Here is a 57671-nt window from a genome sequence, read left to right on the forward strand (position 1 = left end):
TCACCGGCGTATCTTCCGCCGTGTTGATCGTTTGGTCGGCCGTCACCGGCGCATCATTCACCGCGGTCACGCCGATATTCACCGTGCTAACGGTGGTACCACCCTGTCCGTCAGCCACCGTCACGCTAAAGCTGTCACTGCCGTTAAAGTTGCTTGCCGGCGTATAGGTGTACTCACCGGTGGCCGCGTCCAGCGTCAGGGTGCCGTTCTTCGGTTGTTCGCCCACGGTGTAGCTCAGCTCGTCGCCATCGACATCGCTGGCAGTAATTTGCCCGGTCACCGGCGTATCTTCCGCCGTGTTGATCGTTTGGTCGGCCGTCACCGGCACATCGTTGACCGCGGTCACGCCAATGCTGACCGTGCTGCTCACGGTACCGCCATTACCGTCCGCCACCGTAACACTAAAGCTGTCATTGCCGTTAAAGTTGCTTGCAGGGGTATAGGTGTACGCACCGGTGGCCGCATCCAGCGTTAGCGTACCGTTCTTCGGTGCCTCACCTACCGTGTAACTCAGCGTATCACCATCGACATCGGATGCGCGGATGGCGCCGCTGATCGGGGTGTCTTCCGCGGTAGTCAGCGTCTGATCGGCCGTGACCGGTGCATCATTCACGGCGGTCACGCCAACACTGACCGTGCTGACCGTGATGCCACCCTGTCCGTCATCCACCGTGACGGTAAAGGTATCGCTGCCGTTAAAGTTGCTTGCAGGGGTATAGGTGTACTCGCCGGTAGCGGCGTCCAGTGTCAGCGTACCATTCTTCGGCGCCTCGCCCACGGTGTAGCTCAGCTCGTCGCCATCCACATCGGACGCACTAATCGTACCGCTGATCGGGGTGTCTTCTGCGGTAGTCAACGTCTGATCGGCCGTCACCGGCGCATCATTCACCGCGGTCACGCCGATATTCACCGTGCTGACCGTCGTGCCGCCCTGTCCGTCATCCACCGTGACGGTAAAGCTGTCACTGCCGTTAAAGTTAGCGGTCGGCGTGTAGGTGTACTCGCCGGTGGCCGCGTCCAGCGTTAGCGTACCGTTTTTCGGCTGCTCGCCCACGGTATAGCTCAGTACGTCGCCGTCCACATCGGATGCGCTAATCGTACCGCTGATCGGCGTATCTTCCGCGGTCGTCAGGCTCTGATCTGCGGTCACCGGTGCATCGTTGACCGCGGTCACGCCGACATTCACGGTACTGACCGTGGTGCCACCATTACCATCCGCGACCGTCACGCTAAAGCTGTCATGACCATTAAAGTTGGCGGTCGGCGTGTAGGTGTACTCGCCGGTAGCTGCGTCCAGCGTCAGGGTGCCGTTCTTGGGCTGCTCGCCCACGGTGTAACTCAGCACGTCGCCGTCCACATCGGACGCACTAATCGTACCGCTGATCGGGGTGTCTTCTGCGGTAGTCAGCGTCTGATCGGCTGTCACCGGCGCATCATTCACCGCGGTCACGCCGATATTCACCGTGCTAACGGCGGTACCGCCCTGTCCGTCCGCCACCGTGACGGTAAAGCTGTCATTGCCGTTAAAGTTGGCAGTCGGCGTATAGGTGTACTGCCCGGTGGCCGCATCCAGTGTCAGCGTACCGTTCTTCGGTGCCTCACCTACCGCGTAACTCAGTACATCACCATCCACATCGGATGCGCTGATGGCGCCGCTGATCGGCGTGTCTTCCAGCGTCGTCAGGCTTTGGTCAGCGGTGACCGGTGCATCATTCACCGCGGTCACACCAATATTCACCGTGCTGACCGTCGTGCCGCCATTACCATCCGCCACCGTGACGCTAAAGCTGTCACTGCCGTTAAAGTTAGCGGTCGGCGTGTAGGTGTACTCCCCGGTAGCCGGATCCAGTACCAGAGTACCGTTCTTCGGCGCCTCGCCCACGGTATAGCTCAGCTCATCGCCATCCACATCGCTGGCAGTAATTTGCCCGGTCACCGGCGTATCTTCCGCCGTGGTGATCGTTTGGTCGGCCGTGACCGGTGCATCATTGACCGCGGTCACGCCGATATTCACCGTGCTGACCGTGGTGCCGCCTTGCCCGTCAGCCACCGTGACGGTAAAGCTGTCACTGCCGTTAAAGTTGCTTGCCGGGGTATAGGTGTACTCACCGGTAGCCGAATCCAGCGTCAGGGTGCCGTTTTTCGGCTGCTCGCCCACGGTGTAGCTCAGCACGTCGCCGTCCACATCGGACGCACTAATCGTACCGCTGATCGGCGTATCTTCCAGCGTCGTCAGACTCTGATCGGCCGTCACCGGCGCATCGTTGACCGCGGTCACGCCGACATTCACCGTGCTGACCGTCGTGCCGCCATTACCGTCCGCTACCGTGACGGTAAAGCTGTCATTACCATTAAAGTTGGCGGTCGGGGTATAGGTGTACTCACCGGTGGCCGCATCCAGCGTCAGCGTACCGTTCTTCGGCGCCTCGCCCACCGTGTAGCTGAGCTCGTCGCCATCCACATCGGACGCACTAATCGTACCGCTGATCGGCGTATCTTCCGCCGTCGTCAGGGTTTGATCTGCGGTCACCGGCGCATCATTCACCGCAGTCACACCAATATTCACCGTGCTGACGGTGGTACCGCCCTGTCCGTCAGCCACCGTCACGCTAAAGCTGTCATTACCGTTAAAGTTGCTTGCCGGGGTATAGGTATATGCACCGGTGGCCGCATCCAGCGTCAGGGTGCCGTTCTTCGGCGCCTCGCCCACGGTATAGCTGAGCTCGTCGCCGTCCACATCAGACGCACTGATGGCGCCGCTGATCGGCGTATCTTCCGCCGTGGTGATCGTTTGGTCGGCCGTCACCGGTGCATCATTCACCGCGGTCACGCCGATATTCACCGTGCTGACCGTGGTGCCACCCTGTCCGTCAGCCACCGTCACGCTAAAGCTGTCATTACCGTTAAAGTTGGCGGTCGGGGTATAGGTGTACTGTCCGGTAGCCGGATCCAGCGTCAAGGTGCCGTTTTTCGGCTGCTCGCCCACGGTATAGCTCAGCTCATCGCCATCGACATCGCTGGCAGTAATTTTCCCGATCACCGGCGTATCTTCCGTCGTCGTCAGACTCTGATCCGCCGTCACCGGCGCATCGTTGACCGCGGTGACGCCAATATTCACGGTACTGACGGTGGTACCGCCCTGTCCGTCAGCCACCGTGACGGTAAAACTGTCACTGCCGTTAAAGTTGGCGGTCGGCGTATAGGTATACGCGCCGGTGGCCGCGTCCAGCGTCAGCGTACCGTTCTTCGGCGCCTCGCCCACCGTGTAGTTGAGCGCGTCGCCATCCACATCGCTGGCAGTAATTTGCCCGGTCACCGGCGTATCTTCCGCCGTGGTGAGCGTCTGATCCGACGTCACCGGTACGTCATTCACCGACGTGACGCCGACATTCACGGTACTGACCGTGGTGCCGCCATGACCGTCCGCGACCGTGACGGTAAAACTGTCATTGCCGTTAAAGTTGGCGGTCGGCGTATAGGTATACTCACCGGTGGCCGCATCCAGTGTTAGCGTACCGTTCTTCGGCTGCTCACCCACCGTGTAGCTCAGCTCGTCACCGTCCACATCGGACGCGCTGATGGTACCGCTGATCGGGGTGTCTTCTGCGGTAGTCAGAGTCTGATCGGCAGTGACCGGTACATCGTTGACCGCGGTGACGCCGATATTCACGGTACTGACGGTGGTACCGCCCTGTCCGTCATCCACCGTCACGCTAAAGCTGTCACTGCCGTTAAAGTTAGCGGTCGGCGTGTAGGTGTACTCACCGGTAACCGCGTCCAGCGTCAGCGTACCGTTTTTCGGCTGCTCGCCCACGGTATAGCTCAGTACGTCGCCGTCCACATCGGATGCGCTAATCGTACCGCTGATCGGCGTGTCTTCCGCCGTCGTCAGGGTTTGATCGGCCGTGACCGGCGTATCGTTGACCGCGGTCACGCCGATATTCACCGTGCTGACCGTCGTGCCGCCATTACCGTCCGCTACCGTCACGCTAAAGCTGTCAGTGCCGTTAAAGTTGCTTGCCGGCGTATAGGTGTACGCACCGGTGGTCGCATCCAGCGTCAGCGTACCATTCTTCGGCTGCTCGCCCACCGTGTAGCTGAGCTCGTCGCCATCCACATCAGACGCACTGATGGCGCCGCTGATCGGGGTGTCTTCTGCGGTAGTCAGCGTCTGATCGGCGGTGACCGGCGCATCGTTGACCGCGGTGACGCCGATATTCACCGTGCTAACGGTGGTGCCGCCCTGTCCATCAGCCACCGTGACGCTAAAGCTGTCATTGCCGTTAAAGTTGCTTGCAGGGGTATAGGTGTACGCACCGGTGGTCGCATCCAGCGTCAGCGTACCATTCTTCGGCTGCTCGCCCACCGTGTAGCTGAGGTCGTCGCCATCCACATCGGATGCACTAATCGTACCGCTGATCGGCGTATCTTCCGCGGTCGTCAGGCTCTGATCGGCGGTCACCGGCGTATCGTTGACCGCAGTCACACCAATATTCACCGTGCTGACGGTGGTTCCGCCCTGCCCGTCAGCCACCGTCACGCTAAAGCTGTCATTGCCGTTAAAGTTAGCGGTCGGCGTATAGGTGTACTCACCGGTGGCCGCGTCCAGCGTCAGCGTGCCGTTCTTGGGTTGTTCGCCCACCGTGTAGCTCAGCACATCGCCGTCCACATCGGATGCGCTGATGGCGCCGCTGATCGGCGTATCTTCCAGCGTCGTCAGGCTTTGATCGGCCGTGACCGGTGCATCATTCACCGCGGTCACACCGATATTCACCGTGCTAACGGTGGTACCGCCCTGTCCATCAGCCACCGTCACGCTAAAGCTGTCATTGCCGTTAAAGTTGCTTGCTGGGGTATAGGTATACTCCCCGGTAGCCGGATCCAGTACCAGAGTACCGTTCTTCGGCGCCTCGCCCACGGTATAGCTGAGCTCGTCGCCATCCACATCGCTGGCGGTAATTTTCCCGACCACCGGCGTATCTTCCGCCGTAGTCAGACTCTGATCCGCCGTGGCCGGCGCATCGTTGACCGCGGTCACGCCAATATTCACTGTACTGACGGTAGTGCCGCCTTGCCCGTCCGCGACCGTGACGGTAAAACTGTCATTGCCGTTAAAGTTGGCGGTCGGGGTGTAGGTGTACTCGCCGGTGGCCGCATCCAGCGTCAGGGTACCGTTCTTCGGTTGTTCGCCCACCGTGTAGCTCAGTACGTCGCCATCCACATCGCTGGCGGTAATTTTCCCGACCACCGGCGTATCTTCCGCCGTAGTCAGACTCTGATCCGCCGTGGCCGGCGCATCGTTGACCGCGGTAACGCCGACATTCACGGTACTGACCGTGGTACCGCCATTACCGTCCGCGACCGTGACGGTAAAACTGTCATTGCCGTTAAAGTTGGCGGTCGGGGTGTAGGTGTACTCGCCGGTGGCCGCATCCAGCGCCAGGGTGCCGTTTTTCGGTTGTTCGCCCACCGTGTAGCTCAGTACGTCGCCATCCACATCGGATGCACTAATCGTACCGCTGATCGGCGTATCTTCCAGCGTCGTCAGACTCTGATCGGCCGTGACCGGCGCATCGTTGACCGCGGTGACGCCGATATTCACCGTGCTAACGGTGGTACCGCCCTGTCCGTCAGCCACCGTGACGGTAAAGCTGTCATTGCCGTTAAAGTTGCTTGCCGGCGTATAGGTGTACTGCCCGGTGGCCGCGTCCAGTGTTAACGTACCGTTCTTCGGCGCCTCGCCCACGGTATAGCTGAGCTCGTCGCCATCCACATCGGACGCGCTGATAGCGCCGCTGATCGGGGTGTCTTCTGCGGTAGTCAGCGTTTGATCGGCAGTCACCGGTGCATCGTTGACCGCGGTCACGCCAATATTCACGGTACTGACGGTGGTGCCGCCTTGCCCGTCCGCCACCGTGACGGTAAAGCTATCATTACCGTTAAAATTGGCGGTCGGCGTGTAGGTGTACTCACCGGTGGCCGCATCCAGCGTCAGGGTGCCGTTTTTCGGCGCCTCGCCCACGGAATAACTCAGTACGTCGCCATCGACATCGGATGCGCTGATGGCACCGCTGATCGGCGTATCTTCCGGCGTCGTCAGACTCTGCTCGGCCGTCACCGGTGCATCATTCACGGCGGTCACACCGATATTCACTGTGCTGGCCGTGGTACCACCCTGTCCATCAGCCACCGTGACGGTAAAGCTGTCACTGCCGTTAAAGTTGCTTGCAGGGGTATAGGTATATGCACCGGTGGCCGCATCCAGCGCCAGGGTGCCGTTCTTCGGCTGCTCACCCACGGTATAGCTCAGCGTATCGCCATCGACATCGCTGGCAGTAATTTGCCCGGTCACCGGCGTATCTTCCGTCGTGGTGAGGGTCTGATCCGACGTCACCGGTACGTCATTCACCGACGTCACGCCAATATTCACGGTACTGACGGTGGTGCCGCCTTGCCCGTCCGCTACCGTCACGCTAAAGCTGTCATTGCCGTTAAAGTTGGCGGTCGGGGTATAGGTGTACTGTCCGGTAGCCGGATCCAGTACCAGAGTACCGTTCTTCGGCTGCTCGCCCACGGTATAGCTCAGTACGTCGCCGTCCACATCGGATGCGCTAATCGTACCGCTGATCGGCGTATCTTCCGCGGTCGTCAGGCTCTGATCTGCAGTCACCGGTGCATCGTTGACCGCGGTCACGCCGACATTCACGGTACTGACCGTGGTGCCACCATTACCATCCGCGACCGTCACGCTAAAGCTGTCATGACCATTAAAGTTGGCGGTCGGCGTGTAGGTGTACTCGCCGGTAGCGGCGTCCAGCGTCAGGGTGCCGTTTTTCGGCTGCTCGCCCACCGTGTAGCTCAGCACGTCTCCGTCCACATCGGACGCACTAATCGTACCGCTGATCGGCGTATCTTCCGGCGTGGTGATAATTTGGTCGGCCGTCACCGGTGCATCGTTGACTGCGGTCACGCCGATATTCACCGTGCTGACCGTGGTGCCACCCTGTCCGTCAGCCACGGTGACAGTAAAGGTATCGCTGCCGTTAAAGTTGCTTGCTGGCGTATAGGTGTACTGCCCGGTGGCCGCGTCCAGTACCAGAGTACCGTTTTTCGGCTGCTCGTCCACGGTATAGCTGAGCTCGTCGCCGTCCACATCGGATGCGCGGATGGCGCCGCTGATCGGGGTGTCTTCCTCGGTAGTCAACGTCTGATCGGATGTCACCGGCGCATCGTTGACCGCGGTGACGCCGATATTCACGGTACTGACGGTGGTACCGCCCTGTCCATCAGCCACCGTGACGGTAAAGCTGTCACTACCGTTAAAGTTAGCGGTCGGCGTATAGGTGTACTCGCCGGTAGCGACGTCCAGCGTCAGGGTGCCGTTCTTGGGCTGCTCGCCCACGGTGTAGCTCAGCACGTCGCCATCCACATCGGATGCGCTGATGGCGCCGCTGATCGGGGTGTCTTCCGCGGTAGTCAGCGTCTGATCGGCTGTCACCGGCGCGTCATTCACCGCGGTCACACCGATATTCACCGTGCTAACGGTGGTACCGCCATTACCGTCAGCCACCGTGACGCTAAAGCTGTCATTGCCATTAAAGTTGCTTGCCGGGGTATAGGTGTACTGTCCGGTAACCGCGTCCAGCGTCAGCGTACCGTTCTTCGGCGCCTCGCCCACCGTGTAGCTGAGCGCGTCGCCATCGACATCGCTGGCGGTAATTTGCCCGATCACCGGCGTATCTTCCGCCGTGGTGATCGTTTGGTCGGCCGTGACCGGTGCATCATTCACCGCGGTCACACCGATATTCACCGTGCTGACCGTGGTGCCACCCTGTCCGTCAGCCACCGTGACGGTAAAGCTGTCACTGCCGTTAAAGTTGCTTGCCGGGGTATAGGTGTACTCGCCGGTAGCGGCGTCCAGCGTCAGCGTACCGTTCTTGGGCTGCTCGCCCACGGTGTAACTCAGCACGTCGCCGTCCACATCGGACGCGCTGATAGTACCGCTGATCGGGGTGTCTTCCAGCGTCGTCAGGCTTTGATCGGCCGTGACCGGTACATCGTTGACCGCGGTGACGCCAATATTCACGGTACTGACGGTGGTACCGCCCTGTCCGTCCGCCACCGTGACGCTAAAGCTGTCATTACCATTAAAGTTGGCGGTCGGCGTATAGGTGTACTCGCCGGTAGCGGCGTCCAGCGCCAGGGTACCGTTCTTCGGCGCCTCGCCTACCGTGTAGCTGAGCTCGTCGCCATCCACATCGCTGGCGGTAATTTGCCCGATCACCGGCGTATCTTCCGCCGTGGTGATCGTTTGGTCGGCCGTGACCGGTGCATCGTTGACCGCGGTCACACCGATATTCACCGTGCTAACGGTGGTACCGCCCTGTCCGTCAGCCACCGTGACGGTAAAGCTGTCACTGCCGTTAAAGTTGGCGGTCGGCGTATAGGTATACGCGCCAGTGGCCGCGTCCAGCGTCAGCGTACCGTTCTTGGGCTGCTCGCCCACCGTGTAGCTGAGCACGTCGCCATCCACATCGGATGCGCTGATGGCGCCGCTGATCGGGGTGTCTTCCGCGGTAGTCAGCGTCTGATCGGCCGTCACCGGCGCATCGTTGACCGCGGTGACGCCGATATTCACGGTACTGACGGTCGTACCGCCTTTCCCGTCATCCACCGTGACGGTAAAGCTGTCACTGCCGTTAAAGTTAGCGGTCGGCGTGTAGGTGTACTGTCCGGTGGCCGCATCCAGCGTCAGCGTACCGTTCTTCGGCGCCTCACCTACCGTGTAGCTGAGCTCGTCGCCGTCCACATCAGACGCGCTGATGGCGCCGCTGATCGGGGTATCTTCCAGCGTCGTCAGACTCTGATCCGCCGTCACCGGCGCATCGTTGACCGCGGTCACACCAATATTCACCGTGCTGACCGTCGTACCGCCCTGTCCATCAGCCACCGTGACGCTAAAGCTGTCACTGCCGTTAAAGTTGCTTGCCGGGGTATAGATGTACTCGCCAGTAGCCGGATCCAGCGTCAAGGTGCCGTTTTTCGGCTGCTCGCCCACCGTGTAGCTCACCACATCGCCGTCCACATCGGATGCACTGATGGCGCCGCTGATCGGGGTGTCTTCTGCGGTAGTCAGCGTTTGATCGGCCGTGACCGGTGCATCGTTGACCGCGGTCACGCCAATGCTGACCGTGCTGCTCACGGTACCGCCATTACCGTCCGACACCGTCACGCTAAAGCTGTCACTGCCGTTAAAGTTGCTTGCCGGGGTATAGGTGTACTCGCCGGTGGCCGCATCCAGTACCAGAGTACCGTTTTTCGGCTGCTCGCCCACCGTGTAGCTGAGCTCGTCGCCATCCACATCGGACGCACTGATAGCGCCGCTGATCGGGGTGTCTTCTGCGGTAGTCAGCGTTTGATCGGCCGTAACCGGTGCATCGTTGACCGCGGTCACGCCAATGCTGACCGTGCTGCTCACGGTACCGCCATTACCGTCCGACACCGTCACGCTAAAGCTGTCATTGCCGTTAAAGCTGGCGGTCGGGGTATAGGTGTACTCGCCGGTAGCCGGATCCAGCGTCAAGGTGCCGTTTTTCGGCTGCTCGCCTACGGTATAGTTCAGCGTATCGCCATCGACATCACTGGCGGTAACTTGTCCGGTCACCGGCGTATCTTCCACCGTAGTGATCGTTTGGTCGGCCGTCACCGGCGCATCGTTGACCGCGGTGACGCCGATATTCACCGTGCTGACCGTGGTGCCGCCATTACCGTCCGCCACCGTGACGCTAAAGCTGTCATTACCATTAAAGTTGGCGGTCGGCGTGTAGGTGTACTCGCCGGTAGCGGCGTCCAACGTCAGCGTACCGTTCTTCGGCGCCTCGCCCACCGTGTAGCTCAGCTCGTCGCCATCAACATCGCTGGCAGTAATTTTCCCGATCACCGGCGTATCTTCCGCCGTGGTGAGCGTCTGATCGACCGTCACCGGCGTATCGTTGACCGCAGTCACACCAATATTCACCGTGCTGACCGTGGTACCGCCCTGCCCGTCAGCCACTGTCACCGTAAAGCTGTCATTGCCGTTAAAGTTGCTTGCCGGGGTATAGGTATACTCCCCGGTAGCCGCATCCAGCGTCAGCGTACCGTTCTTCGGCGCCTCGCCCACCGTGTAGCTCAGCTCGTCGCCATCGGCATCGCTGGCAGTAATTTTCCCGATCACCGGCGTATCTTCCGCCGTGGTGAGCGTCTGATCCGCCGTGGCCGGCGCATCGTTGACCGCGGTGACGCCGATATTCACGGTGCTGACGGTCGTGCCGCCCTCTCCGTCATCCACCGTCACGCTAAAGCTGTCACTGCCGTTAAAGTTGGCGGTCGGCGTATAGGTATACTCCCCGGTAGCCGGATCCAGAACCAGAGTACCGTTCTTCGGCGCCTCGCCCACGGTATAGCTCAGCTCGTCGCCATCCACATCGCTGGCGGTAATTTTTCCGATCACCGGCGTATCTTCCGCCGTGGTGAGCGTCTGATCGGCCGTCACCGGCGTATCGTTGACCGCAGTCACACCGATATTCACCGTGCTAACGGTGGTGCCGCCCTGTCCATCAGCCACCGTGACGCTAAAGCTGTCACTACCGTTAAAGTTGGCGGTCGGCGTATAGGTATACTCACCGGTGGCCGCATCCAGCGTCAGCGTACCGTTCTTCGGTGCCTCACCTACCGTGTAGCTCAGCTCGTCACCATCGACATCGCTGGCGGTAATTTTCCCGATCACCGGCGTATCTTCCGCCGTGGTGACCGTCTGATCCGCCGTCGCCGGCGCATCGTTGACCGCGGTAACGCCGACATTCACCGTGCTAACGGTGGTGCCGCCCTGTCCATCAGCCACCGTGACGGTAAAGCTGTCACTGCCGTTAAAGTTAGCGGTCGGCGTGTAGGTATACTCCCCGGTAGCCGGATCCAGTACCAGAGTACCGCTCTTCGGCGCCTCGCCCACGGTATAGCTCAGCGTATCGCCATCGACATCGCTGGCGGTGATCTGTCCGACCACCGGCGTATCTTCCGTCGTGGTGAGCGTCTGATCCGCCGTCACCGGCGCATCGTTGACCGCGGTGACGCCGACATTCACGGTACTGACCGTAGTACCGCCATTACCGTCCGCCACCGTGACGCTAAAGCTGTCATTACCGTTAAAGTTAGCTGTCGGCGTATAGGTATACTCACCGGTGGCCGCATCCAGCGTCAGCGTACCGTTCTTCGGTGCCTCACCTACCGTGTAGCTCAGCTCGTCGCCATCGACATCGCTGGCGGTAATTTGCCCGATCACCGGCGTATCTTCCGTCGTGGTGAGGGTCTGATCCGACGTCACCGGTACGTCATTCACCGACGTGACGCCGACATTCACGGTACTGACCGTAGTACCGCCATTACCGTCCGCCACCGTCACGGTAAAGCTGTCACTACCGTTAAAGTTAGCGGTCGGCGTATAGGTGTACTCGCCGGTAGCGACGTCCAGCGTCAAGGTGCCGTTTTTCGGCTGCTCGCCCACGGTATAGTTCAGCGTATCGCCATCGACATCGCTGGCGGTAATTTGCCCGGTCACCGGCGTATCTTCCGTCGTGGTGAGGGTCTGATCCGACGTCACCGGTACGTCATTCACCGACGTCACGCCAATATTCACGGTACTGACGGTTGTGCCGCCCTGTCCGTCCGCCACCGTGACGCTAAAGCTGTCATTGCCGTTAAAGTTAGCGGTCGGCGTATAGGTATACTCCCCGGTAGCCGGCTCCAGCGTCAGCGTACCGTTCTTCGGCGCCTCGCCCACCGTGTAGCTCAGCTCGTCGCCATCGACATCGCTGGCGGTGATCTGTCCGACCACCGGCGTATCTTCCGTCGTCGTCAAACTCTGATCCGCCGTCACCGGCGCATCGTTGACGGCAGTAACGCCAATGCTGACCGTGCTGCTCACGGTACCGCCTCGTCCGTCATCCACCGTGACGATAAAGCTGTCATTGCCGTTAAAGTTGGCGGTCGGCGTATAAGTATATTCCCCGGTAGCCGGATCCAGCGTCAGGGTACCGTTCTTCGGCTGCTCGCCCACCGTATAGTTCAGCGTATCGCCATCGACATCGCTGGCGGTAATCTGTCCGGTGACCGGCGTATCTTCTGCGGTAGTGAGATGCTGATCAGTGATTATCGGCACCGCATTTAGTCCGACATCGTTATTGCTGTTTGTCGTCGTCAATGCCGAAGAATTGATGTCAGTTTGATCGCTTGATGTGCGTGAGTCGGCAGATAAGTTAGCCGTGTCAAAACCAGTTGATACATCAACAATCTGCCCGGTTAATTCCAACACCACTGGCGTATGACTGCCGCCGCCGTCCCCGGCCTCGCCGATATCGCTATTCCCGGCTGCCGTTGGATCCAATATTTGCGTAGGGTCTTCCCCTTGAGCAATAGCGGATTGTATGGATGCGACGTCATCATTATTATCCGCCGAGGTCGTGCCTTTATTGCTCACGCCAGCAACGTCACTCCAACTGCTGTCGCGACCTAAATCCAGTGTGCGTCCATCAGGTAACGCGATCGAAACAGCGCCGTTATCTCCCGTAACGACCTCCTCACCGCTGTAGATACGTTCACCTGCGACTAATAACCGTTGACTGCCGTCCAAAGAGACGACAAAAACCTGACCGATAACGAATTTGATGATACCGATTACGCTATTCAAAATAGTTCCCCTTGCTATCTAATTATTATTTTGTGTTATGGATAATTAGTAATAGATTGCGACATCATCCTGATGACTTGCTCTTGCCGGACAAGCATACTGTAAAATTGATTTTATTATTACCGTAAACCGACTTCTTATGTGTCGATCTCTTGACTCAACGGCCAATATAATAAAAAATCCTGCCTGTTCTTTCCAGAAGAATACTCACCTTGAGTAAATAAGATGTTTTAAATGGTTTTCATTTCCTTAAAAATTAACGCACTGATATTGAATATCTTATTATCAGACTGGTTATCAAACCATAAGTGTAACTAATCTTTAGGTCGGCATAAGAAGAAAAATCACAAAATCAACATTTTTGCAGGAAAATAATATAATGGTTTATAATAAATATAGGTTATCAACTTTACTTTTCATTTCGGTTTTTAGTAATTACGTTCATGCTGATACTATTCAGGATGCAATTAAACACACTCTCAACACTCATCCAGAAGTCAGCGCTTCTATTAATAGCCGTTTTTCTGCCGACCATGATTTACGTGCGGCCAAAGGCGGATACCTCCCTTCCATAACGTTAAACGCAGGGACCGGTCGTCAAGAAACGGATAGCGCTTCTACCCGCGCCAGCGGCGATCACCGGGTCGAGTTGAGCCGTAGGGAATCCGGTATTAACGTAAACCAGATGGTTTTTGACGGTTTCGCCACGTCCAGCGAGGTCGGACGGCAACGCGCTACGGTGGATTCCCGAGCTTATAAGGTGTTAACTTCCAGCGAAAATACCGCATTAAATGCCGTGCAGGTTTATCTTGATGTGTTGCAGCGCCAGGAGTTTGTCCGCCTCGCTGAAATCAATCTCGCCAGCCATGAACGTATTTACGATCAGATAAAACTGCGCAGTCAGCAAGGCGTCGGCCGCCTTGCCGATATGGAACAGGCGGAAGCCCGTCTGGCCCAGGCCCGTAATAATGTCTTGACGGAAAAAACCAATCTTGATGATGCCCGAACCAATTACTACAGCGTAGTGGGTAAGGAACCGGAGAATCTGACTATTCCTGTCGCTTCCACGATTACTCTGCCGGCGTCTCTGGTAGAAGCGCGGAAGATCATGCTGGCCAATAATCCGTCATTGAAATCCGCCGAATCCGACATTGAAGCGACCGAAAAACAGTACGAAGCAGCCAAATCCACCTTTTATCCACGGGTAAATATTGAGCTGGCGCGCAATGTGGATAACAACATTGACGGCGTTCGCGGCCACAATAACGAATGGCAGGCGATGGTAAGAATGAGCTACAATCTGTACGAAGGCGGGAGCAGCAAAGCCAATATGGAATCAAAGGCTTATCAAATCAAAGAGGCGCAGGACGTAAGAAATAATGCCCTACGTTTGCTTAATGAAGAGTTGCGATTGGCCTGGTCTGCGTTAAATAACGCCCGTCAGCAACTTCCTATCGCCGCAGAATATGCCGATCGCAGCATGCGGGTACGCACCGCTTATCAAAAGCAGTTCAGTCTAGGCGAAAGAACGCTGTTGGATTTGCTGGACAGTGAAAATGAGTTATTTACCGCGCAACGCCGCCTGGTGGAAGTTCGATTTATCGCGCTATTTACCGAATATCGGATAAAATCGCGCATGGGGGATTTATTGAAGAGTTTATCCATTCCGGCGCCGGCAGCCAGCAATAGCCTGACGAATGTGACAACTCATGCAGAGTTACCCGTATTGAATTAATACGCCATTCGGCTATGCCAGTTCTCCGCTACGTAAGGCGGAGAACTGGTCGTTTATATTATTATGTAGCACGGATTGCGTTGCGTAAGGAAAACCCCAGCTAAATGAAGTTGCATTCTGTTCACGATACCAATACGCCTGACGAATCGGGCATCCAGGAACATAGCGACCCGCGTAGCCGGCACGACGATCCTCTGCTGGATAGCTTACTGATACTTTGCGCTTTGCAGGGGAAATCGGTCAGCAGATCAACACTCACGGCCGGTTTGCCGCTTGCCGCTCAACGTCTGTCGGTGAAATTACTCCCCAGAGCGGCGGCTCGCGCAGGCTTGCAAGGCAGAGTACTTAAGCGGCCGCTGGATAAAATTGCCGCAATGTCGCTGCCGGCGATGTTGTTATTACGCGAGGGAAGAGCAGCCATTTTATTGGGCTGGAATGCCGACGGCGATGCCCGCATCATGCCCAGTGAAACGGAAGGCGGGGAAATTACTGTCGATCGCCCGACATTAGAGCAGGACTATCTGGGGCTGGTGATGTTTGCCCAACCCCGCCATCAGTTTGATATTCAGTCCGACTCCCTTATCCCCCGCACAAAATCCTGGTTCAAAGATACACTTAAACTCTCGCGCTTCCTTTATATGGATGCCGTGCTCGCCAGTTTGCTGGTTAATATTATCGCCCTGGCCACCCCGTTGTTTATCATGAATGTCTATGATCGGGTGGTACCCAATCAGGCGACAGCCACCTTATGGGTACTGGCGACGGGGATTACCGGCGCGTTTATCTTTGATTTGATACTGAAGACCCTGCGCGGTATTTGTCTTGATATCGCAGGTAAAAAAACCGATCTGATTATCTCGGCCACGCTGTTTGAACGCATCACCGGGATGTCGATGAAAGCCCGTCCGGCGCGGGTCGGCAACTTTGCGCAGAATATCCATGAGTTTCAATCACTCAGAGATTTTCTTTCCTCATTAACGCTGACCAGCCTGATCGATTTCCCGTTCACGCTGCTCCTTTTGTTGGTAATCGGCATTATCGGCGGGCCATTGGTCTGGGTTTCCATCCTCGCCTATCCCATCGCGCTGCTTGCCAGTTGGGCGCTGCAAAAACCGCTAACGGCGGCGATTGAAAAAACCATGCACCTCGCCAGCGAGCGGCAAGCGACATTGATCGAAACGCTGAGCAGTCTGGACGCAATAAAAGTCAACAACGCAGAGAGCGAACGCCAGTATGTGTGGGAACAAACCATCGGCAGCCTTAGTCGGCTGGAAATGCGCGCCAAAACATTGTCGTCGCTGGCCGTTAATCTGACCCAATGGATCCAGCAATTTGCCGGCGTCGCCATGATTGTGGTCGGCGTATATATGCTGATTGACGGCAAACTCAGTATGGGGGGATTAATTGCCTGCTATATGCTTAACGGCCGGGCGCTGATACCGCTGGGACAACTGTCGGGGCTGGTCACGCGTTATCAACAAGCCCGTCTGACGATGACCACGACCGAACAAATGATGCAACTGCCGCAGGAACGCAATGAGCATGAACATCCGTTAAAGCGGGAAAACATTCGCGGCGGCATCGAGTTTCGCGATGTGACGTTTCATTACCCCGAGCAGAAAAACAGCTCTTTGCAGGGAATCAATATTTCCATCGCCGCTGGCGAAAAAGTCGGCATTATCGGGCGAAGCGGATCGGGCAAAAGCTCGCTACAGAAACTGATCGTCAATCTCTATCAGGCCGATACAGGCAATATTCTTATCGATGGCGTAGACGTACGTCAGTTGGATGTCAGCGATCTACGACACAACATCGGCTACGTGCCGCAGGATATCCAGCTTTTCAGCGGATCGCTGCGCGATAACCTGATTATCGGCGCTCGTTACGTTGAAGATGAAACCATGCTGCAAGCGGCGGAAATCGCGGGGGTTAATGAATTTGCCCGTTTGCATCCGGATGGCTACAACCTTCAGGTTGGCGAGCGCGGACAGCAATTATCCGGCGGCCAGCGTCAGTCGGTCGCGCTCGCTCGCGCGTTGCTGCTTGATCCGCCGATTCTGATTTTTGACGAGCCGACCAGCTCGATGGATAACACCAGTGAAGATCGGCTGAAAAAAGCGCTCGTTCCCGTCGTCGCCAACAAAACGCTGTTACTGGTGACGCATCGGGCGTCGATGCTGACGTTAGTTGATCGATTAATTATTGTTGATAAAGGGCGGATTATTGCCGATGGCCCGAAAGCCATCGTGATGGATGCCTTAAAAAAGGGACAGATCAATGCGTCTCGTTGAGTATGCCAAACGCATCAGGCGTTATTTTTCCGGACATGATGAAGACAGCCTTCACGCCATGCCCGAAGTCAGTCGCGCCATCGTGGAAGACTCTCCCAGAGTCATTCGCATCACCCTATGGAGCATCGGCGCTTTTTTTCTGTTTTTTATTCTATGGGCGGCTTTTGCCGACATTGACGAAGTCACCCGCGGCAACGGCAAGGCGATACCCTCCTCCCGTCTGCAAAAGATTCAGAACCTTGAAGGCGGTATCGTTACCGAACTGTTTGTTCGTGAAGGTCAGGTCGTTCAGCCCGGCGATCCTTTGCTGCGGCTTGATGATACCCGTTTCGCCTCCAACGTCGGGGAAACGGAAGCCGATCGCTTTGCGCTGATTTTGAGAATTGAACGTCTGAATGCCGAAATTAACGATCGGGAATTAACTTTATCCGCGGACATCGCGGCCCGATCGCCGGAAGTAGCCAAGGGCGAGCGGGAGCTATATAACAGTCGGCGTCAGCAATTCCACAATGAGATATCCGGGTTGGAAGAACAGTTGATACAACGCCGACAGGAACTGCGCGACTTCGTCGCCAAACAGAGCCAGTTTCGCAATAGCCTGAATTTGCTGCAACAAGAAATCAGGATGTCGGAACCGCTTATCGCCGAAGGCGCGATTTCAAAGGTGGAAGTGTTGCGCCTGCGCCGCGCGGAAGTGGAAACCAAAGGTCAGCTTGAATCCGTCACGCTATCCATCCCCCGCGCCGAATCGGCCATCAAGGAGATCGAAAACAAGATCCAGGAGACCGGCGGACGTTATAAAAGCGAGGCGTTAGCGCAGTTGAACGAAGCCCAGACCAATCTGAACAAGCTCTCGGCGACAGGCAAGGCGCTGGAAGACCGGGTCAATCGTACGCTGGTGGTGTCACCGGTACGCGGTATTGTGCAGCAAACTCTGGTGAACACCATTGGCGGCGTTATTCAACCAGGCAGCGATCTGGTGGAGATCGTTCCGCTGGATGACAAACTGCTGGTCGAGGCCAGAATCCGTCCTCAGGATATCGCTTTTCTGCATCCGGGGCAGGAAGCCATCATCAAACTCACCGCTTACGATTACACCATCTACGGCGGATTGAAAGGTCATCTGGAACAGATTAGTCCGGATACGGTAACCGATAAGGAAGGCAACAGTTTTTATATTATTCGCCTGCGCACCGATAAAAACTATCTGGGCAGCGAGGAGAAACCCCTGCTGATTATTCCGGGTATGATCGCAACGGTCGATATCATTACCGGCAAGAAAACCATTCTCAGCTACCTGCTGAAACCCATACTGCGCGCCAAAGCGGAAGCGCTGCGGGAAAGATAAATGCAAGGAGGTTACTGATAAACCTCCTGCCGCCATCATCATCCCCTACGTCAGCACGATCCCCGTCATTCCCGAGCAGTAGGCGGGAATCGGATTCTGCTGGCGACTTGGCGTACATGTGCAAGTGATCCCTGCCTAAGCAGGAATCACGGATTAGGATTCGGTAGGTAGAGCTTCCTTTAATGACTTATTCAGTGAGCCGCAGTTCGGTAAGCGAACCGGCAATGGCGGCGAAAACGGCGGGAAGCTGCGCCACATTATCGGTATTGTAATAGTAGTTCGCTCCGCTGGCGCAGTTTCTCATCACGTTAATACTAGCGTTGGTCATGTCCTTACCCAGCAGCGTTATCGAATAGATTTTGATATCATTGCCGTCTTTTTTAACTTCCTCGCATAACTCACTCATAAAACCATTATACGCACTGGAGCTTAACTGACCGCGCCGCTCATCTTCACCGGGAGAGTGCTTGTACTGAGTGTAGCCAGTATGGTAGCCGATATCGGTATCCTCAACAGGAAAGGAAACGCATGCATCGTAATCGTCGTTAGTCAGCGGTGGATCCAGTGGATCGTACATCTTTAACGGATTTACCGGACACTGGCGGAACGCCGGTATGGTAAAGGAAAGGTCAGTTTCCGTAGCCGTTTCCGTATTTATCCCTTGCTGATAGTGATAAACAAGCGAATATTTGGCGATGTTTTTATCTACATCATACCTACCTTTGCTCTCAGAATAGCCGTCAGACCAGTTGTTCACCAGCGGCCGGTTATCACCATCCGACAACAGCACGATAACCTTTTTCAGTCGACCGGGAACGGGATCTCGCGGCATAACACCACTCCCCCAACCTTGTTCGCCGCGCCATTGCGGCGACAACATACGCCACGCCCACAGCAGGCCGACGGGTACGCCCGTATCGCCGTAAGGGTACATTCTATTAATAGAGTTATTTATCACATTCGGATTACTGGTCAGAAAGCTAGTCGGCGCTTCAGTACAGTATTCTGATTCCACTGCCAGATTCACCCGAATAGTGTTACTGCTCTCTTCTATTTCCGCCCATAACCGGCGGTCATAGCTTTTTTCGCTCGGTTCGCCAAAATCGATGAGATCGGTAAGTTTTTTGTCGGTATTTTCTTCATTTTTAAACGGCGAATAGTTATAGCTATAAGTCAAAAACAGCGGCTGAAATGCGGCATCAGGCGTCCATACTTTAGCAGGCATAGGATGATTATTCGACCACGTCCCCGCCGGTTCGGCAATGCAGCCCGACCAGATGTTCTGAATATAATTACTTATCTTGACTTTCGAATCCTTGACCCAATCCGCGTTCAACCATTTCAACGCCTGTGCCTTATCACCGATCCTGACCGTGCCGGTAAACGGCACCAGACCGATATCGACCTGATTTTGAGCAACGCCGTTCTCATCAACGGCCGAATTAAACAAGGTGGCGACCAACTGACTGGACGACGTTTTCAGCGTTGCCATACGACCGCTATAATCCATCGACCCAGAATTATCCAACGCCAGCACCATCTCAATGTCGCTTCGGGTGCGGCGCACTGCCTCATTTTGCGCCGAGAGATTAAATGCGGTTCTGTCGATCATACCCGTCACCAGCAGCGGCAAGGTGCCGGTGGCGGACATCGAAACAAGTTGCCCCCCGGTGGCATTGCCTGACGCGTCGGTTTCTTCTCTATAGATAATGTCCACACTCTGTTCCGAAACGGAGCTGCCGAGAAAGCCCTGCGGCATATTGCTGAAAAAGTAACTGATGGCGTCAGCGCGCCATTTGACTTCCTCATCCGAACCGGTGGGAACCGGCGTAAAGGTATCCAGATTGCGTCCGGCGGAAATGACCGCCGTATCCAGCGCATTCTGTAATTTACTCTGCGCCATGCTGTAGCGGATAAAGTCGATAGAGCCCAGCAGCGCCAGTAATATCACCGGGAAACAAAGCAGATAGGTCAGGGTGACGGCGCCACGCTGATCCCGTTGCAGGATAAGTAAAAACCGCTTTAATACGTTCATGGTTCCCTCCCTTGTCGTCATCATTCCAGGACGCACAATGAACTGAAACGCGGGCGATAGAATACCTCGCTGACAATTCGCTTCTCACCGCCCAGCGCCTGCCACAAGGCCGAACTGATGGCGAACGGGGTATAGTTATAGAAAACTTCCACCGCGATCACCGAATCGTTGGCTGCTGGAGTTGGGAACCCTGCTGGCGGCGTAAGCTGTGATACCACGTGATTATAAGGTTCTGACCAACAGGCAGACCAAACCGAATCGCCATTCTCATCAGATGTCACTTTATAGAGGCTGATAACCATTCCCCCGTTATGGTTATAATCGAGCGGCGTTAGCAAATCCGAAGCAAGAGTGTTGTAGGTGCAAACCGAATTCGCCAGCGTGCAGTCGGAACTACCATAGAGCTCACGTTGCATAGACAAACTATTAGCCACCATAAAAGCTGCGCGATCCACCACCGACGCGGTTCTGAAATATTGGTACAACTCCCATGAGGCGATAATGACAAACACCCCGATAGGAATAAGCAATGCCGTTTCAACCGCCACGACGCCTCGATTGTCACGCCGAAAACGCCGTAATATCGGTTGAATACCACGTTGCCAAAAATGGGAAAAAATGTTCATTACCAGGCTTCTCACTCATTCTGGATCAGGACGACCCGCTCGAAACGCACCTTGCTCAGCCCCAGCCAGGAGATAAAACCGGTCAGGCCGGGGCGATCGAATCCCAGACGATAAATCACCATATCGCCTCGTCCTCCGCTATCACATACCGGGATATAGTTCTCGTCGTACGCATCGCCGAACGCATTATCCTCCCCCGGGGTATAGACCTTTGCCTCGGCATAAACTTTACCGTCACCACTAATCCAGCCTGACAGGGTCTCGTTCATCACCTTGTTTACCGCCAGTTGGCACTCCCCGGTAATGCCGATACGCCCCAGGCGCGCCACCCGGTTGGCGGCCACATCCAGATGGGCGTCCGCCAGCATGATGAACGCCACCTCAATGGCGACAAAGATCACCGCAAACAATAGCGGCGCCGCCAGCGCGTACTCCAGCGCGGAAACCCCTTGCTGGTTGCGGCGCAACCGCGACCACTGCCGTATCAAACGCCTCATGGCCGCCCCGCGCCGGCTTGCCCCATGTTCTGGCGCAGGTAGCGGTAAAACGCCAGATTGTCCTGCACCATATCCTGCGACTGCGTGCTCATCAGGATATCTTCCGCGGCGTCGTCCCGCCCCAGCATGCCGTAAGCCAGCGCCAGATTATCCCTCTCCTGCGGCAACTTGCCGGATACGCCGGTAACCCCCAACAACGTGTTGATCGCCTCGCGCGGTTTGCCGCCAAGCGCCAGCGATAATCCCAGGTTATTGCGCAGCGCCGTATCGTCGGGATATCTCTGGAGTCCGCGCCGATAGGTGCTCTGCGCCTGACCATGATCCCCCGCCAGATCATAACTGACGCCCAGGCCGGACAACGCCCGGGGGTTGTCTGGAAAACGCGTGAGGATTGACTGGTAACGAGCAATGGCTTCCGGCAGATTGCGTTGGCGGATCTGGATCCTGGCGGAACCTAACCAGGCATCGATATTTTCCGGATCCAACCGTTGCGCCTTCACATAGGCGTTGTCGGCCGCGCCAAATTCCCCCTGGAGGAAATGGGCGTCTCCCAGCCCCATCCAGACAGCGACGACGCCCGGATTACTCTGCGCCAAACGGCTATAAATCGACATCGCCAGCGTAAAGTCGCCGCTCTGCAACGCGCTGGAAGCGATGCGCAAATCGCCGGACTCCAACTCAGACTGGCTCTGAACACGTTTGCCGGACAACTGTGCGGATGGATGCATGGCCGCACAGCCCGTAAGCAATGTTGCTAAAAACAGCGCCATCGCTATTCGATATTTACCGTCCATCGGTCTTCCCCTTCCTATTGTTTTTTCATTATTGTTGCTGGCCAAAAAACGCGATCAGTCCCAGTACCGCCGGCCCCGCCGCCACAATTAACACCGTGGGCAGAATAAACAGCATCATCGGCAGGGTGATTTTCACCGCCAGTTTGGCGGCGGCTTCCTCCAGCCTCATCATCCTGGCGGTACGTTCGGTTTTTGCCAGGATACGCAACGCCTGGGTGATAGCCGTGCCGTACTGGCGGGATTGCAGCAAGGTATTCACCAGGGTATTCATCGATTCCAGACCGGTGCGTTGCGCCAGTCGTTTCAGTACGACTTCGATATCGCTGCTGATCTGCAATTCGGCCGAGGTTAAACGTAATTCATCCGCCAACGCCGGACAGACGGTTTCGATTTCCACTGCGACCCGGTGTATAGCGCTGTTCAGTCCCAATCCGGCATTGGTGCAAATCACCAGCAGATCGAGCGCATCCGGCAACCCTTGCTGAATCATGCGCTGACGCCGCACCACCATTCTGTCCAGCAGCACGCGCGGCAGCAGCAGCCCCAGATAGACCGCCGCCAGACAGAGCAGGACGCCGTAAATCCGCTCTCCCGCCAGCAAAGGCCAGATAAACACCCCCACCAGTGTCAGCAATACAGCGATTGACAGCAGAGCCAGCGCAATCATCACCATCAGCGCCTGCGGGTTGCGAAATCCGGCGGACACCAGCTTGCCGGCGATTTCCGTACGCTGGGCGATACTGAACAGAGGAACGGAACTGCCGATCGAGTTCAATGTGCTCATCAAACGCTGAGCCAGTCGACGCCGCTGTCCTGACAGCGTCGATGCCAGTTGCTGACCACTCTTGCGTGTTATTTCACTCCGCATGCGTTCCGTAAGTCTGGCGCGGCGACTGGTGCGGGCATACAAATACAGCCCTACGCCCAACAGGGCGAACAGCAGGGAGCTTAGTTGCAGCAGAATCATGTCAAACCTCCATGCTGGCGATCTTGCGAATCGAGATCACCCCCAGCGACAGCATAATCCCTGCCGCCCACAACAGGTTTTGCCCCATGGGCGTTTCAAATAGCACCTGAATATAATTAGGGTTGAGCACGAACAGCGCGCCGGCGATAAAGAAAGGCAACGCGGTCAGAATAATGCTGGATAAACGTCCTTCGGCCGTCATGGCTTTGGTTTTCAGTCGCAGGTCGCGACGGGCGCGAATAATGCCGGATAAGTTATCCAGGGCTTCAACCAGCGAGCCGCCGGTATCGCGTTGTAATGCCAGGCAAACGGCGAAAAAAGAAAAATCCGGCAGTTCAATGCGCAGCACCGCATCATCCATGACCTCCTGAATATCGTTGCCCAGCAGCAGGCTATCGCCCATGCGGCGAAACTCCGGTCCGAGGGGCGCGTTGAAGTGTTCTCCGACATTGCGAATGGATTGCACCACCGGGATCCCGGCCTGGCTGGCGCGGGTAATCGAATCCATCGCATCCGATAGCTGGCCAAGAAAGTTGACCTGGAAGCGCTCCACCAGTTTGCGATAAAGAAAAACGGCGACCGCCAGCGGCGCCAGCAACAAAGCAACCGGGATGCTCCACCATGTGATCGGGATGAAACCCAGAAATAACGACAGCAGCATCAACAACAGCGTCGCCAGTGCGGCGCCGAACAGCTTCCGACCACCCTGCGCGCCGCCGACGGTATCGATCCGGTTGAAATAGTAGCCTAAGGTACCCATCGCCTTACGCCGCCGATAGCGACGCGCCTCTGTCTGCGCCCGTTCCAAATCCTGCAAGATCTTCTTACGCGATACGTGACGCGATATCCCGATAATCTCTTTCAATTTCTGGCGGATACGAACGGCGGATCGGCGGCTCAATACATCCATCAATACGATGACCGCCAGCCCGATCAGCAATGCGAAGGCGAAACATATTATGGTGACGACATCAACCGTGCTCATGGGTGCATCGCCTCCAGCAGTGCGGTTTCCATACCAAAATAGCGGGCGCGCTCGGAAAAAATGGGCCGCATGCCGCTGCTATCATAAGTTCCCCTGACTTCCTCTTCGTAAGCGCCGGCATCATAGTTGAAGCGGAATAACTCCTGCATCACGATGACATCGCCCTCCATGCCCGCCAGTTCGGTAATACTGGTGATACGCCGTGTGCCGTCGCGCATACGCTCAACCTGCACGATCATATGCACTGCGCTGGAAATCTGGCGACGAATGGAATACAGCGGCAGATTGCCGTTGGCCATCAATACCATGCTTTCCAGACGAATCAGGGCATCGCGCGGATTGTTGGCATGCAGGGTGGTCATCGAACCATCATGACCGGTGTTCATCGCCTGTAACACATCAAGCGCTTCCGCGCCGCGGGTTTCCCCCAGAATGATTCTATCCGGCCGCATACGCAGGGCATTACGCACCAGGTCTCCCTGCGTTATTTTACCGCCGCCTTCCAGATTGGCCGGCCGCGTTTCCAGCCGTAACACATGCGGCTGCTGCAACTGCAATTCAGCCGCATCTTCCACGGTAATGATGCGTTCGGAAACCGAGATAAAACGCGACAACGCATTAAGCAGCGTGGTTTTTCCCGATCCGGTGCCGCCGGAAATGAGGATATTCAGCCGACTGGCCGCCGCGATTTCCAGCACCCGCGCCATCGCCGGGGACAGGCTGCCTTTCGCCGCCAGCCGCTGCAACGTCAGGTTTTTACGCGAAAACTTACGAATCGAGATCGACGCGCCATCAATCGCCAGCGGCGGTAGAATCACGTTGACGCGGCTGCCGTCAGCCAGACGGGCATCCACCATCGGGCTGCTTTCATCCACTCGCCGGCCCACCGATGAAGCAATACGCTGGGCGACGCTGACTACATGCGCGTTATCGCGAAACTTCAGCGGCGTCAGTTCCAGCTTGCCGAAACGCTCGACATAAATTTGATCCGGACCATTTACCATGATGTCGGAAATGGTGTCATCCTGTAGCAACGGCTCAATCGGCCCGACGCCGAACATATCATTAAGGATCTCCTGTCCCATCAGCTTCTGTTCGCTTTGCGTCATCGCCATCGCTTCCGCGACCACCGTTTCCGCGATGATCGCTTCCACGTCGAGCCTGACTTCATCACGCGTACGCTGTAATGCGCTGGAGACATCGATAGTGGCGAAGACGGTCTGCCGTATTTGGGCATAATGTACGGAACGCACCACCGTATCCTCATTACCCGGCAGACGATAAGTCGCCGGCGGCATTTCCTTGTCCAACAGCGCCTCCTGCTCGGTCAGTGCCTTGTTAGCTTGCTTGACATGCTCGCGTACGTTCGTTGCCGATACGCTTTCATCCGACGGCGACACATCGTGATCCACGGGTTTACGGCCAAAACTCATGAAGACCTCTTAAGGCTCAGAGGCGACCACCATGCCGCTTTGGATTTACCCGGCGCTTCGCCGGTCAGGATGCCGGCAAGCTGTTTTATTCCCTGAGCAAACTCGCCGCGATCCGACAGCGGCTCCGCCAGATTCTCCGCCAGCGACAGCGACTGCGCGTCATAGCCGATCTGCACCGCAACCGGCAGATCCACGGCTTTGATAAAATCATCGCGATTGACTTTGTTACGGTTCAGCGGTTGCGGCTGGTTCACAATGTTGTATATCGTCGCCGGATTCGGATGCGCTTCGATATGGCGCGCCAGTCTGACCAGGGCTCTGGCCGAATAAACCGACTGCTCCGCGACGATACAGGCCAGGCTGGCATGGTGAAACGCCTCTGAGGACAGCGCGCCGCCCCGTTGCGGCACATCCAGAACGACATAGTGAAAATGCTGGCTCAGCGTTTTCAGTAATTCCCCCAGAACCCCTTCCGTCGCCTCATAGGGCTCCATGTAATCCAGTTCGGCGCCCAGCGCGTATAAGCGGTTGTCCGTGGTGCTGAGCGTTCGTTCCAGATACTGAAGATCCAGCCGACTGACATTTCCCAGAATCTCAACCAGCGCATTTCCTCCCGCCAGACCCAGCATGCTGATGCCATTGCCGCCGTAAAAATCGAGGTCGATATAAACCACCCGCCGATGGGCGCCGCCGGAGGATAATTGCCTGGCCAAATGCACGGCGACGCTGGTCGCGCCCACGCCGCCGCGCGTGCCGACGACCGCAATGGATTTGCCCAACCGCCGCTGCCGCACCGGATTGCGATCGTCGTCCTCCAGCACCCGGCGCAACAATTCCGGCCCCAGCGGTTTCACCAGATAATCCTGTACGCCGCGCTGCAACAGATTACGATAGAGGCCGATATCGTTGCGTTCCCCCACCACATATACCTGCACCGAGGGTTCACAGGCATTGGCCAACCGATCCAGTTCATCCAACGGCCCGCTGGAACCGGAGATATCCACCAGCAGACGTTGAGGCGAACGACCCATTTTCTTCAGCCAGACGATAGCCTCGTCTATATTGCCTCGCTCAACCCGGCTATCCGTCACCGTACTGGTTTTGAGAAAACGAGTCAGTTCATCTTTACTGTCCGTATCCAGCACAAAGGCCGCAAAGCTCACCATACGCAGTTCACTGCGCTCTTTATCACCCAGTACACTCATATATCCGTATCCGTTTTAATCGCTAATATCCGCCGTGGACTCGGTTTCCCGCAGTGGTTCAACTTTATTTTCGCGATAGCGCGTTACCGCCAGCGACGCCGCATCCGCCTGCATACCGCTGTACCGCCGCGGCGACGTCAGATCCTGCGGACGGGCCAGGCTGGCCGCAAGATTGGTGTAAGTCGCGCAGCCGAAGGCAATCCGCCAGCGATCGTCATCCCGCCAGTCACGCTTAGGTTGCAGCATGCTCCGGCAATCAGGCGGAACCGCCACCCACGACTTCCCTCTCTGTTGCAGCTTGATAGAGGACACATCCGGCATGCCGTCGTCATCACGTTGCCATGAGCTACAGCCGGTGAGCAGACCTATCGCCCCGCCGATAAACAGTAAAACGAGATACCGACGCAGCCCGGTAAACATAACCATCATCACACTCCCTTTGCTATGGACGAACTTCCTCGACAGTGAGTTTTTAATACACAAAACCGGCCGATCCCGCTAAACGGGGAACCTTATTCTGCAAGGGGTCGACACCGCTCTTTTTATTCAGAATATATTCGATGTCTGAATTCGCTCTCATGCTGTCCAACGGCGTCGCCAGTTGGTTGGCGGCGGTCGGACGCACCAGATACGGCGTCACAATAACGACCAGCTCACTCTTGTTGTTTTGATAATTGGAAGAAGAGAACAGCTTGCCCAGCACCGGAATGGAGCCCAGACCGGGGATTTTGGAAAGCACATCTCTGACGTTGTTCTGCAACAACCCGCCGATGGCGAAGCTCTGTCCGCTGGCCAGCTCTACCGTGGTTTCCACCCGCCGGACGGAAATACCGGGCACGCTCAGCCCATCCACTACAATGCTGCTATTGGAGTCGATCTCGCTGATTTCGGGACGAACCTTGAGACTGATGCGATCGTCCGACAAGACGGTTGGGGTAAAATCAAGCGCGACGCCAAACGGTTTGAACTCGACGGTAGTGGTGTCCGACTCCTGTCGGACCGGCACCGGAAATTCTCCGCCGGCCAGAAAACTGGCGGTCTGACCGGAGATGGCGGTGAGATTGGGCTCGGCCAGAATGCTGATCAGCCCCTCTTGATCCAACGCGTCGATCATGGTTTCAATCGAGGTACTGCCCGACTTGAACCCGCCGACGACGCCATAGTTGCCTGATGCCCCGGTATAGGTCGTCACCCCGCTGATGGCATCGGTTGAAGCAAAATCCCGCAATCCCCCCAATCCAAGCAGAAAGTTTCCCGGACTGGAGAGCACTTCCCAGTTCACGCCCAGTTGCTGCGTGACCGAACGCGACACCTCGGTGACCCGTACCCGCAGATGCACCTGAACCGGACTGGCGATCGCCAACGAGCTGAGCAATTCATCTTTCTCACCGAGATAGGGTCGAATGGTACGGGCAATCGCCTCGGCCGTTTCGGCGTTAGGCACCTGGCCGGCCACCATGATCGAACCTGGCGACGACGTCAGCGTCAGACGCAGTTTCGGAAAGCGCTGGCGTAATGTCGTTTGCACTTCGGACAGATTATGTCTCACCACAATGGTACGTCGAGCCAGTTGCTTGCCGGCATTATCCAGTATGTACAGCGATGTGGTACCCACCCGTTTGCCCAACACCAGCACCGAACCCGGCGTCGGCGACTGAACATCGGCGATTTCCGGATCGGCCACGAATACCGACGCCATATCGTCGGATATGTTAATCAACTCCCCCGCGCCGACGGATAGCGTCATCGCCTGCGTCTTGACGGAAACGCCCAATAATAAGCCGGCCAACGCCAGCACCAACATATGCCATGAAATTCTAGCGAGCATTAGTGACAAACTCCTGTTCCTGTCGTTGACTGCCGCGCATGATGATCACCCGTAGCGATCGAGGCGGACTGATTTTCCCTTCCGAGTCTGATACTGGCGCCCCATGTTCTCCGGCGCCCAATGCGCGGGAAACATCCCCGCCCCACACCGGGCGACTCTCATTTGCGCGCTCGCTATCCCACGCCACGACCGAGGCGGTTGCGCTCTGCACATTGTCTGAGATAACCGCATCCCGATCGTCCAGCGCGAAACTACGCAGCGCCATCGATAGATTCCCCAACTGCGCCGCCACGGTGACGGCTTCGGCGGCGCGCGGCGCCACTTCGACGGTAACGGTTCTGGCGCGGTTGGCTTTGCCGTTATCCTCCGTTTGCCGCTGAATACTCGAACCCACGGCAATAATACGCACCCGCTCGACCACCGTTTCACTGACGACCTGGCGCGCATCACGTCCGCGACTACCCGCCTGCGGGTTAAGGCGCTGGGTCAGGATAATATCGACGAAATCGCCCGGCTGAATCAGTCCGGCATTGCCGGAAACATCATCCACCGGCACGGAAACCGCGCGCATGCCCGGCTTTAATACTGCGGCCAGAAAACCGGGGGCATCCGGACGGATAACATCACCGGTCAGAATCAACGCCCCTTCCTTTAATGGTTTCCTTACCAGCGCGCCATTCAGATTGGCGCCGGTACTGCCTTCACGCAGCGCGCCTTCCGGCACATGGTCCTCGGAATAGGCTTTCCAGCCCAGATCGCCCTCGCGCAGCAACAGTCCGGCCGGTAATTCAGCGGCGGCAACGCGCACCTGCACCGGTTTTTGCGGCGGCGCGCTGGCGCTGACAAACCAGATGCGGGCAACCGCGGCCAGCATTGCCGCCGCAAGCAGGATCAAGGAAAATTTCAATACTGAAGACATCAACAGGCCACTCCCGGCTTGATGATCAGATGGCTGAAAAAGCGACCTGTCGTTAAAAATCGAGGGTCGGATGGATGATGGATTAAGGCAACAGACCCCATCCCTGGCTGATTAACGCCGTTATCCCTCCGGCCACCAGTGCGACGCCGTAAGGTACCCCGCGCCGCGCCGACAGAATATGGCCAAACGACGGCAATGATTCTCTTGCCGGCGTCTCCGACGCCACCTGCGGCTTTCTATCCGCCAGCAGGTCCGCCAGCCACCCGGCAATGCCCAACAGCGCGCCGACCAGACCGATCGCTACCAAAACGGCGGCCGCCGACTGCGGCCCCGCCCATAACATTACCGCCACGCCCAATTTGACATCGCCGCCGCCGATGCCGCCGCGTACAAACGGCAACAGCAGCAGCAGAAAAACCACGACGGCGACTAAACCGTGCAGCGCAAACTGAATCCAACTTATTTCCTGACTCCAGGCATAAACGGGAAACAACAGCGCGTAATAACCAATCCAGCGGTTAGGCAAACGTCGTTGAGTCAAATCGGCGCGTATTAATAGCCCGAACAGGGCTATTAATAACGCGATGATAATTAGCTTTAAAAAAAGCATTAACAGCTGGCTAAACTATTATTATGGATTCGACGGCGTCTCTGGCGTCGTCGCTTTCGTAGCATTCTCAACTGCAGTACCCACATTACTGAATGCTGTACTAAGCTTAGTGCCAAATGTACCAAGGGCCGCAGCTACCACCACCACAATCACCCCAGCCAGAATGGCATATTCCAGAGCCGATACGCCGCGCTCATCCTTCTTTAATGACTTAAATAATTTACGTACCATTTTTTCATTCCTTAAAAAATTAATATTAGTTAAACAACATCCGCGCACAATCAACCCGCGCCCGCCGGGTAAAATAACTCAACAGAGCGCCAGGTAAGATTATTTGCTTATACTTAATGCCCAAGGGTAATAATGAAAATTTCCTTATGTTACCCCAAAAAGACAAAACGAATCCTAATCCAAATTCAGGGCTTACCTCAATAAATTTGAGTTAAGTTTTTATTAAAACTTGATGAACATCACAAAAAAATGCAAGAAACAATTTAATAATTATGCTATTAACGCAATAACTTACATGCAAACGTTACATTAGCATTGTTTAATAATTATTAATAAACACAACTATTTTAGCGTCAATGAGAAAAAAGCATCCTCCTTATACCTGACTCTATACGCGGATAATGACAAGAGTCTTACCATGCCCTAGATATAGTGAAAAATTATTGCAATTAGTTCCTTTCGCCAATGGTAATTTCTCTATTCCGGTCAACAATGTTGTCTTTGCGACGATGATGACCAAATGACGAAAACCATTAAGTTAAAAACCACATTAACAATTTTATGGAGTGGAAAACCGACCTTTTACCAGCCAGGTTCTTAAACGAATTATCACTGATGACGAAATCGGCAACGTCATCGGTAATGAATATCAGGGTGACGCATAGAGAAAGATATTAATTTAAAACCAATACTTTTAATTGCAATTATTGCATTATTAATGATTACTTAAATCATGATAAATTTGCGTCTGGCCGGCCCCCATTGCTTTCGCCTGATACATTGCAGAATCAGCATTAATGGCTAATGTCAGGGAGTCTGTGCCGTGCTCAGGGTAGAGCGCTATCCCGATGCTACAGGAGATATCCATTTTTTTCCCTTCGATATCAAAAGGTTCATTTAATGCATGATGAATTTTTTCAGCAACGTACAGGGTGTTGTCCACCTCTTTGATACCTTGCAATAAAATAATAAATTCATCGCCGCTGCGCCGATATACCGTATCGGATTCTCTGACGGCGGTGCGCATACGCGCCGCTGCTTCTTTTAGTAACAGATCGCCGACGGAATGACCAAACGAGTCATTTATCTGTTTGAATTTATTAAGATCGAGGAACATCAACGCAATTTTTCTGCCTGTTTGCTTAGACAACAAAATCGCCTGTTCCATTTGTTCGGCAAAGGTTAAGCCATTTGCCAATGACGTTAATGAGTCATAATGCGCCAACTGGCGATAGTGTTCTTCACTGCGCCGCAACATATCAATGGCACGGTATCGCTCTATCGCGATGGATATTAATTGGGCCGACTTCTCTATGGAAAAAATCTCTTCATCATTAGGGACATAGACTTTTCGGTGATAAACGCTCAGTACGCCTAATACTTCTTTATTCTGCCCGTAAACCGGTTCAGACCAGCACGAGCGCAAACCCGCATAAAGCGCCAGACCTTTATGCAGAGACCAGTCCGGATGAACAGAGATATCATCTGTTATCACGCGTTTTCCGCGATAAGCGGCGGTACCGAACGAAGCCACGCCATTGGCAATCTTGACGTTATGAATCGCATTTTTATAAAAGCCGGGCAAACTGGGCGCCGACCCCAGAATCAGGCATTTTTTTTCTTTATCCACCAGCAACACCGAACAGACAATCCGGCCGGGATTTTTCTCTTCTATGCTGAAGATAATCGCATCAAGAATATCTTTTAACGGCGCTCCGCTTGATAAAAGCTCCAGAGCCCGATTATAGGAGTTATCGTGATGTTCCTGTATTTTTCTCTCCGTGATATCCAGCTTAACGCCGACATATTGCGTACAATTATTGGTTTTATTGTATATCTTTGCGATATTGGCCTTCTCCCAATACAGCTGTCCATCTTTGCGGCGGTTTATAAACTCGCCGCTCCATATTTCACCTTTATTTAAGGTAGACCAAAGATCTTCATAAACAGCCGCGTTAGTCATTCCTGAGCTTAATATATTCGGTTTTTTGCCAATAACCTCGTCGGGCATATAGCCGGACATACTCACAAACTGACGATTTACGTAAACGATCTCACAATTTTCATTCGCGATTACAATAGAAGCTGGGCTATATTCCGTTGCAAAGAACATCATATTGACAAAATCTTGTCTTTTCTGCTCTGCATTCAACTTTTGTTTAAGCTTTCTATTCTTTACAACAGACAGCAGTAGGAGTGCTGATAATATGGTTATTATTATAATTTCAGACACAATAACACTCTCCTCAGGTCCGAGAGGTCCTGATCGTGCAACTCACGGCACAGACGACGAAAAATCCCGGCAATAGCCCCTTTCCCCGTCGTTTTGCAGGATAACTGGCACATTTCCAGAGAGCGGAAAGGATAAAAGAAAAAAATCTCCAGATGACTGGAGGACTCAGAAGCATGGAAACATCAACATAAAAACCCCGCATTTCACTGTGTGCAGATGAGAAAAAAAATCCCAAAAAATGTTTAAATTTAATATTAGTAATGCTTGCGTTATAAGTTTCTCTAATGGGATTTAAAAATATGTCATGATCTACCTGATAGTACATTTTGACTATCCCGCCTTTGTAAGCAAATCATTTATACCAATAAATTTCATCGTTTTAATAAAAAAAATCTATCATAAAGCCGTTTTTGATCGTTCATAACAAACATTGATTTTTTTATCATTAAAAATCAATTAATTAAGTTAATAAAAAAGTCTACTGACTGGTGTCCTGACCTCGTTATCTCTTCCCCTGTAACCAGTCATTAAAACCATGTATCCAGCCAGTTAACAACATAAATCACGTTAAATAACAAAAAATCAAGATAAAATAATTAGAAAAAGAACATCGGCGAGATAACTTATCATTTATATTCATAAGTATAATTTATTGTTAAACATAGACCATTTATGCAATTGGCGAAAATTAATACCAGACAGGGAGGAAAATAAAAGAGGGATAAAAATGCAGAGGAAATAGTGGTATTGCAGGCAGATCACTAAATTAAATGTTCATTATTCAGAACTCTGTTTTTAGCGCCTCAAAGTTATCGAATGGTTGTGGACGCGACAGATAATACCCTTGTGCGGCATCGGCCTGCGAGGCTTTAACAATGGTCCACTCTTCCTGGGTTTCAATACCTTCGATAACCACATAGTTGCAAAATCGAGCGAGTAAAGAGATTAGCGCGGGAAAAACCTCACGACCTTCTCCACTTTGCTGTAGCAGGATAAAAAGTTCACGGGCAACTTTGATGCAATCATATTGCGCCAACATTAATGATGAAAAGTTCGCCACCCCGCAGCCAAAGTCATCCAACCATAACGTTTGTACTTCCGGAAGTTTGGTTAATGCTTCTTTCGGCAGTCCGCCCTGATTTTCCACCATTTCAAAGCGGAGCCAGGGCATGGCGGCAACAAGACGTTTAGCTTCATGGCTCTTCTGTAAAGCAAGCAACGTCATGCCATCAATGTTGACCGACGCCAGTAGATCGTCACGGGTAAAACGCAAGTGCCAATTCGATAGCAACTGTAGCTGTTCGACAATAATCTGTAAGCGTTCTTCCACATTGATATTGGCAAAGTATGTTTCGGGAGAGATAAAGGTTTGCGGCAAAGTCGGAGAAAAAACGGAGGTTAACAATTCAATAGCCATAAGCTTACCTGATGTGCGGTAAATTGGCTGAAAAGTATACCGCCGCAGGCATTGATTCCAGTAATCGGAACCCAATGACTCAACGTCCCCTTGCTGAGGCAGCAATAGCTTAAACTGATTAACATTCCCTTCCTGCTGCACTATGCGTTCCGCCATTAGACTGACATTGTTAATTATAAAAAAACTACGCTATACAGGTTATATCGTTATCGACTCTCCGGTCGTAAACTTTATTGACGATACAGAAAACCTGACCCACATGAAAGCTGAAAACACAGGAGGATCAATATCATAATTAACTTAATTTGATTTTTAAATCAACAAATTAAAACCTAATAATCACACTTATATCAGTTGATTCGTATAGCCTAACGGATAAATCCAGCAGCAATTTAACGAACAGATAATGATTTTACCCCGTAACTTCGCACATCAAGAACGGTAGCGCGTGTTTTAACGGCTTTCAGCAGGTATAATCTGCGCCCTGTTTGTAAGGTAGAAGATTATCATGGCGTTACTCATCACCCATAAATGTATCAATTGCGATATGTGTGAACCGGAATGCCCAAACCAGGCGATATCAATGGGAATGGACATTTACGAAATTGATGCAACCCGATGCACGGAATGTGTCGGACATTACGACACACCAACCTGTCAGAAAGTTTGCCCCATCGACAATACCATCATCAAGGATCCCGAACATCAGGAAGGCGCTGAACAGTTGTGGGAAAAGTATGTGCTCATGCACCATGCAGACAAGCTCTGAGCTTAACTTTCGATGATAACCGTTGCACAAGCGTAACGCCGCTCATCAGCTAATGTCACATGCACATGTTTTACGCCCAGATGGGTTGCCAACTCGGATGCTTTAGCAAAAAAACGCAGACTGGGTTTCCCCAGTTCATCGTTAAAAACCTCAAACTGAGCAAAAGCCAGTCCATTGCGAATGCCTGTACCAAAAGCCTTCGCCGCTGCCTCTTTTACGGCGAAACGCTTAGCAAGAAAACGGACTGGCTGTTGGTGCTGCTGGTATTGCGCCCATTCATTTTCAGTCAGGATACGACGAGCCAGACGCTCGCCCGAGCGCTCAATCACCGATTCGATACGGGCAATCTCGACAATATCCGTCCCAAGGCCGAGGATCGCCATTAACGACGGGCTTCCCGCATCAGCGCTTTCATTTCGGCCACCGCATCGCTCAATCCGCTCATAACCGCACGTCCGATGATTGAGTGGCCGATATTCAGCTCGTGCATTTCCGGCAACGCCGCGATAGGTTGTACATTATGGTATGTCAACCCGTGGCCCGCGTTCACTTTCAATCCTTTTTCGGTCGCATAGGCGGCGGCTTCGCGGATACGGTCAAATTCATATTGCCGGGTCCGATCGTCAGCGGCATCGGCATAGGCGCCGGTATGAATTTCAATATAGGGCGCGCCGCTCGCGATAGCCGCATCGATCTGTTTTTTATCCGCATCAATAAACAAGGAAACCTGGATCCCCGCCTGACTCAATCTGGCGACGGCGGCGTTCATCTTTTCCTGCTGGCCTGCGACATCCAATCCCCCTTCGGTTGTCACCTCCTGACGCTTTTCAGGCACCAGACAGCAAAAATGGGGCTGCAACTCACAGGCGATGCCGACCATTTCGTCAGTCACGGCCATTTCCAGATTCATTCGCGTTTGAATGGTTTTTCTCAGGATACGGACGTCACGGTCGGTGATATGGCGTCGGTCTTCACGCAGGTGAACCGTGATCCCATCCGCGCCCGCCTGTTCGGCTAAGAACGCAGCCTGTACCGGATCGGGATAGGCTGTGCCTCGGGCATTACGAAGGGTTGCGATGTGATCAATATTAACGCCCAACAACAGTTCTGACATGGTAAATCCTCGATAAAATAATGCGTAATACGAGGCAGTTTACACCGATGTCCGCGTTTCTGGGTATAAGAGAAGCTGGATTATTTATCAGAAGAAGGCGTTTTGGATAAATTAAGATTGGGTAAAAACTGGCGAAACAGTTCACGACTTTTCAGCGGTTTACCACCGAGGTAAGGTTTTAGCGCAATACGCGTAAACCGCTTGGCCGCCCGTAACGTCGCCGAATCGGGAAACTCGCGTGACGCAAGCGCACGCAATTCACGTCCGGTAAAACTAGCGTTATCGACGACCAGGCTGGCGATAAATCCTTTCTCTTCACGATATCGGTAGGTCATGGTATCCGCGACCGGCTCGCCGCTTCCCGCACAGTGCAGAAAATCCACGCCATATCCCAGATTCCCCAGCAAGGCCAACTCGAAACGACGCAGCGCCGGTTCGGGAGACGCATGTTGAGAAGCAAGCTGCTGTAAACAATCGAGATAATCAAAAAAGAGAGCGGAATAGCTGGTTTCATGCTCAAGAACGCGAATAAGCAACTCATTCACATATAAGCCGCTGTAGAGCATGATGCCGGAAAGCGGAAGCGCCAGAGAAACCGGCTCGGCATTACGTAAGGTTTTCACTTCGCCCCGACCGCTCCAGCGCGCCAGTAGCGGAGTGAAGGGTTGTAAGCTGCCTTTCAGACTGGAGCGACGGGCGCGGGCGCCTTTAGCCAGAACGCGAACCCGGCCGTCGCTTTCACTGAATAGATCCAGTAATAAACTGGTTTCGCTATAAGGTCGCCCATGTAAGACAAATGCGCGCTGCCAGCCTTCCATCGGCGCGGACCTTACAAGTCTTCACTGTAACCCAGGCTACGCAGAGCACGCTCGTCGTCTGCCCAACCTGATTTTACTTTTACCCATAATTCGAGGTGAACTTTGGCCTCAAACATCTCTTCCATGTCCTGACGCGCTTCAATGCCGATGGTCTTGATCTTGGAGCCTTTATTCCCGATCACCATTTTCTTCTGGCCTTCGCGCTCGACAAGAATCAGACCGTTGATGTCATAACCGCCGCGCTCATTGGTTACGAAACGCTCAATTTCCACCGTCACTGAATAGGGCAGCTCTTCCCCCAAAAAACGCATCAGTTTTTCGCGAATAATTTCCGAAGCCATAAAGCGCTGGGAACGATCGGTTATATAATCTTCCGGGAAATGATGTACAGCCTGCGGCAGATGTTTGCGTACAATGCTGGCCACCGTATCGACATTGGTCCCTTTTTCAGCGGAAATCGGCACTACATCCAGGAAGTTCATTTGTTGGCTGATAAATTGAATATGCGGCAACAGTTTGGTTTTATCCGTTACGTTATCCACTTTGTTGATCGCCAGAAGAACCGGGCATTTCTGGTCACGCAGCTTGTTCAGAACCATGTCATCGTCATCGTTCCAGTGCGTACCTTCTACGACAAAAATGATCAGCTCAACGTCGCCGATAGAACTGCTGGCCGCACGGTTCATCAGGCGATTGATGGCCCGTTTTTCCTCGATATGCAGCCCTGGGGTATCCACATAAATAGCCTGATAAGGCCCTTCGGTATGAATCCCCATGATACGATGTCGTGTCGTCTGGGGTTTACGCGACGTAATAGAAATTTTCTGCCCCAGCAGCTGATTCAATAATGTGGACTTCCCCACATTAGGCCGGCCGACAATTGCGACAAAACCGCAGTATGTCTGTTCTTCGCTCATTCAAGCTCCAGTTTTTTCAACGCTTGTTCTGCCGCAGCCTGCTCAGCCTTCCGGCGGCTCGAACCGGTGCCTACGACCGATTCACTAAAACCACTCACCTGACAGTGAATAGTAAACTCTTGATCGTGAGCTTCACCTCGCACCTGAACAACCAGATAGGTCGGCAGCGGCAAATGACGCCCTTGCAAAAATTCCTGTAACCGCGTTTTAGGATCTTTTTGCTTATCGCCAGGACTGATCTCATCCAGACGGCTTTGATACCAGTTCAGAATCAAGCGCTCAATGGTCTGAATATCGCTGTCGAGAAAAATGCCGCCGATCAACGCTTCCACCGTATCCGCCAGAATGGAATCGCGGCGGAAACCGCCACTCTTCAACTCTCCGGGGCCCAGACGCAAGCATTCGCCCAATTCAAATTCTCGCGCAATTTCCGCCAGCGTATTACCGCGCACCAGGGTAGCCCGCATCCGGCTCATATCCCCTTCGTCAACCTTGGGGAAACGATGATACAGCGCATTCGCGATAACAAAACTCAGGATGGAATCGCCCAGAAATTCAAGTCGCTCGTTGTGCTTACTGCTGGCACTCCGATGTGTCAGGGCTTGCAACAAAAGTTCGTACTGCTGAAAAGTATAGCCCAGCTTTCTTTGTAAACGGTTTATTAGGATGGGATTCATGCGTTACCAATAGATCAACAATGCGTCAAAAACAACAGCACACGGAACAGCCCTGCTTGGCTAGGACCAGCCAAAACTGTTTCGTTTGCATAGGCTCCCGACCGGGAGCCAACGTTCATTTCCGAGAATATTCTACAACGGACAGCGTAATAATGCTGCGTGTTTATCATCACTGATTAGTGAATACTGCCGATTCGGCTTAACCGAACGCCCGTCGGCCATTCACCTTCTTGTTTTTCAAAGCTCATCCAAATTGCGGTGGCTTTACCAACAAGATTCCTTTCCGGGACAAAACCCCAATAGCGACTATCCAGGCTATTATCGCGATTATCCCCCATCATGAAATAATGGCCGGCCGGCACAACCCAGGTCGCGAGCGGTTGTTGTGACTGCTGATAATAGCCGCCGAGTTGATCCCGCACGCCGGGAACAATCAAAATATTGTGCGTGGCATTACCCAACGACTCTTTGCGAATGCCCAGTCGCGCGCCGGCGATTTTATCTTCACCGACCGGAATTTGGTAAAATCCGCTGCGGGACTCCAGTTCAGGTTGATTAAATGTCTGCACGAAATCGCTGGGCTGAATATTATTATAGGTAACCGCTAATGCTTTATCGCAAGTTTGCGATCCATCGCAACCTGGATTAATCGTCACTTGCTTGGTCAACGGATTATAGCTGACACGATCGCCCGGCACGCCCACTACGCGCTTGATAAAATCGACCTTGGGATCGGCCGGATATTTAAATACCGCAATATCGCCACGCTTAGGGTGACCCGTTGCAATTAAAGTTTGCTGAGTAAAGGGTTCTTTAATACCGTAGGCATACTTCTCAACCAGGATAAAGTCGCCGATCAGCAATGTCGGCATCATGGAACCAGATGGAATCTGAAAGGGTTCATAAATAAAAGAACGCACAATTAAAACCAGCGCGACAACCGGAAATACCGATGCAACCGTTTCAACCCATCCTGGCTGCGCAACGACTTTTGGCAATTCGCTGCTGTTCGTCCCTTCACTTGATACCGCTAATTTCTTGCGGCGCGCCGGCGCCCACATAAAGCGTTCCAAGCACCAGACAATTCCCGTGATTAGCGTTACCAACGCCAAAATTACGGCAAACATATTGGCCATGCCAACTCCTCAGGATTTATTTGTTGTCTTTGCCAACGTGAAGAATAGCAAGGAAGGCTTCCTGCGGTAATTCAACGTTACCCACCTGCTTCATACGTTTCTTACCGTCTTTCTGTTTCTGCAACAGTTTCTTCTTACGGCTGACATCACCACCATAACATTTCGCCAGCACGTTTTTACGCAACTGCTTAACGGTCGAGCGGGCAATGATGTGATTACCAATCGCCGCCTGGATGGCGATATCAAATTGCTGGCGTGGAATAAGCTCTTTCATTTTTTCCACCAGTTCGCGTCCGCGGTATTGCGAATTGTCCCGGTGAGTGATCAGCGCCAGCGCATCCACGCGCTCGCCGTTGATAAGAACATCAACACGCACCATATCGGAAGCCTGGAAACGCTTGAAATTATAGTCCAGCGAGGCGTAACCGCGAGAGGTTGATTTCAGTCGGTCAAAGAAGTCGAGCACCACTTCCGCCATCGGAATTTCATACGTCAGCGCGACCTGATTACCGTGATAAACCATGTTGGTCTGTACGCCGCGCTTTTCAATACACAGCGTAATGACGTTGCCCAGATATTCCTGCGGCAACAACATATGACATTCAGCGATGGGTTCGCGCAACTCCTGAATATTATTCAGCGGCGGCAGCTTCGACGGACTGTCGACATGCACGATCTCTCCGCCGGTCGTTTCGATTTCATAAACAACCGTAGGCGCGGTGGTGATCAGATCCAGATCATATTCACGCTCCAGTCGCTCCTGAATGATCTCCATGTGCAACAGCCCAAGGAAACCACAGCGGAAACCGAATCCCAGCGCTGTCGAGCTTTCCGGTTCATAAAACAGAGACGCGTCGTTTAAACTCAGTTTACCCAGCGCATCGCGGAAGGCTTCATAATCATCGGAACTTATCGGGAATAACCCGGCATAAACCTGTGGTTTTACTTTCTTGAAGCCCGGTAGCGCTTTTTCCGCCGGCTGACGGGCCGATGTCAGCGTATCGCCGACCGGCGCGCCCAGAATATCCTTGATGGCGCAAACCAGCCAACCCACTTCACCACAATTAAGCACGTCGCGGTCAACCTGCTTCGGCGTAAAAATGCCCAGGCGGTCGGCGTTATAGACCTGACCGGTACTCATTACCTTGATTTTTTCACCTTTGCGCATCGAGCCATTTTTAATGCGCACCAGTGAAACAACCCCCAGATAGTTATCAAACCAGGAGTCAATAATCAGCGCCTGAAGCGGCTCTTCCGCACTCCCTTGCGGCGGCGGAACATCGCGCACCAGGCGTTCCAAGACTTCGGGTACGCCTATGCCGGTTTTAGCCGAGCAGCGCACCGCATCCGTGGCGTCAATACCGACAATATCTTCAATTTCCTGCGCGACCCGATCCGGATCGGCCGCAGGCAGGTCGATTTTGTTTAACACCGGCACCACTTCCAGATCCATATCAAGCGCGGTGTAACAGTTCGCCAGCGTTTGGGCTTCAACCCCTTGACCCGCATCAACCACCAGCAACGCGCCTTCGCAGGCCGCCAGTGAACGGGAGACTTCATAAGAGAAGTCGACGTGGCCGGGCGTATCAATGAAGTTTAACTGGTAGGTTTGACCATCCAGAGCTTTGTAATCCAACGTCACGCTCTGCGCTTTAATCGTTATACCGCGTTCGCGCTCCAGATCCATTGAATCCAGAACCTGCGCAGCCATTTCACGTTCGGTTAAACCACCGCAAATCTGGATAATTCGGTCAGATAACGTCGACTTACCGTGGTCGATGTGGGCAATGATGGAGAAATTTCGTATATGCTTCATTATAAAAAGTTTTCTACCTTGATATTTCTGAAATTCTTGCCGATGGGCATGCGCATGAGGTGAAAACGACAGCGATGAGCTTCCACCTGAACCGCTGCATTCTACATGCCGAACGTCCGAAAACCTAGTCATGTCCGGCGCATTACTCCCGATTATGGCGGTTTTATTGGGAATAGCGGAACGACAGGATGAAAGAAGGTGTTAAATTGATGACAACGGCTGAAAAATCATGGAAATTACTCGGCTACGGTTTTGATTTTCAGTAACTCGCCCGGCAACGCGACTTGCAAGATAACGGGTTGATAACGACCATTTTTCCCCAGGTGACCCACCCAGCGCCTCACCGATAAAAAAGCCAGTCCGCCGCCCAGCAACGCGCCGAGAATGGCAGACAGCTCATTGGCGAAGAGCAACTGTAAAAGCGCCGCGCCGGCGAGCAATCCCACAAGCGGCACAAAATAAACCATAACGGCAGACTGTAGCAGACGCGCTTCGGCAATACCGAGCTCAACTCGCTGCCCGATTTGCAAAGGCTGCTCACAGGGTACCCGCAACTGATGCTCGGCAGGCGCCCCCAGTTGGTTCAGCAGCCCGGTTCCGCATGTTGCGCGCGATTGACAGCCGCCGCACCCCGAACGCTGCTCACAGTGCAAGACGGCAATGCCATCCTGCCATGAAATAACCGTCGCCCACTCTTTAATCATTTATTGCGCCTTCAGAATAATATTTTCCGCCACACGCTTAGCCGTGGCCGGCGGAAGCTCACCGACTACGGTGATCTCATTCTTATCACGAATTTCAGTATGTATGGTGCGTCTCCCGGTACGAACGGATTGTTCAGACTGCGTTTCGGAAGAGGGACTGATATTGATGGAGAAACTAAACAGACCATCGCTGTACAGGCGCGTTTCAATCGGAATATTGACGCCCGGCAATGTCCTTCGACTGTGAGAAACCTCTTTCATTCCCGCAGGCAGCCACTCGGCCAACCAGGCGAAGTCGCCGCTTGTTTGTCTGGGCCTTGGCAAGGCGGGCGGCAAGTTTATACTTTCCAGCGGGCGCAATGCCTTGGCAAGGTTATCATCCACGATCAGCGACGTCGCCAGAAACTGTTCCAGACGCTCGCCATTACGATCCTGCAAATCAACCCGCAGCGGCAGTTTAGACTCGGCGTCCATCCAGACCGCATAACTGTAACGCGTCGCATCCTTGGAGATGATCCTGACGCCGACGGCCAGACGATCGGCGATACGAACGCGCCCATCGGCAGGAATGAAATCGTAATACTGCGCGATGTTTTGGTAATTCGCATAGACCAGCGCGGGTAATGAATCGACGATGTGATCGCTCGACAGCGTGAAGGGCTCCAGGTCTGAATCGAAATAGCTGATTTCATTGCCGCGCTGTACGATTTCACGCCGCGGGCCGTCCATGAAAACCAGTTGCGCTAATGCGCGATCGTTCACCACGACATGGCGATAGCGCAACGACTCAAATCCCTGGAGGGTAATATTGATGAAAGAAATTTCGTAGTTTAACGAGCGACTGGCTTGGTTCATTTGTTGCAACAACGCCCCGGACGCGGTTTGCGCCGGGGCGATGCTGGAATAAAACAAACTGCCGATCAGCAAACAGACGGTTAACCAGACAGGCTTCATTACTGAGGCTGAGTTCCTAATGATTGAGTTCCTGGAACCTGGATTGCAGCTTGCTGATCATCATGATGCTGGAGTTGTTCAGCGTGCAAACGGCGCTGTAGTTCATAATCTTGCAAAATAGCATTGAGGCGATTGCGTTGCGCGTCAAATTTTTGCTGACCATTATGGGAAGCTACGCTTTCCGACGGTACGCCGAAACTGACCGGCGAAGCGGTTCCCATTGCCGGTAACGTACTAAACGCGGCGGGTTCCGTTATCCCGCTTGCCGGATCAACCTGATTATAGTTTTGCACGCCGACAATAACGGCCAAAGATACGCAGGCTGCGACCCCGACCTGAGTCAACTGACTAGCCCACGGCCGAATTTTGTGCCAGAACGGCATCTGGGACCAACGCTCAGGGTGTGGCTGAGATTCTGGTTGCGCTTGCGGAACCAGACGAACAGGTTCTTTTTCAATCGCAGCAGCCACACGGGAGGCTATATCAAGGTGAATAACATTTTTGCCTTCACCGATATCCCCACGCAATGTATCGCGGATTAGATGATAACTTTGCCAACTTTGCTGCAACTTGTCATCTTGTGACAAGGACTTCAGCAGTTCGGAATCAACTGCCTCACCATCCATTAAAGCGGAAAGTTTCTCTTTCTGCATACCGACACCCTTACTTTGTCAAATCCATCATTAATCATACGCCATGGCTGGAACAGGCTAGCGCTGAATAAGCGGTTGTACTTTATTATCAATAGCCTCCCTGGCCCGGAAGATACGGGAACGAACAGTGCCAACTGGACAATCCATAATGGCGGCGATCTCTTCGTAACTCAGTCCATCTAATTCACGCAGCGTAATCGCCAGACGTAAATCTTCCGGTAAAGACTCAATGGTACGGAAAACAATACTTCTCAATTCCTCTGACAACATTAAATTCTCAGGGTTCGATATTTCTTTCAATGCTCCTGCATTTTCATAATTTTCCGCATCATTGGCGTCAATATCGCTGGAAGGAGGACGTCTTCCCTGGGCCACCAGATAATTTTTCGCCGTATTCACGGCGATACGGTATAGCCATGTATAAAAAGCACTATCGCCACGGAATGATTCCAATGCACGATACGCTTTGATAAATGATTCCTGTACCACGTCCGGGACGTCCCCTTGGGGGACGTAACGGGATACCAGGCTCGCCACCTTATGCTGGTAACGAATAACCAGTAAATTAAACGACTTTTGGTCGCCTTTTTGGACCCGCTCAACCAGAACCTGATCTGCTAGCTGCTCGCTCATCCGAGGTAATATCTCCTCAAACCGTTCTCCACACGTAAATAATACCGCCAGCCATAAATATAGTTATCCCAGAGCAAGCTCTACGTTAGAGCCGATATCCCGCATAAAGTTCCAGCCAAACCGTTTTATACCCGCTATCTTGCAAGTTGCAGGCGCGTTGACATCAGTGCCCGGTTCATCGCAGAGCCCCGTCTTCATCCGATCGCCGCAAGCGGCGCTCAAGTCCGCTCCCGGCTGATTTGCCGCCCCAGCACGCTGGTTTTTATATTTATCATCAAGCATATCTGATCGATCATACGATAAATCCGCGGCATTAGCACCAACCGACCCGGTTTGAGGGTGGGTATTTATACATCTTTACAGGGGACACAAAATCAATGCATGGATAAAACATTGAGTGCTACCATCAATTCCCCTCTTTCTCATACGTGACGATACGAACATGCAACCGACCACTGAATACACTTGTGATGTATTGATCATCGGCAGCGGCGCTGCCGGGCTGTCTCTCGCGCTTCGTCTGGCTTCTCACGCAAACGTTACCGTTCTCAGCAAAGGCCCGCTGAATGAAGGTTCGACCTTTTACGCCCAGGGCGGTATCGCCGCGGTTTTTGATGAGACCGATAGCATCGAATCGCATATCGAAGATACATTAATCGCGGGCGACGGACTGTGCGAACGTGAAGCCGTCGCTTTCATCGCCGGCAATGCCAAACACTGCGTACAATGGCTGATCGAACAAGGCGTATTGTTTGATACGGAAACCGGCGCCGGCGGTGAAGAACGTTATCACCTCACCCGGGAAGGAGGACACAGCCATCGCCGAATTCTCCACGCCGCGGACGCCACCGGGAAAGAAGTGGAAAATACGCTGGTAAAAAAAGCCCTGTCGCATCCCAACATCCATATTATGGAACGCTGCAACGCCGTTGATTTAATCACCTCCGACAAACTGGGCCTGCCGGGATCCCGCCGGGTTGTCGGCGCCTACATCTGGAACCGTGAACGGGAAGCGGTTGAGTCTTGTCGGGCGAAAACCGTGGTTCTCGCCACCGGCGGCGCATCCAAAGTGTACCAATACACCACCAACCCTGACATTTCATCCGGCGACGGCATCGCCATGGCATGGCGTGCGGGTTGCCGGGTCGCCAATATGGAATTTAATCAGTTTCACCCGACCTGCCTGTTTCACCCGCAGGCGCGCAATTTTCTGCTGACGGAAGCGTTGCGTGGCGAAGGGGCTCACCTTAAACGCCCCGACGGCAGTCGCTTTATGCCGGACTTCGACGCCAGAGGCGAACTGGCTCCGCGCGATATCGTCGCCAGAGCCATCGACCATGAAATGAAGCGCCTCGGCGCTGACTGCATGTATCTGGATATTAGCCATAAGCCGGCGGAATTCGTCAAACAACACTTCCCCACCATCTATGAAAAGCTGTTATCGCTGGGGATTGATATCACTATAGAAGCTATTCCTATTGTTCCGGCCGCGCACTATACCTGCGGCGGCGTTATGGTCGATCGGCGCGGCCACACCGACCTCGACGGGCTGTATGCTATCGGCGAGGTGAGCTACACCGGTCTGCACGGCGCGAACCGCATGGCGTCAAACTCGTTGCTGGAGTGTCTGGTGTACGGCTGGTCGGCATCGGAAGATATCCGGCAACGCCTGCCGCACCTCGAGTTGATAAAAACGCTCCCGGCCTGGGATGAAAGTCAGGTTGATAATTCGGACGAACAGGTTGTTATCCAGCACAACTGGCATGAGCTCAGACTCTTTATGTGGGACTATGTCGGGATCGTTCGAACCACAAAACGGCTGGAGCGGGCGCTGCACCGCATTAATTTGCTTCAGAATGAAATTGACGAATACTATTCGCACTTCCGTATTTCCAACAATTTGCTGGAGTTGCGCAATCTGGTTCAGGTAGCCGAGTTAATCGTTCGCAGCGCATTGAACAGAAAAGAGAGCCGCGGATTGCATTATACCCTGGACTATCTCAGCCAGTTCGATACGCCCGACCCCACCGTGCTTACGCCATAGCACCGCCTGTTTATGTGGATTTCGCGTGGAATCTACATAAACAGATAAAAATATTGCGTCAGTGCCTGAAAGGCGTCGGAATAACGCTGCTCGGCATCACGTATCGCTAATTGCCGAACCAGAGTCTCTCCCGGCTGTCGTGAAAACGCGCACAAGACGCGGTGCGCGGGTCGGGAAGACGACTCCGCTACATCCATGCGCCGGCGCATAAACCAGCCCTGCCGCTGCGCCTGCCGCACAAAATCGTCAACAACCTGTATCGGCAACACCACGCAAAACAATCCGTCGGGCGTAATCAAACCGCGCGCGCAGTCCAGCAGCCGTTCGTGCGTCAGCGCGACGGTATAGCGAGCCTGAGTACGCTGCATCGTGCCGCAAGCGACGCCCGGCGAGAAATAAGGCGGATTGCTGACAATCAGGGAATAGTCCGCGCGCCGCCCCTCGGCAAAGGTCGCGATATCATCAAGGTAAACCTTCATCCGTGCCGACCAGGGAGACGCGGCGATATTTTCCGCCGCCTGCTGGGCCGCGGCGCTATCCAGTTCAACCGCATCAATCAGAACCGCATCATGAGTCCGTTGCGCCAGCATCAGCGCGATCAAACCGGAACCACAACCGATATCCAGAATTCGCCGCGCAGCGGAGACCGGCGCCCAGGCGCCCAGCAATATGCCGTCGGTGCCGACCTTCATGGCACAGCGATCGTGCGCGACAAAAAACTGTTTGAAGGTGAATCCGCCGCGACGCAGCGCCGGTTTATTATCAGATTGCTTGCTCATTATTACTCGTTCCCGATCAAAACCGTCGTAGCATAGGGTAAACATCTATACAGTAAAAGCGCGGTTGTCTGTTTAAACAGGTGAAGAACCCGGCCAATACGTCTATAATCGGCGCCCCAAACAGAGGTAGACCATGACAGCAACGAATTTTTCCGAGTTAGATCTTGATGACAGCCTGTTAGACGCCCTGCGCGATATGGGTTATGAACGTCCGACGGCCATTCAGATGGCGGCAATTCCGCCGGCGATGGACGGTCGCGATGTGCTGGGCTCTGCGCCAACCGGCACAGGCAAAACCGCAGCGTACCTCTTGCCGGTTTTGCAGCATCTGCTCGATTTTCCTCGTAAAAAATCCGGCCCGCCTCGCATTCTTATTTTAACGCCGACGCGCGAACTCGCCATGCAGGTCGCCGACCAGGCCCGCATCATGGCCGCACATACCCACCTGGATATTGCCACCATCACCGGCGGCGTGGCGTATATGAACCATGCCGAAGTATTTAGTGAAAACCAGGATATCGTCGTGGCAACCACGGGCCGCCTGCTGCAATACATTAAAGAAGAAAACTTTGATTGCCGCGCGGTTGAGACGCTGATACTGGATGAAGCGGATCGCATGCTGGACATGGGCTTCGCGCAGGATATCGAGCATATTGCCGGTGAAACCCGTTGGCGGAAACAAACGCTGCTGTTCTCCGCAACGCTGGAAGGCGAAGCGATTAAAGACTTTGCCGAGCGCTTGCTGAACGACCCCGTCGAAGTTGAAGCCGATCCCTCGCGTCGCGAACGTAAAAAAATCCTGCAATGGTATTACCGCGCCGACGATATCAAACACAAAACGGCCTTGCTTTGCCATCAGTTGAAACAACCGGACGTCACCCGCTCCATTATTTTCGTCCGCAAGCGCGAGCGGGTACATGAGCTGGTGGCCTGGTTACGCGAGGCCGGTATTACCGCCTGCTATCTTGAAGGCGAAATGGTACAGGCCAAACGCAATGAAGCGATTAAGCGTCTGAGCGACGGACGGGTAAACGTTCTGGTGGCGACCGACGTTGCCGCCCGTGGTATTGATATCAACGACGTCAGTCACGTATTCAACTTTGATCTGCCGCGCACCGCTGATACTTATCTGCATCGAATTGGCCGTACGGGCCGGGCTGGTCGTAAAGGCTGCGCCATCTCTCTTGTCGAAGCGCACGACCATCTGCTGCTTGGCAAGATCAGCCGTTATCTGAATGAGCCGCTCAAACCCCGAGTGGTTGATGAACTGCGTCCGGCGACCAAAGCGCCAAGCGCTAAAACAACGGGCAAACCATCCAAGAAAGCATTGGCCAAGCGGAAAGAGAAAAAAGAGAAAGAGAAAGAAAAAGAGAAGGTCAAGGTGAAGGTGCGTCACCGGGACAGCAAAAACATCGGCAAACGCCGGCAGCCGGCCCAAAAAGCGGGCGAGTCTGGCGAATAAAGCGTCGGGATGTAAAAAAGGGAGCCTCGGCTCCCTTTTGTATTTACGTCACGCCCTCGAATAAAACGAGTTACAGGCTTTCGGTAAAAGTACGAGTAATAACGTCGCGCTGTTGTTCTGGCGTCAACGAGTTAAAGCGCACGGCATAGCCGGAGACACGGATAGTCAGCTGCGGATATTTTTCAGGATGCTTAACGGCATCTTCCAGCGTTTCACGGCGCAGCACATTCACATTCAGGTGCTGACCGCCTTCCACGCGCACTTCCTGTTTAACTTCCAGAGGTACTTCACGATATTCGATCTGGCCCAGATCGCTGACTGGAACGATTTGGTCTTCGCTATAACCAGATTTAGCGCAAACACAACGTGCTTCGGATTTTTCTTCATCCAGCAACCAGAAAGAATTGATCAGCGCGCTGTTGTCCGATTTGGTGATTTGAATACCAGTAACCATTATTGCCTCCGTAAAACGGCGTATTATTGTCTAAATTGAAGCGGCGTTAGTAACAAACCGCCATCAATTTTTAACGATTATATAAAACAAAAGAAATCTGTCTTCTTGTATACCAGTACGATAGCCGGTTTTCTTTGATTTAAATCAATTTTACTTGACTGTTAAATTTTACCTCCACAGCAATTTATTGTTTCATATCAATTTTAACGCCAGCCGCCCGCTAAAATATTTTTGTAAATTTTCAATTTTTTTCAAGGCAATCAATGTCTCCGCGCATTTTCCTGCCGTTACGGTTTTACCTCGGAACAATTGAACGGTAAGCTACGGGCAACAGAATCTCGGATAAAATAAAGAGAGCATGATGGCGACTTCCCTAACCTGGCACGACGTGCTGGCTCAAGAAAAACAACAACCCTATTTTATGAATACACTGGAATTCGTTGCTAAAGAGCGCGCGGCGGGAAAAACGATCTATCCACCGCAGAAAGATGTTTTTAATGCTTTCCGCTATACCGAACTTCATCAGGTTAAGGTGGTTATCCTCGGTCAGGATCCTTATCACGGCCCGAATCAGGCCCATGGATTATCCTTTTCGGTTCGTCCCGGCGTGCCTGCCCCGCCATCGCTGGTCAATATCTATAAAGAGCTGGCTAATGACATTCCCGGTTTTGACATCCCGAAACATGGCTTTCTACAAAGCTGGGCGGAACAAGGGGTGCTGCTGCTTAATACCGTTTTAACCGTTGAGGCGGGTCAGGCGCATTCTCACGCCAATCTGGGCTGGGAAACCTTCACCGACCGCGTTATCGCTGCCCTGAATGAAAATCGAGAAGGCATCGTCTTTCTACTCTGGGGATCGCACGCGCAGAAAAAAGGCAACATTATTGACCGCCAGCGCCATCACGTTCTGAAAGCGCCGCACCCTTCCCCGCTGTCGGCCCATCGGGGCTTTCTCGGATGCAAGCATTTTTCCCAGGCTAACCGATTACTGGAACAGCAAGGTCTTGCCCCGATAGACTGGACGCCGCGTCTGCCGGAGAATCAATAAAGCAACGCTGCCTTCAGCCGCTGGAGGCAGCAATATCAAGGCATTGAAAGAGATAATAACCCAGGGAATGATATAACAAGGAGAAGGCGTGATTTGGTGGAGCTAAGCGGGATCGAACCGCTGACCTCTTGCATGCCATGCAAGCGCTCTCCCAGCTGAGCTATAGCCCCACATCAAGTGGCGTGTTCGCGATATAAAACCAAACAGAGGGATTGTTTGGTGGAGCTAAGCGGGATCGAACCGCTGACCTCTTGCATGCCATGCAAGCGCTCTCCCAGCTGAGCTATAGCCCCGTATCTTACAGACCGTATCTGTGCGAACGGGTCGCATAATATGAGACCCGATTAGCGGTGTCAACGGCTAAATCCTTTTATGACGCCAACCGCTGAAAAAGACGCCAAACACACGCATAATCGATAACATATCGGCGTCGACCAGCGGTCGGAATAGCGTTTGAGAATGTCGCCCATCAAAAACGGCTTATATTCATCCAAGCCGGCTTTCTGTCCCGCAGTCTATTTCAGATATTTGTATTTACCCGAATGGCCGTCAGTCATGACGCCGGGCTTCTGGATAAAAAAAACCCGGCAGATTTGCCGGGCTTGCGTTGAGCGAATGCCATCAGCGGTTACTGCTGCGCTTCACGTTCCGTAATAAACGCCAGCGCTTTATCAATCCGCGCCAGCGCTCGCTGCTGACCAACCGCATGTACCGTGACATCCACGCCGGGCGACTGCCCCGCGCCGGTGACGGCCACGCGCAGCGGCATACCGACCTTACCCATGCCGACACCTAATTCATCCGCGGTTCCCTGAATCGCATGATGAATGTTTTCAGCCGTCCAGTCCGTAATCGCAGCCAGCTTGCCGCGCACCAGCTCCAACGGTTGACGCGCCACCGGACGCAGGTGTTTCTTCGCCGCATCGGCGTCAAACTGCTCAAAATCCTCATAGAAATAGCGGCAGGAGGCCGCCATTTCTTTCAGCGTCTTGCAGCGCTCGCCCAGTAAAGTCACCAGTTCGCTCAACTGCGGGCCGGTACGCGTATCAATGCCGGCCTGCTCGATATGCCATGCCAGATGCGTCGCCACATATTCCGGCGGCAGATGATTAATATAGTGGTGGTTCAGCCATTGCAGTTTCTCCGTGTTGAAAGCACTGGCTGATTTGCTGACGGCGTCTAATGAGAACAGCGCTTTCATCTCATCGACCGAGAAAATTTCCTGATCGCCTGATGACCACCCCAGGCGAACCAGATAGTTCAACAACGCTTCAGGCAGATAACCATCATCGCGATATTGCATGACGCCGACCGCGCCGTGACGTTTGGACAGTTTTTTACCGTCATCGCCCAGGATCATGGAAACATGCGCATATTCCGGTACCGGCGCGCCCAATGCTTTCAGTATGTTGATTTGACGAGGCGTATTGTTGATATGATCCTCACCACGAATAACGTGAGTGATTTCCATATCCCAGTCATCAATCACCACACAGAAGTTATAAGTCGGCGAGCCGTCCGTACGACGGATGATCAGATCATCAAGCTCCTGATTGCTGAATTCGATGGGGCCGCGGATGCGATCGTTAAAAATAACGGAACCTTCCTGCGGGTTACGAAAACGCACCACATGAGGTTCATCATCCGCATGATGCGCGTGGGAATCACGGCAACATCCGTCATAACGCGGTTTTTCGCCGTTTTCCATCTGTTTTTCACGCAGCGCTTCCAGACGTTCTTTCGAGCAATAGCATCTATAAGCGGTGCCGTTTTCCAGCATCTGGTCGATAACGGCGTTATAACGATCAAAGCGTTTAGTCTGATAATACGGACCTTCATCCCAGTCGAGATTCAACCAGTTCATGCCATCCATAATGGCATCGATCGCGTCCTGAGTGGAACGCTCCAGATCGGTATCTTCAATTCGCAAAACGAACTTGCCGTCCTGATGACGAGCAAACAACCAGGAATAGAGCGCGGTACGGGCGCCGCCTACATGAAGATAGCCAGTTGGACTGGGCGCGAAACGGGTTTTAATTTTCATTTGGGATTACAGCCTTTTTACGCAACGGCTGTCGGCAGATACCGACATGAGTTCAAATAACAGAAAGTGGGCAACATTCTATCATTCTGCTCCGATTCCTCAACGCTGTAACGCAGCGCCGCACGCTTTATTCCTTACAGAATTGAATAAGGAAGCATCGCCATCGCCCAGAAATAAGACGTCCTGACTAATTTTACAACGAACAGCCATTTTACTTTTAAAAAGCGTTGACTCACTTTCAACTATCCCTATAATGCGACTCCACACAGCGAGGGTGATTAGCTCAGCTGGGAGAGCACCTCCCTTACAAGGAGGGGGTCGGCGGTTCGATCCCGTCATCACCCACCACTCTTCTAGAGTGCCGCGTTGTGTGAAGTAAGAAGAATTGAGATTGGGTGATTAGCTCAGCTGGGAGAGCACCTCCCTTACAAGGAGGGGGTCGGCGGTTCGATCCCGTCATCACCCACCAATCTCATTCCAGCTATCTTCTTACTGAAAATGAAGTACGGAAGTGGGTGATTAGCTCAGCTGGGAGAGCACCTCCCTTACAAGGAGGGGGTCGGCGGTTCGATCCCGTCATCACCCACCACTTCTGCGGGTCGTTAGCTCAGTTGGTAGAGCAGTTGACTTTTAATCAATTGGTCGCAGGTTCGAATCCTGCACGACCCACCAACATACATTCTTGGGACGTCTCGTGGAGTCCGGGGAAATAAGAAAACCGTATCACTGTCAGCAGGATGCGGTTTTTTTTCGTCTGTATGCGCCCTTCCGGGTACCCGGGGAGCCGGAGCAAATGGGCCTATATCTCTGTGAGCGGAAATTCCGTGGGCCAATTCAGGCTCCGGGCTTAAGACGTTAAAAAAAAGAATATGGCGCCACTTCATTACTGTCATTTCCATTGGCACTTAAGGAATAATACCCGCCCAACTCACTGAAAATAAATACAATAAAGTCATCAAGTTAGTCGTATTCTCGGGAATCTAACTTGCAGCTGCGATCAAAAGATAATTCCCCCCCCCCAAAAGAGCTGATTTATATAACCAATTGTATATAAAAAACAAAGCCCTCACCCTCAAAAGTATTAACACTGTAAATAGTAAAAAATCAGTAAAGATTTGAATGACTGTGTCGATATTTTATCTAGCAGATATTTCCGCCTATTTGTAATGAAACAGACTAACACTACTGATACCTCAAGGATTGAGATATGGAGACCAACCCAGTCCAGGCGGCCGATATTCAGGTGAAAAATATGCCGCGTAATATCTCAAAGACGGTTCAATCGTTTTATGGCTACAGCGCTCTGGCATTACTCCGCTTCATTATCAATAGGAAATAAAAAGACTACAGCCGTCATCAAAAAATAAACACTGGCGTATTTAGTATGAAATTCCATCACACCCTAATGTCTTCCATCGTAGCAGTTTCTTTATTAACGTCAGCTGCGGCAATAGCCGAACCTAAATTTAATAGAGGGCGATAAGGTAACAGTAATGAATATAAATAGCCTATCAGGATCCACCGTCTCTTTTCGTTCCAGCGAAACAAACGCGATGGAAAAAGGTTCGGCCATATCCACGAATAATCAGTCCGTTATTGTTTTCAACGAGACGGAATCACAAAAGCAAAGCATCGTTTCAACGCTCGCTCGCCAGTTGGCCGACGTCAATGTGAGAGCTGAAACCAGAGATGCCAGTCTTAGCCATGATGAACTAGCACAAAAGGCAAAAACGTTACTTAGCCAGATCACCGGGCCGGGTTATCAGAATAATCGCGCAAAATATGATGCCGAAGTACCTGATACCGATGATCCGGCACTATTGGAGCGAGCGAAGCAGGCAACAGCTTTTGTCAATGGCTCTGGTTCAAATCCGTTCAAAGGATTAACGGGAGACCAACTGGCATTAATCATTTACGACGATAGCGGCACATTCACAGCTAATGAACGCCGTGCGGCATCGTATGAATCGGATGCGCAAGAGTACGCCTGGCGTCGTTCAGCCGTTATGAAAAGTGAGATTGAATGGAATCAAGGTGACTACAAACAGACAGAGTTTTTCAAAATGGTGCTGGCGCATTATGAAGAACAGCCATTAATTGAACAGGTGCAATACTCGGAAGAGCACACGTCGAGACTTCAATATCTTATTGAAATGGATTTTAATTTTATGACCGGTGAACGGGGAAATCACGGTAACTCATTTATCAATCTGCGTAATAATTTATTATCGAGCGGCCCCTATGGCGACGGGAAATAATTTAACGCAGGCAACAAGGCAGGAAAAAAGTCGGCATCTCTTGCCAATGATGATTTTCCTATAAGCGATATCAGGAATACCGAGGGGCTGATGAGCTACGCCACTGCTTTGCCTGAAAAGCTGCGCCGGCTTCTGGCATGGTTTGCTTGCAGGCTATGGCCTCGCGGGAACAATCGCCCTCGCCCGAGGAAAGGGTTTAGCGCTGAAAAAAAACGCCCTTTGCAGAGCGTTTCTTCAGTATTGCGATAATCATCAGACTTAGCGGTAACGATCAGATTTCCCAGTCATGGTTATAACGTTTGGGTTTGAACTGGATAACGTCCCCTTTTTGCAAACCGCGCAGGCTCAGATCGTCGCGCGCCACCTCGGCCTCTATCAGTTCCTGTTGATTGCCAATCTTTAAGGACAGGCGGGTTAATGCGCCCAGCGGACGAATATCGCGAACAATCACCGGCTGATAGCCATCCTGCGCCTGAACGGACAAGGCCACTTCATGCGGCCGGAACAGAATGGTTTCATCCGTCTGTTCAACCTTCAGCAGGTTGCTGTCGCCCAGAAAATGATAAACAAACTCGCTGGCCGGATGGTTATAGACCTCATCGGGCGAGCCGATTTGCTCAATAACGCCTTTATTCATCAGCACGATGCGATCGGCGACTTCCATCGCCTCTTCCTGATCGTGCGTAACGAATACCGATGTCAGGTTGATATCCTCGTGCAGTCGCGACAACCAGCGGCGTAGCTCCTTGCGCACCTTGGCATCCAGCGCGCCGAAAGGCTCATCCAACAGCAGGATGCTGGGCTCGACGATCAATGCTCTGGCCAGCGCGATACGCTGGCGCTGACCGCCGGATAGTTGCTCAGGATAGCGATCTGCCAGCCAGTCCAGTTGAACCAGACCGAGAAGCTCATGCACTTTCTTTTCAATATCGCGTTTTGACGGACGGATATTTTTCGGCTTCATCCGCAGCCCGAACGCCACGTTGTCGAATACCGTCATGTGACGGAATAAGGCGTAGTGCTGGAAAACGAATCCCACATTACGCTTGCGCACATCATGCACGGAGACATCTTTGCCATGGAAAATAATGTTGCCGCTATCCGGTTGTTCCAGACCGGCGATAATACGCAACAACGTGGTTTTACCACACCCGGACGGCCCCAACAGCGCCACCAGCTCGCCGCTCTCAATGGCGAGGTTAATTTGATTCAGAGCCTGAAACTGACCAAATTGTTTATTAATATTGCGGATCTCAATGCTCATTTTTGGTCAACTCCTGTTGTTTCTCAAGTTGCTTCGTCAGGCGGCTCTCACTCCACTGGCGCAGCAATAGAACGATCAGCGACATCACTAGCAGTAGAATCGCGACGCTGAAAGCGGCGACAATGTTGTACTCGTTATAAAGAATTTCGATATGCAGCGGCAGCGTATTGGTCAGCCCGCGGATGTGGCCGGAAATCACGGAAACCGCGCCGAACTCGCCCATCGCTCTGGCGGTACATAATACTACGCCATAGATTAACGCCCACTTTACGTTGGGCAGCGTGATGAACCAAAACATCTGCCAGCCGTTGGCGCCCAGCAGTCTGGCCGCTTCTTCCTCCTGCGATCCTTGCTGTTCCATCAAGGGGATCAATTCGCGCGCCACATAAGGCAGCGTGACGAAAATGGTCGCCAGCACAATGCCCGGCACCGCATAAACAATCTCCAGATTATGCGCGGTCAGGAACGGATACAGCGAGCTCTGCGCGCCAAACAGCAGGACATAGACCAGACCGGCGACCACGGGAGAGACTGAGAAAGGTAAATCGATTAACGCCAGCAAAAAACTTTTGCCGCGGAATTCAAATTTGGTCACGCACCATGCCGTCGCCAGACCGAAAACGACATTCAGCGGCACCGAAATGACCGTTGCCAGCAATGTCAGCTTCAGCGCGGAGATCGCATCCGGTTCGGTAATGGCATCCCAGAATGCCCCGATCCCGTTATTTAATCCCTGCGTCACCACCATCAATAGCGGCAAAACCAGAATCAGAAAAAAGACAATCCACGCCAGTGAAACCAAAACATAATACGCCACCGGATTTTTTTTGGATTTTTTCAACTGGGTTTGAGTAGAAATAACCTGTTCCATTACCACTGCCTTACAGTTTCGGTTGAATACGACGCTGCAATAAATTAATCAGCAGCAGCATAATAAAAGAAACCAGCAGCATAAATACGCCAATTCCGGTCGCGCCTTTATAGTCATACTGATCGAGTTTAGAGACGATCAGCAGCGGCAAAATTTCTGTTTTAAAAGGAATATTCCCCGCGATAAACACCACGGAACCATACTCGCCCACGCCGCGGGCGAACGCCAGCGCAAAGCCGGTCAGCCAGGCGGGAAGCAATGCCGGGATCAGGACATGGCGGAACACTTGCAGCGGACGCGCGCCAAGACAGGCCGCGGCTTCCTCGATTTCTTGCGGAATATCCGCCAAAACGGGCTGCAACGTCCTGACGACAAAAGGCAGGGTGACGAAAATCAATGCCAGCGTGATGCCGATGCCGGTATAGGCGATTTTAAAGGGAAACAGCGAGCCAATCAGTCCGTTCGGCGCATATAAGGCGGTCAGCGCAATCCCCGCCACCGCCGTCGGCAGCGCGAACGGCATGTCGATCATCGCGTCAATGACCTTGCGGCCGGGAAAGGTGTAACGCACCAGCACCCATGCCAGCAGCGTTCCCAAAATACCGTTGATAAACGCGGCCATCAGCGCCGTACCAAAGGAGAGGCGAAGAGAGAAAAGCACCTGTCGGCTGGTAATCAGATCCCAAAACTGTACCAACGTCAATTGGCTGGCGTAAAGAAACATCCCTGCCAATGGAATAAGGACAATCAACCCTAAATAACTCAAGCTGAAACCTAAAGTTAATCCAAAACCGGGAATTACCGGGGAGCTACGTTGTGACATACGGTGCCTTTAATAGTCATACTCAATGATTCTGGCAAATTAAACTTTGCCGACGAATCAAAGCCGCTGAATTCAGCGGCTTTTCAACATCAGAAATCCGTTACTGCTTATTTATTAATTTCCTGGAAGATTTTGTCAAATACCGCGCCATCCTTGAAGAACGTGTCCTGCGCGGCTTTCCAGCCGCCGAAGTCTTTATCGATGGTCACCAGTTTCACCGGCGCGAACTGACCTTTAAACTCTTCGGCAATCTTTTCATTGCGCGGACGATAGAAGTTTTTGCCGATAATCCGCTGCGCTTCGTCGCTGTACAGGTATTGCAGATAGGCTTCCGCCTGTTTGCGCGTGCCTTTACGCTCGACCACTTTGTCAACCACCGCCACCGGGGGTTCGGCCAGAATGGACAGCGACGGCGTCACGATTTCCAACTGATCGCCGCCCTGCTCTTTCAAAGAGAGGTAGGCTTCGTTTTCCCAGGCCAGCAGCACATCGCCCAGTTGGCGCTGCACAAAGCTAATCGTCGAACCGCGGGCGCCGGTATCCAGAACCGGAGCA

General features: G+C 53.3%; 43 protein-coding genes and 6 tRNA genes (1 of these 49 running past the window's edge). 12 read left to right on the top strand and 37 right to left on the bottom strand.

Features of this window, described 5'->3' with window-relative positions; genetic code table 11:
- On the bottom strand, positions 1–12724 hold a 12724-nt coding region (locus tag ABRZ26_RS10885), incomplete at its 3' end, for a tandem-95 repeat protein (RefSeq protein WP_319604284.1).
- Positions 12725–13103: 379 nt separating this feature from the next.
- On the opposite strand from ABRZ26_RS10885, the gene ABRZ26_RS10890 reads away from it, so the two are divergent.
- The 3 genes from ABRZ26_RS10890 to ABRZ26_RS10900 all read left to right on the top strand — a co-directional run bounded on the left by ABRZ26_RS10890 (position 13104) and on the right by ABRZ26_RS10900 (position 18098).
- Positions 13104–14459 (top strand): TolC family outer membrane protein, encoded by a 1356-nt coding sequence (locus ABRZ26_RS10890; protein WP_319604285.1) that lies wholly within the window; start codon positions 13104–13106, stop codon positions 14457–14459.
- Between the two features lie 104 nt (positions 14460–14563).
- Positions 14564–16750, top strand: a complete 2187-nt coding sequence (locus ABRZ26_RS10895; RefSeq protein ID WP_319604286.1) for a type I secretion system permease/ATPase — start codon at positions 14564–14566, stop codon at positions 16748–16750.
- Positions 16737–18098 carry an HlyD family type I secretion periplasmic adaptor subunit gene (locus ABRZ26_RS10900; protein WP_319604287.1) on the top strand — a complete coding sequence of 454 codons (1362 nt, stop codon included), beginning with the start codon at positions 16737–16739 and terminating at the stop codon, positions 18096–18098. Before ABRZ26_RS10895 ends, ABRZ26_RS10900 begins: the two co-directional genes overlap by 14 nt.
- A 187-nt stretch (positions 18099–18285) precedes the next feature.
- Here the strand turns inward: ABRZ26_RS10900 and ABRZ26_RS10905 are convergent, their stop codons facing one another.
- The 15 genes from ABRZ26_RS10905 to pdeH all read right to left on the bottom strand — a co-directional run bounded on the left by ABRZ26_RS10905 (position 18286) and on the right by pdeH (position 34034).
- Complete coding sequence (locus tag ABRZ26_RS10905) at positions 18286–20133, bottom strand: TadE/TadG family type IV pilus assembly protein (RefSeq protein ID WP_319604289.1); 1848 nt, start codon at positions 20131–20133, stop codon at positions 18286–18288.
- Between the two features lie 20 nt (positions 20134–20153).
- Positions 20154–20759 carry a TadE/TadG family type IV pilus assembly protein gene (locus tag ABRZ26_RS10910; protein ID WP_319604290.1) on the bottom strand — a complete coding sequence of 202 codons (606 nt, stop codon included), beginning with the start codon at positions 20757–20759 and terminating at the stop codon, positions 20154–20156.
- Between the two features lie 11 nt (positions 20760–20770).
- Positions 20771–21256 (bottom strand): TadE/TadG family type IV pilus assembly protein, encoded by a 486-nt coding sequence (locus ABRZ26_RS10915; protein ID WP_319604291.1) that lies wholly within the window; start codon positions 21254–21256, stop codon positions 20771–20773.
- Positions 21253–22050, bottom strand: a complete 798-nt coding sequence (locus ABRZ26_RS10920) for a tetratricopeptide repeat protein (RefSeq protein ID WP_319604292.1) — start codon at positions 22048–22050, stop codon at positions 21253–21255. The genes ABRZ26_RS10915 and ABRZ26_RS10920 overlap by 4 nt, the downstream gene beginning before the upstream one ends.
- A 28-nt stretch (positions 22051–22078) precedes the next feature.
- On the bottom strand, positions 22079–23017 hold the full coding sequence (locus ABRZ26_RS10925; RefSeq protein WP_319604293.1) for a type II secretion system F family protein: 939 nt from the start codon (positions 23015–23017) through the stop codon (positions 22079–22081).
- Between the two features lies 1 nt (position 23018).
- Positions 23019–24002, bottom strand: coding sequence for a type II secretion system F family protein (locus ABRZ26_RS10930; RefSeq protein ID WP_319604295.1), 984 nt, complete (start codon positions 24000–24002; stop codon positions 23019–23021).
- Entirely contained in the window at positions 23999–25435 is a 1437-nt protein-coding gene (locus ABRZ26_RS10935) for a TadA family conjugal transfer-associated ATPase (RefSeq protein WP_319604296.1), read from the bottom strand. Before ABRZ26_RS10935 ends, ABRZ26_RS10930 begins: the two co-directional genes overlap by 4 nt.
- On the bottom strand, positions 25432–26640 hold the full coding sequence (locus ABRZ26_RS10940) for a CpaE/TadZ family protein (RefSeq protein WP_319604297.1): 1209 nt from the start codon (positions 26638–26640) through the stop codon (positions 25432–25434). The genes ABRZ26_RS10935 and ABRZ26_RS10940 overlap by 4 nt, the downstream gene beginning before the upstream one ends.
- Before the next feature lie 15 nt (positions 26641–26655).
- A complete protein-coding gene (locus ABRZ26_RS10945; RefSeq protein WP_319604298.1) occupies positions 26656–27069 on the bottom strand; it encodes a CpaD family pilus assembly lipoprotein in 414 nt (137 codons plus the stop codon).
- Between the two features lie 43 nt (positions 27070–27112).
- A complete protein-coding gene (locus ABRZ26_RS10950) occupies positions 27113–28468 on the bottom strand; it encodes a type II and III secretion system protein family protein (RefSeq protein WP_319604299.1) in 1356 nt (451 codons plus the stop codon).
- Entirely contained in the window at positions 28458–29387 is a 930-nt protein-coding gene (gene cpaB, locus ABRZ26_RS10955; protein WP_319604301.1) for a Flp pilus assembly protein CpaB, read from the bottom strand. The genes ABRZ26_RS10950 and cpaB overlap by 11 nt, the downstream gene beginning before the upstream one ends.
- Positions 29388–29469: 82 nt before the next feature.
- Positions 29470–29997, bottom strand: a complete 528-nt coding sequence (locus ABRZ26_RS10960) for an A24 family peptidase (protein ID WP_319604302.1) — start codon at positions 29995–29997, stop codon at positions 29470–29472.
- A gap of 21 nt (positions 29998–30018) precedes the next feature.
- Positions 30019–30228: a Flp family type IVb pilin gene (locus ABRZ26_RS10965; RefSeq protein ID WP_319604303.1), complete on the bottom strand. Its 210-nt coding sequence runs from the start codon at positions 30226–30228 to the stop codon at positions 30019–30021.
- 715 nt (positions 30229–30943) lie between these two features.
- Positions 30944–32461 (bottom strand): sensor domain-containing protein, encoded by a 1518-nt coding sequence (locus ABRZ26_RS10970; protein WP_319604304.1) that lies wholly within the window; start codon positions 32459–32461, stop codon positions 30944–30946.
- A 781-nt stretch (positions 32462–33242) separates the two neighbouring features.
- On the bottom strand, positions 33243–34034 hold the full coding sequence (pdeH, locus tag ABRZ26_RS10975) for a cyclic-guanylate-specific phosphodiesterase (RefSeq protein WP_319604305.1): 792 nt from the start codon (positions 34032–34034) through the stop codon (positions 33243–33245).
- A 352-nt stretch (positions 34035–34386) separates the two neighbouring features.
- Between pdeH and ABRZ26_RS10980 the strand changes: the two genes are divergently transcribed.
- Positions 34387–34647, top strand: a complete 261-nt coding sequence (locus tag ABRZ26_RS10980) for a YfhL family 4Fe-4S dicluster ferredoxin (protein WP_319604306.1) — start codon at positions 34387–34389, stop codon at positions 34645–34647.
- A 2-nt stretch (positions 34648–34649) separates the two neighbouring features.
- On the opposite strand, the gene acpS is transcribed toward ABRZ26_RS10980, so the two are convergent.
- The 12 genes from acpS to ABRZ26_RS11040 all read right to left on the bottom strand — a co-directional run bounded on the left by acpS (position 34650) and on the right by ABRZ26_RS11040 (position 44351).
- Positions 34650–35030 (bottom strand): holo-ACP synthase, encoded by a 381-nt coding sequence (gene acpS / locus ABRZ26_RS10985; RefSeq protein ID WP_319604307.1) that lies wholly within the window; start codon positions 35028–35030, stop codon positions 34650–34652.
- The gene (gene pdxJ, locus ABRZ26_RS10990; RefSeq protein ID WP_319604308.1) at positions 35030–35761 is read right to left on the bottom strand and encodes a pyridoxine 5'-phosphate synthase; all 732 of its coding nucleotides are present in this window, start codon (positions 35759–35761) and stop codon (positions 35030–35032) included. The genes acpS and pdxJ overlap by 1 nt, the downstream gene beginning before the upstream one ends.
- Before the next feature lie 80 nt (positions 35762–35841).
- Positions 35842–36579, bottom strand: coding sequence for a DNA repair protein RecO (recO, locus tag ABRZ26_RS10995; RefSeq protein ID WP_319604309.1), 738 nt, complete (start codon positions 36577–36579; stop codon positions 35842–35844).
- An 11-nt stretch (positions 36580–36590) separates the two neighbouring features.
- Complete coding sequence (gene era / locus ABRZ26_RS11000) at positions 36591–37496, bottom strand: GTPase Era (RefSeq protein ID WP_319604310.1); 906 nt, start codon at positions 37494–37496, stop codon at positions 36591–36593.
- Positions 37493–38173 (bottom strand): ribonuclease III, encoded by a 681-nt coding sequence (rnc, locus tag ABRZ26_RS11005; RefSeq protein WP_319604311.1) that lies wholly within the window; start codon positions 38171–38173, stop codon positions 37493–37495. Before rnc ends, era begins: the two co-directional genes overlap by 4 nt.
- A 176-nt stretch (positions 38174–38349) precedes the next feature.
- The gene (gene lepB / locus ABRZ26_RS11010) at positions 38350–39309 is read right to left on the bottom strand and encodes a signal peptidase I (protein ID WP_319604312.1); all 960 of its coding nucleotides are present in this window, start codon (positions 39307–39309) and stop codon (positions 38350–38352) included.
- A gap of 16 nt (positions 39310–39325) precedes the next feature.
- Positions 39326–41125, bottom strand: a complete 1800-nt coding sequence (lepA, locus tag ABRZ26_RS11015; protein ID WP_319604313.1) for a translation elongation factor 4 — start codon at positions 41123–41125, stop codon at positions 39326–39328.
- 236 nt (positions 41126–41361) lie between these two features.
- Positions 41362–41829 (bottom strand): SoxR-reducing system protein RseC, encoded by a 468-nt coding sequence (gene rseC / locus ABRZ26_RS11020; RefSeq protein WP_319604314.1) that lies wholly within the window; start codon positions 41827–41829, stop codon positions 41362–41364.
- Positions 41830–42783, bottom strand: a complete 954-nt coding sequence (rseB, locus tag ABRZ26_RS11025) for a sigma-E factor regulatory protein RseB (protein WP_319604315.1) — start codon at positions 42781–42783, stop codon at positions 41830–41832.
- Entirely contained in the window at positions 42783–43436 is a 654-nt protein-coding gene (gene rseA / locus ABRZ26_RS11030; protein WP_319604316.1) for an anti-sigma-E factor RseA, read from the bottom strand. The genes rseB and rseA overlap by 1 nt, the downstream gene beginning before the upstream one ends.
- 57 nt (positions 43437–43493) lie before the next feature.
- The gene (rpoE, locus tag ABRZ26_RS11035) at positions 43494–44069 is read right to left on the bottom strand and encodes an RNA polymerase sigma factor RpoE (protein ID WP_319604317.1); all 576 of its coding nucleotides are present in this window, start codon (positions 44067–44069) and stop codon (positions 43494–43496) included.
- A gap of 63 nt (positions 44070–44132) precedes the next feature.
- Positions 44133–44351: a hypothetical protein gene (locus ABRZ26_RS11040; RefSeq protein WP_319604319.1), complete on the bottom strand. Its 219-nt coding sequence runs from the start codon at positions 44349–44351 to the stop codon at positions 44133–44135.
- A 160-nt stretch (positions 44352–44511) separates the two neighbouring features.
- Between ABRZ26_RS11040 and nadB the strand changes: the two genes are divergently transcribed.
- Positions 44512–46113, top strand: a complete 1602-nt coding sequence (gene nadB / locus ABRZ26_RS11045) for an L-aspartate oxidase (protein WP_319604320.1) — start codon at positions 44512–44514, stop codon at positions 46111–46113.
- Between the two features lie 32 nt (positions 46114–46145).
- Here nadB and trmN read toward each other — a convergent pair whose 3' ends face one another.
- A complete protein-coding gene (trmN, locus tag ABRZ26_RS11050; RefSeq protein ID WP_319604321.1) occupies positions 46146–46892 on the bottom strand; it encodes a tRNA(1)(Val) (adenine(37)-N(6))-methyltransferase TrmN in 747 nt (248 codons plus the stop codon).
- 133 nt (positions 46893–47025) lie between these two features.
- Here trmN and srmB point away from each other — a divergent pair, with 133 nt between their 5' ends.
- Positions 47026–48354 carry an ATP-dependent RNA helicase SrmB gene (gene srmB / locus ABRZ26_RS11055; protein ID WP_319604322.1) on the top strand — a complete coding sequence of 443 codons (1329 nt, stop codon included), beginning with the start codon at positions 47026–47028 and terminating at the stop codon, positions 48352–48354.
- Between the two features lie 70 nt (positions 48355–48424).
- Here the strand turns inward: srmB and grcA are convergent, their stop codons facing one another.
- Positions 48425–48808 (bottom strand): autonomous glycyl radical cofactor GrcA, encoded by a 384-nt coding sequence (gene grcA, locus ABRZ26_RS11060; RefSeq protein ID WP_319604323.1) that lies wholly within the window; start codon positions 48806–48808, stop codon positions 48425–48427.
- A 361-nt stretch (positions 48809–49169) separates the two neighbouring features.
- Here grcA and ung point away from each other — a divergent pair, with 361 nt between their 5' ends.
- Entirely contained in the window at positions 49170–49856 is a 687-nt protein-coding gene (ung, locus tag ABRZ26_RS11065) for a uracil-DNA glycosylase (RefSeq protein ID WP_319604385.1), read from the top strand.
- Between the two features lie 94 nt (positions 49857–49950).
- Here the strand turns inward: ung and ABRZ26_RS11070 are convergent.
- From ABRZ26_RS11070 to gltX, 3 genes are all read right to left on the bottom strand, one after another.
- Positions 49951–50026: transfer RNA gene (locus tag ABRZ26_RS11070), tRNA-Ala, on the bottom strand.
- A gap of 47 nt (positions 50027–50073) precedes the next feature.
- Positions 50074–50149 (bottom strand) — tRNA-Ala (locus ABRZ26_RS11075).
- Positions 50150–50484: 335 nt separating this feature from the next.
- On the bottom strand, positions 50485–51900 hold the full coding sequence (gene gltX, locus ABRZ26_RS11080) for a glutamate--tRNA ligase (protein WP_319604324.1): 1416 nt from the start codon (positions 51898–51900) through the stop codon (positions 50485–50487).
- 272 nt (positions 51901–52172) lie between these two features.
- Here gltX and ABRZ26_RS11085 point away from each other — a divergent pair.
- From ABRZ26_RS11085 to ABRZ26_RS11105, 5 genes are all read left to right on the top strand, one after another.
- Positions 52173–52248, top strand: a tRNA-Val gene (locus tag ABRZ26_RS11085).
- Positions 52249–52293: 45 nt separating this feature from the next.
- A tRNA-Val gene (locus ABRZ26_RS11090) sits at positions 52294–52369 on the top strand.
- Positions 52370–52413: 44 nt separating this feature from the next.
- Positions 52414–52489: transfer RNA gene (locus ABRZ26_RS11095), tRNA-Val, on the top strand.
- A 7-nt stretch (positions 52490–52496) separates the two neighbouring features.
- Positions 52497–52572: transfer RNA gene (locus ABRZ26_RS11100), tRNA-Lys, on the top strand.
- 821 nt (positions 52573–53393) lie between these two features.
- On the top strand, positions 53394–54158 hold the full coding sequence (locus ABRZ26_RS11105) for a hypothetical protein (RefSeq protein WP_319604325.1): 765 nt from the start codon (positions 53394–53396) through the stop codon (positions 54156–54158).
- Positions 54159–54429: 271 nt separating this feature from the next.
- Here the strand turns inward: ABRZ26_RS11105 and ABRZ26_RS11110 are convergent, their stop codons facing one another.
- The 4 genes from ABRZ26_RS11110 to ABRZ26_RS11125 all read right to left on the bottom strand — a co-directional run.
- On the bottom strand, positions 54430–55422 hold the full coding sequence (locus ABRZ26_RS11110) for a sulfate/molybdate ABC transporter ATP-binding protein (RefSeq protein WP_319604326.1): 993 nt from the start codon (positions 55420–55422) through the stop codon (positions 54430–54432).
- Complete coding sequence (cysW, locus tag ABRZ26_RS11115) at positions 55412–56293, bottom strand: sulfate ABC transporter permease subunit CysW (RefSeq protein WP_319604327.1); 882 nt, start codon at positions 56291–56293, stop codon at positions 55412–55414. The genes ABRZ26_RS11110 and cysW overlap by 11 nt, the downstream gene beginning before the upstream one ends.
- Positions 56294–56303: 10 nt before the next feature.
- Complete coding sequence (gene cysT, locus ABRZ26_RS11120; protein WP_319604328.1) at positions 56304–57116, bottom strand: sulfate ABC transporter permease subunit CysT; 813 nt, start codon at positions 57114–57116, stop codon at positions 56304–56306.
- Positions 57117–57223: 107 nt separating this feature from the next.
- Positions 57224–57671: the final stretch of a sulfate ABC transporter substrate-binding protein gene (locus ABRZ26_RS11125; RefSeq protein ID WP_319604386.1), read on the bottom strand. The gene runs 563 nt beyond the window's last position; only the last 448 of its 1011 coding nucleotides appear in the window; its start codon lies beyond the right edge, outside the window; its stop codon occupies positions 57224–57226.

This window comes from Brenneria sp. L4-2C (assembly GCF_040240335.1).
In the GTDB taxonomy this organism is placed as follows: domain Bacteria; phylum Pseudomonadota; class Gammaproteobacteria; order Enterobacterales; family Enterobacteriaceae; genus Brenneria.

What these genes read in the sequence shown, in the direction of transcription:
- rnc (WP_319604311.1), bottom strand. Translation starts at nt 38,173, where the DNA reads ATGAATCCCATCCTAATAAACCGTTTACAAAGAAAGCTGGGCTATACT.
- cysW (WP_319604327.1), bottom strand. Translation starts at nt 56,293, where the DNA reads ATGGAACAGGTTATTTCTACTCAAACCCAGTTGAAAAAATCCAAAAAA.
- rseA (WP_319604316.1), bottom strand. Translation starts at nt 43,436, where the DNA reads ATGCAGAAAGAGAAACTTTCCGCTTTAATGGATGGTGAGGCAGTTGAT.
- ABRZ26_RS10905 (WP_319604289.1), bottom strand. Translation starts at nt 20,133, where the DNA reads ATGAACGTATTAAAGCGGTTTTTACTTATCCTGCAACGGGATCAGCGT.
- grcA (WP_319604323.1), bottom strand. Translation starts at nt 48,808, where the DNA reads ATGGTTACTGGTATTCAAATCACCAAATCGGACAACAGCGCGCTGATC.
- ABRZ26_RS11040 (WP_319604319.1), bottom strand. Translation starts at nt 44,351, where the DNA reads ATGCTTGATGATAAATATAAAAACCAGCGTGCTGGGGCGGCAAATCAG.
- rseC (WP_319604314.1), bottom strand. Translation starts at nt 41,829, where the DNA reads ATGATTAAAGAGTGGGCGACGGTTATTTCATGGCAGGATGGCATTGCC.
- nadB (WP_319604320.1), top strand. Translation starts at nt 44,512, where the DNA reads ATGCAACCGACCACTGAATACACTTGTGATGTATTGATCATCGGCAGC.
- ABRZ26_RS10925 (WP_319604293.1), bottom strand. Translation starts at nt 23,017, where the DNA reads ATGATTCTGCTGCAACTAAGCTCCCTGCTGTTCGCCCTGTTGGGCGTA.
- ABRZ26_RS10920 (WP_319604292.1), bottom strand. Translation starts at nt 22,050, where the DNA reads ATGGACGGTAAATATCGAATAGCGATGGCGCTGTTTTTAGCAACATTG.
- cysT (WP_319604328.1), bottom strand. Translation starts at nt 57,116, where the DNA reads ATGTCACAACGTAGCTCCCCGGTAATTCCCGGTTTTGGATTAACTTTA.
- lepB (WP_319604312.1), bottom strand. Translation starts at nt 39,309, where the DNA reads ATGGCCAATATGTTTGCCGTAATTTTGGCGTTGGTAACGCTAATCACG.
- ung (WP_319604385.1), top strand. Translation starts at nt 49,170, where the DNA reads ATGGCGACTTCCCTAACCTGGCACGACGTGCTGGCTCAAGAAAAACAA.
- trmN (WP_319604321.1), bottom strand. Translation starts at nt 46,892, where the DNA reads ATGAGCAAGCAATCTGATAATAAACCGGCGCTGCGTCGCGGCGGATTC.
- ABRZ26_RS10980 (WP_319604306.1), top strand. Translation starts at nt 34,387, where the DNA reads ATGGCGTTACTCATCACCCATAAATGTATCAATTGCGATATGTGTGAA.
- ABRZ26_RS10965 (WP_319604303.1), bottom strand. Translation starts at nt 30,228, where the DNA reads ATGGTACGTAAATTATTTAAGTCATTAAAGAAGGATGAGCGCGGCGTA.
- rpoE (WP_319604317.1), bottom strand. Translation starts at nt 44,069, where the DNA reads ATGAGCGAGCAGCTAGCAGATCAGGTTCTGGTTGAGCGGGTCCAAAAA.
- ABRZ26_RS10960 (WP_319604302.1), bottom strand. Translation starts at nt 29,997, where the DNA reads ATGCTTTTTTTAAAGCTAATTATCATCGCGTTATTAATAGCCCTGTTC.
- cpaB (WP_319604301.1), bottom strand. Translation starts at nt 29,387, where the DNA reads ATGTCTTCAGTATTGAAATTTTCCTTGATCCTGCTTGCGGCGGCAATG.
- pdxJ (WP_319604308.1), bottom strand. Translation starts at nt 35,761, where the DNA reads ATGTCAGAACTGTTGTTGGGCGTTAATATTGATCACATCGCAACCCTT.
- ABRZ26_RS10945 (WP_319604298.1), bottom strand. Translation starts at nt 27,069, where the DNA reads ATGATGGTTATGTTTACCGGGCTGCGTCGGTATCTCGTTTTACTGTTT.
- ABRZ26_RS10940 (WP_319604297.1), bottom strand. Translation starts at nt 26,640, where the DNA reads ATGAGTGTACTGGGTGATAAAGAGCGCAGTGAACTGCGTATGGTGAGC.
- srmB (WP_319604322.1), top strand. Translation starts at nt 47,026, where the DNA reads ATGACAGCAACGAATTTTTCCGAGTTAGATCTTGATGACAGCCTGTTA.
- pdeH (WP_319604305.1), bottom strand. Translation starts at nt 34,034, where the DNA reads ATGGCGGAACGCATAGTGCAGCAGGAAGGGAATGTTAATCAGTTTAAG.
- gltX (WP_319604324.1), bottom strand. Translation starts at nt 51,900, where the DNA reads ATGAAAATTAAAACCCGTTTCGCGCCCAGTCCAACTGGCTATCTTCAT.
- lepA (WP_319604313.1), bottom strand. Translation starts at nt 41,125, where the DNA reads ATGAAGCATATACGAAATTTCTCCATCATTGCCCACATCGACCACGGT.
- ABRZ26_RS10895 (WP_319604286.1), top strand. Translation starts at nt 14,564, where the DNA reads ATGAAGTTGCATTCTGTTCACGATACCAATACGCCTGACGAATCGGGC.
- ABRZ26_RS10900 (WP_319604287.1), top strand. Translation starts at nt 16,737, where the DNA reads ATGCGTCTCGTTGAGTATGCCAAACGCATCAGGCGTTATTTTTCCGGA.
- ABRZ26_RS10910 (WP_319604290.1), bottom strand. Translation starts at nt 20,759, where the DNA reads ATGAACATTTTTTCCCATTTTTGGCAACGTGGTATTCAACCGATATTA.
- ABRZ26_RS11110 (WP_319604326.1), bottom strand. Translation starts at nt 55,422, where the DNA reads ATGAGCATTGAGATCCGCAATATTAATAAACAATTTGGTCAGTTTCAG.
- rseB (WP_319604315.1), bottom strand. Translation starts at nt 42,783, where the DNA reads ATGAAGCCTGTCTGGTTAACCGTCTGTTTGCTGATCGGCAGTTTGTTT.
- ABRZ26_RS10915 (WP_319604291.1), bottom strand. Translation starts at nt 21,256, where the DNA reads ATGAGGCGTTTGATACGGCAGTGGTCGCGGTTGCGCCGCAACCAGCAA.
- ABRZ26_RS10930 (WP_319604295.1), bottom strand. Translation starts at nt 24,002, where the DNA reads ATGAGCACGGTTGATGTCGTCACCATAATATGTTTCGCCTTCGCATTG.
- ABRZ26_RS10890 (WP_319604285.1), top strand. Translation starts at nt 13,104, where the DNA reads ATGGTTTATAATAAATATAGGTTATCAACTTTACTTTTCATTTCGGTT.
- era (WP_319604310.1), bottom strand. Translation starts at nt 37,496, where the DNA reads ATGAGCGAAGAACAGACATACTGCGGTTTTGTCGCAATTGTCGGCCGG.
- acpS (WP_319604307.1), bottom strand. Translation starts at nt 35,030, where the DNA reads ATGGCGATCCTCGGCCTTGGGACGGATATTGTCGAGATTGCCCGTATC.
- recO (WP_319604309.1), bottom strand. Translation starts at nt 36,579, where the DNA reads ATGGAAGGCTGGCAGCGCGCATTTGTCTTACATGGGCGACCTTATAGC.
- ABRZ26_RS10950 (WP_319604299.1), bottom strand. Translation starts at nt 28,468, where the DNA reads ATGCTCGCTAGAATTTCATGGCATATGTTGGTGCTGGCGTTGGCCGGC.
- ABRZ26_RS11105 (WP_319604325.1), top strand. Translation starts at nt 53,394, where the DNA reads ATGAATATAAATAGCCTATCAGGATCCACCGTCTCTTTTCGTTCCAGC.
- ABRZ26_RS10935 (WP_319604296.1), bottom strand. Translation starts at nt 25,435, where the DNA reads ATGAGTTTTGGCCGTAAACCCGTGGATCACGATGTGTCGCCGTCGGAT.